This is a genomic window from Segatella copri (genome assembly GCF_009494395.1).
Classification (GTDB): Bacteria; Bacteroidota; Bacteroidia; order Bacteroidales; family Bacteroidaceae; genus Prevotella.
Genome location: NZ_VZCB01000013.1, coordinates 1 through 57,671, shown reverse-complemented (window position 1 = coordinate 57,671; position 57,671 = coordinate 1). Strand labels below are relative to the sequence as shown.

Here is a 57,671-nt window from a genome sequence, read left to right as displayed (position 1 = left end):
TTCATGCGAGGTTCCTCGCCGAAGAGCAATACGTCGAGGTCGATGCCGTATCGCTTGGAAATCTTGGAAAGTCGATATACAGAAGGATCTGCTTCTCCTGATTCAATCTTGAGATAGTGGTCAAGGCTGATTTCGCAAAGTTCAGCCACCTCCTCAGCCGGGATGTTGAGAACCTCACGGAGACCTTTCAGTCTTTCACCAATTTGCTTAATTGCTTCATCCATAGTTCTTTTTTTTGTTGTTTGAGCTCAGGAAAGTAATAATCCTTCGCATTTGTTGGCAAAATTACGACTTTTTGTCGATATATGCAAACAAAATGATAATAAATTGTATAAAATCTTGTGATTTTTTGTAGTTTAGAAACCTCAAGCCCAACGAGTGGCAGGAGCACGGAGATTGTGTATCAGTATTTCTTCTTGCTATATTCGCTTGGACTACATCCAAACTGCTTCTTGAAACTGGTGGAGAAGTGGGAGAGGGTGTTGAATCCAGTCATGTAGGCTATCTCCGATATGTTGTATTCCCCCTCTACTATCAGGGCGGCGGCACGGTTGAGCTTGTAAGTCTTGAAGAAGACGCTAGGGTTCTCGCCAGTCAGTCCTTTTACCTTATAGTATAGTTTGGTACGAGATATGTGCATCAGTTCCGTTGCCTTGTTCACATCTAGTTCAGAGTTGGCTAGTTCTTGCTCCATGATTTTGTACAGTTCGTCCATGAAGGCTTTGTCTTGTGGCGACAGCACCTCCTCTACGCTCTTGTCTGTTTGGGTGGCGTTGTTCAGGATGGTCTTTGCCTTCTCTCTGTTGGTGAGCAGGGAGTTGATCATAGCCAGCAACACCTTAGGGGTGAATGGCTTGGTAACATAGGCATCGGCGCCACTGTTCAGTCCTTCCACCTGGTTTTCTGGGGTGGTCTTGGCAGTGACGAGAATCACAGGGATGTGGCAGAGCTGGATGTCTTGCTTCACTTCCTTACAGAGTTCGTAGCCACTGATGCCTGGCATGACCACGTCGCTCAGGATGAGGCTTGGCTCTTCCTCACGGATGGCTTTCAAGGCACTCTCCGCATCGAAGCGATAGATGACGTGATAGTCTGTTGCCAACAAGGTGCGAAGATAATGCACCACCTCGGTGTCATCATCTACGATAAGAACCTTTGGACGGTTGTCGCTGCCATCTTCCTGCTCTATCTTATTGGCTATCATAGAATCTTTCTTGGCGGAAAGTTTCATCTTTTGCTCTTCCTCCAAGTTTCTCTTCTCGGCATCAGAATAGATTTCCTCATGGGTTGGTATTGCAAGCGTAAAGACTGCTCCCTGGCAATCCTTGCGGTTGTTGGCTAACAACTTTCCATGATGGAGAAGGGCAAGGCTGCGGGCATAGTAAAGGCCGATGCCAGTACCCCAGTTGATGGTACTAGCCGACTGGTTGTTCAACTGATAGTAGCGCTTGAAGATGTTGTCCAGTTCCTTTTCTGGTATTCCCTTGCCTGTGTCGGCAACGGTTATCTTGACCCATTGCATCCCTTTCTTGTCTATCTCCGAATCCAAGGTGACATCTATTTTTCCACCACGAGGTGTAAACTTCATGGCATTTGACATGAGGTTGTTGATGATTTTCTCCAACTTGTCAACATCCAGCCAGATGAGATAAGAACCTTCTAAGCCATGGCAGTTGAGTGTGATGCCTTTTTCCTCGGCATTGACGATAAACAAGTCTATGATGCGCTGCATCTCTGTAACGATGTCACACAATTTGACATGTAATCGGAGAGTGTCGTTCTCCAGTTTGTTGAAGTCGAGCAACTGGTTTACCAATTTGAGCATTCTGTTCACGCTTCTGTTGATGATGTTGAGCAACTGTTTGTTGTGCTTGTTGATATCGGTGCTCTCGCAGAGTTGCTCCACAGGTCCTGAAATCATCGTCAGAGGCGTGCGGAACTCATGGGAGATGTTGGCAAAGAAGCTCATGTTCATCTTGTTGATGCGCTGTTCTTGTTCCTTTTCTACCTCAGCCTTCCTAGCCATTTCCTTTTCCATATTGATGCGTTGCTTGAATCGTATGTAGGCATAGCCTGCGCCAGTTGCCAAGAGGATATAGAGGCACCATGCCCACCAAGCGTTCCATGGCTCTGGGGCGATAGATACCTTGATGGACTTTTCGGCGATGGTGTGGTTGTTGTCGTTGCCCACGATCTTCACCTTGAAGGTATAGCAGCCAGCTGGCAGGTTGGAATAATAGGCCTCGGTATTGCTGCCAGCATCGACCCATGATTTGTCAAAGCCTTCCAGTTGGTAGAAATAGTGGATGCGCTTGTAGTCACTGTAGTCGATGGCGGAAAAGGAGATGCTAAAGCTGTTCTCCTTGTAGCCCAGGTGGATATGAGGAGAATGCTCCATGCTCTCCTCTATGTTGCCTTTTTCCTTGGCTTGTACGAGATTGTTATGCACCTTTAGGTTCTCAAACAGCAAGTTGATGGGCTGGTTGGTCGTAACGTTCTGAGGGTTGAAGATGGTGAGACCGTGGGTACCACCAAAGATAAGTGTGCCGTCTTTTAACTTGCAGGAGGCACGGTCGTAGAACTGGAAACCGCCGATGCCATCAGCCTCCTTGTAGGAGGTTATCTTATGGGCTTTGATGTCCAACTTGTTCAATCCATACATGGTACTCACCCAGAGGTTGCCATTCTTGTCTTCCTCGATACTGGAGATGTCAGAGCATGACAATCCTGGGATAGGCTGCATTCGATGGGTGTTGGCATCATATTTTAAGAGCCCATTGGTGACGGTGCCAAACCAAATGTTGCCCTTGCTATCTTGGAGCGTCTTTGTCGGGATATAGACACTGCGCTTGATACACTTCTTCCAATCAGTGGGATTTACCTTAAACTCTCGGATGACCTTCGTCTTGCCATCTATTTCCAATATCGGCTTATAGAAAGCAGATACGAGCAGATTGCCATTATTGAGGCAAATGATGCTTGGGATGAAAGTAAAGGTAGATGGGAACAACTGCTTCTTGGTCATGGTTCCATCTTGATGAGAAATGAGATAGATATCCACACCTGCTGTGGAAACCCACATGTTGCCCTGCTTGTCTTGTGCAAATTCCATAGGCATAAAAATGGGATAAGAATCTACAACACGCAATTCTCCGTTTTCATACTTACACTTGGCGACGTTCTCCGCATCGGCAAGCCAGATATAATTTCTGGCATCTACATAGAGGTTGGTGATGATGTTCTTTTTATCATCATTGCTATTTTGATATACCTTGGGTATCTTTTTGATTTGCTTGTTCTCCAAGTCATAGACATAGATGCCATCTTTCTTGGTGGCAATCCAAAGATGGTTCGTGTGGTCTGGTACAATGGCGAGTACAGCTTGCTTGCCCACGGAGCGTTGCAAGGCAAGGTTGCTGTTGAACATGTCTTGATAACGATAGATGGTCTTCACGCCATCCTCTTCTGAACCGAGCCATAAGTTGCCTTTTGAGTCGGTGAAGATTTGGCTTACTTGCATATTGCCCAAGTCAAATGGGAAGTTCTTGTCGCTTTGATGGACGAGTTTGTGATGGTTGTCGAGCAACCACAAGCCATGCTTGGTAGTATTGAGCAAGATGCCATTCTTGCCGTATGGATGCACGATGTTCACCATGTCGTGTGGCAATGACCAAGACTTGAGGCTGGCTGGCAGTGCCTGGAGTTGGCGGGTGCGGGTATCGAAGATTTGCATGCCGTCATAGCCAGATAGCCACAGCTTGTGTCCATCTTGCAGATAGGAATATTGGGAATGGCCTGAAAGTTTGATTTCTGCCACTTTCTGGAATGTGTCCGAGCGATAGCCGGTGATGATTTGTGGTGTACGTATCCAGATGATGTCTCGGTCGTCGATGTGGCAGGTCAGGTTGAAGGTGGGTCTTTCTTCCAGTTGTTTCAACTTGACCACGAGTTTGTTAGTCTTTTCGTCATATTGATAGAAGGTATAGCCCGTGGTAAAGAACATTCTGCCGGCTTTGTCTTCCAGTATCTGCGTAAAATTCTTATTTTGCATGGTGAGGGGGATTCTCGTAAATTTGCCCTGCTCATTGTAGTAGCAGATGCCATTGGCCGTAGTTATCCACAGTCGGTTTTTGGAATCTCTGAAAACGCTACTGATATTGTTGTCGGGCAGCCCCACGGAGTCGTGTACGCAGAAGTATTGGTAGTACTTGTTGCTGTCATACTTATTGAGACCACGGAAGGTGCCAATCCAGATTTGTCCGTATTGGTCCTCGCAGATGCTTTTTACTTTCTTGTTGGATATTTGGTCAGAGAGCGTCCATTCTTTTCCCTCATAGGTGTTCTCCTCGTCGGTAGTGTCGTGATGCTGGCAGGCTGATAGTGTCAGCATGAGTCCTAGAAAGGCATACAAAAGTATTTTCTCTTTGCTCATAGCTATTTCGTTATTTTTCTATTTGCAAAGATACGATAAATCCCTGATATATACAATATTTATGAAGGACTTTTAACAAATAGGAAACTTTTTGAACAGATAGGAAACCCCATTTTGAACAAAATCAAAATACAAGAAAACATTTCAGAAAAGGGTGTATTGAAAAAGTGCGTACCTTTGCAGCGCAATTTTGAACAATTATCATTTTTATACTAGTAAACCAAAGGTGTAAAGACAATGAAAAAGTTATCATTATTAGTTATTGCATTATGTATAACATGTGGCAGTGCTTCAGCACAGCAAGCCCTCTTCGGAGGGCAAATGCCACAGTCGCCTGAGATTCATGCCGACAAGACGGTTACTTTCCGCTGTATGGCACCTGGTGCTCAAAAGGTGCAGATTACGGGCGATTTCTTGCCAACTCGCAAGATTGATACCCCGATGGGCAAGTTTGATGCCCCAGGTGTGGCTGACTTGACCAAGGACGATAAGGGTGTGTGGAGCTATACCACCACCTCTCCTCTGTCGCCAGAGTTGTATTCTTATACGATGATGGTGGATGGGGCAAGCGTTACCGACCACTTGAACGTATATACCGTGCGTGACATCAGCAATGTTTCCAACATATTCTTGGTAGATGGTGGCAAGGCAGACTTATACAAGGTTAACAAGGTGCCCCATGGAACAGTTTCCAAGGTGTGGTATGACGATGCCAAGGCAGGCATTACCCGTCGCATGACAGTTTATACCCCAGCAGGCTATGAGACAAGCAAGGTGAAATACCCAGTGCTCTATCTGCTTCATGGCATCGGTGGCGACGAAGAGGCTTGGATGGACTTGGGACGTGCTTCCCAGATCTTGGACAATCTCATTGCCCAAGGCAAGGCAAAGCCTATGATTGTGGTGATGCCCAATGGCAATATCTCCCAGGAGGCGGCTCCAGGCTATACTTCAGAGGGACTCATTGTACCAAGCTTGGGATTGCCTAAGACCATGGAAGGCTCTTTTGAGGTTTCTTTCCCTGAGGTGGTGAAGTTTGTGGATGCTCGTTATCGCACCTTGGCAAATACCCAGAACCGTGCCATCGCCGGTTTGTCAATGGGTGGATTCCATTCCCTCTATATTTCCATCAACAATCCTAAGACCTTTGGCTATGTGGGGCTCTTCTCGGCAGCCATTGGCAAGGAACAAAGAAGTGGTGGCGCCAACGAGTACATCTATGATAACTTCGACAAGAAGTTGGCAGACTTGTTTGCTGCCAAGCCAAAGCTCTTCTGGATTGGTATCGGCAACACCGACTTCCTCTTTAAGGACAATACCGCCTTTAGAGAGAAACTGACCAAGAACCATTATCCATTCACCTATATGGAGACCGATGGTGGTCATATCTGGCGCAACTGGCGCATCTACCTGGGTGAGTTTGCCCAGAAAATCTTTAAGTAACTTCAAACAACATTACAATGAAAAAGATAACATTTATGGCAACAGCCTTGCTCTTGAGTATGAGCAGCTTTGCACAACAAGCTTTGTTCGACAACGTACCTGTGGTTTCTCCAGAGTTAAACGCCAACCATACAGTTACTTTCCGTCTCAAGGCTCCCAATGCACAGAAAGTGCAGATTACGGGCGACTTCTTGCCTACCAAGCAGATTGATACCCCTGTGGGAAAGTATGATGCACCGGGAGTGGCAGACTTGGTGAAGGATGACAAGGGAGTATGGAGCTTTACCAGCACTAATCTTTCTCCTGAGCTTTATTCTTATAATCTCCTCTTGGATGGTGTGAAGATTGTGGATCCTGGAAGCGTCTATATCACTCGTGACATCACTTCGGTAACCAATATTTTTATCTTGTCAGACAAGAAAGGAGACTGTGGTGACCTCTACACCGTCAATGAGGTGCCTCATGGCAATGTGCAGAAGGTTTGGTATGACAGTCCTACGCTCAAGATGCAGCGTCGTATGACCGTCTATACCCCAGCAGGTTACGACAAGGGCAAGGATTACCCAGTGCTCTACTTGCTTCATGGCGCAGGTGGTGATGAGGATGCTTGGACAACCTTGGGACGTGCCTCCCAGATTCTCGACAACTTGATAGCCACAGGCAAGGCAAAGCCTATGGTTGTGGTGATGACCAATGGCAACCCTAACTGTCAGGCTGCTCCTGGCGAATGGTCGGCAGGTATGTATGTGCCTTCTTTCTATGGTTACCAAGGTGCCAAGGCGGTGGCTACGATGGATGAGAGCTTCCCTGACGTGATGAACTATGTGGAGAGCCATTACAAGGTGGGCAAGGATAAGGCGCATCGTGCCATCTGCGGTTTGTCAATGGGTGGTGGACACTCCTTTGACATCTCTCGCCGTTTCCCTAATAAGTTTGATTACGTTGGTCTATTCTCCGCTGGTTTGCATGTGGGAAAGACTGGCGATTTTCGCACCGATTTCTATAAGATGCTGCAAGAGGACGAGGAGGCGAAGCAGCAGTTGGCAACCTTGTTTAAGAACAAGCCAAAATTGTATTGGATAGGTATGGGAAAGACCGACTTCTTGTATAAGAGTACAGCCGGCTTGCGTCGCTATTTCGATGAGAAGGGGTATAAATATACCTATATGGAGACCGAGGGCGGCCACATCTGGCGCAACTGGCGTGTCTATCTCACAGAGTTTGCACAAAAGATTTTCTAACGACAAAAACGATTGGATAATATGATAAAAATTAAGAAAGTAATGATTACCACTTGTGTGTTCTTGGCTTCGACTACATTGTGCCCAGCCCAGACAACACCCAAGTTAGGCGTTTCTCCTGTTGAGGATGTCATCCGGGCTATGACCCTTGATGAAAAGATAGAACTGTTGGTGGGTTCTACTGGCAAAGTAAAATCAAGCATGATGGCTACCATCGGTAACCAAGGTCAGTTGGTGCCTGGTGCCGCAGGACAAGTGAATGGCATCGAGCGACTTGGTATTCCTACTACCGTAGTGGCAGATGGACCTGCTGGTCTGCGTATCGATGCCAAGCGCAAGGATACCAATAAGACATTCTACTGCACTCATTTCCCTGTGGCTACCGTGATGAGTGCCACCTGGAATGCCGACTTGGTTCATTCAGTGGGTACTTCTATGGGCGACGAGGTAAAGCACTATGGTGTGGATGTCCTTTTGGCTCCAGCCACCAACATCATGCGCAACCCACTTTGCGGTCGTAACTTTGAGTATTATTCAGAGGGTCCATTGTTGGCAGGTAAGATTTGCGCAGCCATGGTGAATGGTATCGAGAGCAATGGCGTGGGAACTTCCGTGAAGCACTTTGCCTTGAATAACCAGGAGACCAATCGCACGAGAAACAATGTCATCGGCAATCCTCGTACTTTTAGAGAAATCTATCTCAAGCCATTCGAGATTGTGGTGAAGGAGTCTCAGCCTTGGACCATCATGACCTCCTATAACCTCATCAATGGCACGATGTCGAGCGAGCGTTGCGACTTGGTGACTGAAATCCTTCGCCATGAGTGGGGTTTCAAGGGCATGGTGATGACTGATTGGTTTGGCGGTATTAGTGCTACTGCACAGATGGAGGCAGGCAATGACCTCTTGATGCCAGGAAAGGCGGACCAATGTGACGAGATTCGCAAGGCGGTGCTCAATGGTCGCTTGTCGTTGGAAATCATCGACCGTAATGTGCGTCACATCCTGGAATATATCATGGAGACCCCAAGATTCAAGCAGTATGTGGCTGACAACAACCCAGACTTGAAGGGACATGCCGAGGTGGCTCGCAAAGCTGCTACCGAGGGTATGGTATTGCTCAAGAACAACAAGAATACCTTACCTATCATCCAGAAAGTAAAGAACATCGCCCTCTTTGGTAACACCTCTTATGATTTCATCGCTGGCGGTACTGGTTCTGGCAATGTAAATCATGCGTATGTGGTAAGTCTCTTGGATGGCTTGAAGAATGCTGGCTATCAGGTGGATGGGGCTATCCGCAAGGCTTATGAGGAGTATGCACCTAAGGCAAAGGAGTCTCTTCCTAAGCCTGAGAATCCATTAGAGGCTTTCCTTCCAGGACATTTTATCCCGGAAATGAGCCTTGCTGAGTTGGATATGGCTGCTGCCGTGAAGAACAACGACATGGCTATCATCACCATTGGTAAGTCATCTGGTGAGTTCTTGGATCGTCATCTCTCCGACAACTTCACTCTCACCCAGGCAGAGAAGGATATGATAGCAGGTGTTTGCAATGCTTTCCACAAGGCAGGCAAGAAGGTGGCAGTCATCTTGAATGTTTGTGGTGTAATCGAGACCAAGAGTTGGATGGCAGCTCCTGATGCAGTCTTGTTGTCTTGGTTGCCTGGTCAGGAAGGTGGTAATTCCGTTGCCGACATCTTGACGGGTAAGGAGAATCCTTCTGGTCGTCTGCCTATGACATGGCCTGTTAGCTACAATGATGTTCCTTCCAAGGACAATTTCCCTTATCCTGATGATGTCAAGGTAAAGGATGTAATCGGTATGTTCATGGGCAAGGGCATTGGCAGCAAGGGCGACGTGAAGAATGTGGATTACACGAATTATGAGGATGGCATCTATGTGGGCTATCGTTATTACCAGACCAAGAACGTGCCTGTGGCTTATCCTTTCGGCTATGGTATGAGCTATACCACCTTTAAGTATGGCAAGCCTGTAGTTACTAAGGATGCGCAAGGCAATGTGCAGGTGCAGGTGGCAGTGAAGAACGCTGGCAAGATGGCTGGTAAGGAAGTGGTTCAGGTGTATGTGGCTGCTCCTGGCAAGGATATGGAAAAGCCTGCCAAGGAACTCCGTGGCTTCGCCAAAACCAAGTCTTTGAAACCAGGAGAGAGTGAGACGGTTACCATCCTGATTCCATACGAAAACTTGGCTTCTTTCAATGAAACAGATAGCCAGTGGCAGGTAGAGGCTGGCGACTATAAGGTAATGGTGGCAAAGAATGCTGCTGACACCAAGCCACTCACAGTTATCGTCAATGAGAAGGCTAGTGTAACCTCCAAGGTACGCCCTTGCTTGTTGCCTGAAGTGAAATAAGAACTTGCCCCCTACATATGAAAGTAAGGAAATATAGTATTTCCAGTGTGTAAGAGGCGTAAAAACAAACAAAAAAGCTGCATAGGTTTTATTCTTATGCAGCTTTTTTATTTATTTCTTTCCTGCTATCAATCCCTTGATGACGGCATTGGTGAAGCCATTCTGCTCCATCGTGTTCAAACCTTTGATGGTGCAACCGCCTGGGGTGGTAACCTTATCGATGGCAGCCTCTGGGTGTTCGCCTGTTTCCTGAAGCAGCTCTACGGCACCCTTGATGGTCTGCAAGACAATCTTCTGGGCATCCTTTGCCTTGAATCCCATCTCTACGCCGCCTTCCACATTGGCTCTAACATAGCGCATGGCGTAGGCGATGGCACACGACATGGCGGTGGCAGCTGGGAAGAGGCGTTCTTCCATGATGAGGCTTTCGCCCAATTCATCGAAGATTTCTGTAATCTGCTGGATTTCTGTGGCAGATGCATCTACTGGAGTGATGAAGGTCATCGACTGCTTGTAGGCAATGGCGATGTTTGGCATCACGAGGAAGAAGGTTGGGGTGATACCATCCTTGTCTAACCACTCCTTGATGTTGGCTGATGGCACACCGGCTGCAACGACCACGAGTTTCTGATTCTTGTAGTTGAGTACATCCTTGATTCCCTTCAATGTCTTCTCTACACACCAAGGCTTTACTACCACGCATACGATGTCTGCGCCGTGGCAAGCCAACTGGTTGTCTAGAGTTACGCTGGCTCCTTCGCTTGCGAAGTGATCCAATACTGGTTGGTTATGGTCTGATACCGTAATATCTGATGGAGTGAACTTCTCGCTCTGCAAGAGTCCTTCAGCCATAGCACCGCCCATGGCACCTGCTCCGATAATTGTTATTTTCATTGTCGTCTTATAATTAAAATGCAATTACGGTGCAAAGATACTACTTTTATCTGAAAATAGCGTGTCTATAGACGATTTTTTAAGAAAGTACGCTTGTTTACTGACGATATTCTAAGAAATTCGCTAGTTTACTCCCATTCTGGAAGTATCCACGTCCTTGGTTCTCTTCTCCTTGTACTTGCCTATCTTACAGATGATGGAGATGGAGGCAGATGCCCAATCTTGCTTGATGTTCATGTGATAGTCTTGATTGCCTTGTACTGATTTTGTAGAGAATCCCTCGTTGAAGATGTTGCTGCCTTTAACCACAATGCTCCATTTATCATGATCGGAAGCCCACCTCAACATAGCATTCAAGAGAAAGACTGATTTGATGTCATAGAGTCCTTGAATGGCTTTCGACTGATAGAATGGGTTAAGTATGAAATGGATGTGATGGCTTCGGCTAAGCTGGGCGGATAGATTGCCGGCAAGAATGGCAGAGATATGTTTGCGATTGAAGGGCAAGTCAAAGAAATCGTTACTCTTGTCATGTCTGTAGATTCCTGTTGCCGAAACACTTCCGTTCATCCAATTGCCTATACCGAAAGTCGTCGATGCTCTAATGCCTATAGTATGATTATAGTCGAAATTGGTCTCCTTCATAATGACTGCCAGGTGGTCGGTAGTCTGATAAGGCAACTGCACAGAATAGTTGGGTTGGAACTTTGCAAATGCCATCAATGTATGGCGACTTTTGATTGTCCACATCAGGTTGGTCTCGTATGTAGAGTAAGGCTTGAGATGAGGATTTCCCCATATCTCCATATAGTTAGAGGCATAGTAAATGCTACTCATAGTTGACCAATAACTAGGAAACTGTGAGCTGGAACTGAAGGATAAGTTGAGTATGTTGCCAGGATTGGCTTTCCACGATGCATTAAGAGTGGGATAAATATGCCATTTGTTCCATTGTGGAGAATGATATTGCTCTGCTTCGACAGAGGCTTCCAAGCTGATTTGCTCGTTTATCTGTTTGCTTATGCCGCCATAGAAACTCAAGATTCTTTCTTCGATATTCACCTGGCTGGTTGCATCTGGAATGTCTGCTCCATCCTTGTTGGTCGTGGCTTGGTAGCTTCTGTTGTTGCTGTTTTGGAATTTCATACCATACGACAGTTCCCAACCCTTCTTCAATGAGTGGGATTGATCGGCGGTGAAAAGCCATTTGTCTATTACCTGCTTGCTGTTTGTGTATAGAATACGTTCTTCGTCAAGCATCGTTCCTTCCAGATATTGATGGCTGGGATTTTGGTAGTTGAGATAGGATATGCCTATTTGTAGTCCAAAGGGCAGGTTGTAGCTGGCATCTACATTGTGCAGGTAGGTATGTTCATTGCCCTGTTGCTGGGATGTGCCTGTTCCCATCGTTTCATGATGAGGATGACTGCTGTTCCATTTTCCTGTATATGCCAGGGATAGCTGGTGGTTATCAGTAATGGCATAACTTAGTCCCATACGATAGTTGTGAGTCAATCCAGGGGTTTTCTGTGAGGTCTTGTCATGATACGCTACTCGCTTTCCTTGAAGGGGATGATTGGCATTGGTGGTTGTCTCTCCGTATGATGTTCCATCTGTAAATGAATACATGGCATCCAGACCGAATTTTCCTTTTTGGAACAGCAGGTTGGCTTTGCCTTCCCCTTCTCCGTATTTGCTTTGGCTCCAGATGCTTTGTATTTGTCCTGAAAGCAGGTTCTTTCCTACATAGTCTTTGGTAATCAGGTTGATGACCATTCCACGAACATGTAAGCGTGCTGGCGCTGCCAGCATCACTTTGGCTTTGGCTAATTGTGAGGCGGGCATGGCTTTTAATCGCTCTGCCAGTTGTGCGTAATTGAGCGTGGTTGGTTTGCCGTTGATGATGAGAGTCAGTTCCTTTCCTGCATAATTGATGTTGCCGTTTAGTTCGTTTACTCCTGGTATTCGGGTAAGGGCATCATAAGCGTTGTCTGCCGGCATTTTCTCTATGAGCAGTGGCATGTTGTAAACCAACTGTCCTCTTTCTGCCTTGACGATAGGACGTGTCGCCTTGACGAAAACCTCTGGCAGGTTTTGCATCATCATCTCGGCGGTAAGCGTGTCTTTTGCCTCTTCGTTTTGAGCGCAAAGGGGCTGGCTCAGCAATAATGCTGAACCTAAGATAAAATTTATTTTCATGTATTTATGTGAGTTTGATGGTTATTGCTTGAGTTGCTCTTTGGCTTTGGATATGAGTTGCGCTGCCTCTTTTTTATCTTCCAGTCTGTTTGCATTTGCTAAGAACATCTGGAGATGCTGTTTCGCTTTCAGCTTGTTTTTGGAAGCGATGAACATTTGGGCGGCATTGTAATGGTAGAGAGGATTATCTTCCTCATCGTATAAGGTGCATAGCTCAAAGTCACGGGCAGCGTCTGCATATCGGTTGTGTTGGAAATGTAAGTCGGCTAGCCATTTATAGGTTCGCAAAGCTCTGTCTTTTGGCAAGGAAACCTCTAACGACTGGTTGAAATGAGCCATGGACAGTGAATCCATGCAGAAGGATTTCTCTATCAAAGCCAAGTGGAAAAGGCAAGTGGCATTGTCGCTTTTGAACTGAACTGCTTTCTGGTAATGTTTCAGCGCTTTTTCATTGTCCGGCTGGTCCTCATAACAGAGACCAAGGATGAAATTGGATTCGAAATTATCAAATCCTTGCGCTATCAGTTTCTCATACAAGGGTATAGCCTCATCGTATTTGAATTGCATGAATAGGGAATAGGCATATTCCTTGTTGACATATAAGTTCGTGGAATCACATTGAGAAATGTAATTCTTCGCCACTTTTTCTGCTCTGTCAGGTTTGTTCACTCCATTGTAATGCACGGCAAGCGAAGCGATAATTTCACTGTCGTATGGGAATAAGAATGCGATGCGTTCACCCCAGAGAGAAACCTTGTCATTGTTGTTCTGATTGAGATATGCATAATAGAACATTCGCATGTCTTCGTGGTTGATGCTATCTGATGGAATCTTGTCTAGGCAAGAAATGCAGGCGGTGTAGTTGCCTACTTTCCGATAGCAGGAAGCCAGTTTCCTGCGTGCTCCCAGGTGAGATGGATTTGCTTCCAGATACTTTTGATAGTATTGGGTTGCATGAAACACATCATATCTACTCAAACAGCTATCTCCTTGTTGAAGTAGATTAGCTGTGGTATCGTTGGCCTTGGCATTCATTGCCATACATAGCCATAATATAAGGATCAATCTAAACTGTTTCATCGTTTTTGCTGATTATTTTTTTCTTACTTCGGGAGTGAAAACGACAGGCAAGGTAAACTCCATGTTGACTTCCTCGCCATCGGAGAGTCGGGCAGGCTTCCAATGAGGGCTTCTCTTGAGAAGTTCAATCACAGTCTGCTCATAGGCTTTTTCTTTGGGAGCTTCGAGAACTTTAAACAATCCCAATGTTCCATCCTTTTGAACGGTGAAGTTGATGACGACTCGCGCAGGCTTGTCTTCCAATCCTTTAGGATATTGGATGTTTGTCATCACCCATCTTAGGAAATCGTTGATGTCGCCATTGCCGTTGAAGATTGGCATCTGACCACCTTCCGGTAAAACAGCTATCGTCTTTAACACATGAGGTTGTGATACGCTTTGCGGTTTGAACATAAGGACGATGGTTATACCTATTATTGCTATCACGCAAGCGGCTATCCCAAATACCTTTTTATATATATGAGATTTTGTGTATCTTGTTTCCTGTGCTTTGCCCAGGAAATAAGTTTCTTCCTGATTGTTTTTTCCTTTCATACCTTTTATGATTTTATGGAGTTGTCTAAAAGTGCTTTTAATTGTTTGAGTGGTTCCTTGCTGACGTGCAGGGTGAATTTCTCGCAAAACCGCTCGTTGTACAACACTAGTTCAGAAGTGTTGAGGTTGATGCTGAAAATGTGCTGACTATTAATAATGTAGTTTCTGCCAACACGAGCGAAGAAGTGTGCCGTTTGGGCAAGTTGCTCTACTATTTTCTTCTCAAAGACCACAAGGTTGAACGAGAAGGTGTATTCATCGCCGTTGGTGAGTCGGAGATTGCAATAGCTTCCTTCCGAACAGACGTATGCTATCTGTTCGGAAGCCACTCTGAGCAAGAAGTTGGCATTTGATATGATGAGATATTCTTCCATACTGATAAGTTTGGTGCAAAGATAAGCATAATATTTCAAAAGTATGGCTGGAGGTAGCGTGTTTTTTGTGAACTAGTGGACTTGTTTTGTGAAAAATATGAAGTCAAACTCCAGATATGACTATCTGTTAAGGTGGTCAACTAAAATCGTTAAACCACAATTAGTAATCTAGCAAGGAAAAAACAAAAAAGCAGCAAACCGCAAAGGGCTTGCTGCTCACGATAGGAGTGATTCCTATTTCTTTTATGGGTTGAGTTTTCTTTATATCCTTATCAGAAAGGGTTTATACTTCTTTTAATACAGTTTCCAATCTTCCGATGAAGTCATCCACATTCTCCTTGGTCAATACCAATGGAGGGAGGATACGAAGGATGTTGGTGCCGGCGCAACCGGTGAAACAGTGCTGCTCGTGGATGAGCTTGCTGCGAACTTTCTTGTGAGGAATATCGAGTACGGCACCTACCATCAAACCACGGCCACGAACCTCTGTGATATGGCTGTTGCGCTTCTGCAACTCCTTCAGCTGGGCGATGAGATATTCACCAACCTCATGTGCATTCTGTACCAGGTTCTCCTTCTCAAATACATCGAGAACGGCGAGAGCGGCAGTACATGCCAGATGGTTGCCACCGAAGGTTGTACCCAGCTGACCATATACAGGAGTAAACTCTGGAGAAATCAACACGCCACCCATAGGGAAACCATTGCCGATACCCTTGGCTACTGTGATGAGGTCAGGCTTGATGCCCAACCACTGGTGAGCGAAGAACTTACCGCTTCTACCATAACCGCACTGGATTTCATCGCAAATCAGGAAGGTGCCGTATTTCTTGCAGGCTGCCTGCAAACCCTGAGCAAACTCAGGAGTTACCATGTTGCAGCCACCTACGCCCTGAATCGCCTCGATGATACAAGCGCAGACATCGCCCTTGGCAAGTTCCTTCTCCCAAGCCTCCAGATCGTTGATAGGAAGATAGGTTACGTGACCATTATCATTGATAGGAGCGATGATCTTTGGATTATTTGTTACCTCTACGGCAAGGGATGTTCTGCCGTGGAAAGCCTTCTCTATAGAAAGCACGCGGGTTCTTCCGTTGGTGAATGAAGCCAGCTTCAAGGCATTCTCATTTGCTTCGGCACCAGAGTTGATGAGGAAGAACTGATAATCCTCATAACCGCTAGCCTTACCTAGACGCTCAGCGAGTTTCACCTGCAACTTGTTGATGACAGAGTTGGAATAGAAACCCAGGTTGTTCAACTGGTTGGTGAGCATCTCCACATAGTGAGGATGGCAATGACCGATGCTGATAACGGCATGACCGCCATAGAGGTCGAGATATTCCTGACCCTTGTCGTCCCATACCTTGCAGCCCTTACCTTTTACTATATTAATATCGAAAAGAGGATATACGTCGTAAAGTTTCATGTTAAATCTATGTTTTAAGAAAGACAACTCATAGAGTTATCTTGTGATAAACTATTTTTTATGATAGAAGAACGAATGAATATTCATCCGTTCTTCCGAATTCTTTTATCTAAAAAGCTGATGGCTTGAGTTTCAAACCTGCAGTCTGGTCGAGACCAAACATGATGTTCATGTTCTGAACAGCCTGACCTACGGCACCCTTCAGAAGATTGTCGATGCAGGAAGTAATCAGGAGTTTATCGCCATACTTATCTACATGAACCAGGCACTTGTTGGTATTCACCACCTGCTTCAGGTCGATTGCTTTATCCACATAGTGGGTGAACTTGGCATCCTTGTAGAACTCCTTGTAACCTGCTACGATTTCCTCGATTGGCTTGTCGGTCTTTACCACTTCTGTAGCGAAGATACCACGGGCGAAGTCGCCACGGTAAGGGATGAAGTCGATGGCTGCATCGAGATAACCCTGTGTCTGCTTCAGACTCTCACGAATCTCTGGCACGTGCTGATGGTTGAATGCCTTGTAGATGCTCATGTTGTTGTTGCGCCATGAGAAATGGGTAGTGGCACCTGGCTTCTGACCAGCACCGGTGCTACCGGTAATGGCGTTAACAGAAACATCGCTGTTGATGAGGCCCATCTTAGCAGCAGGCAACAAACCAAGTTGAATGCAGGTTGCAAAACAACCTGGGTTTGCCACGTGCTGAGCTACGGCTATTTTTGATTCATTTATTTCTGGAAGTCCATATACAAAATCGTGAGCGGCTGGGGTTGGCTGCTGGGTAGCAACCACAGTCTCAGGGGCAAGACGGAAGTCCTGTGCCAGGTCGATAATCTTCACGTTCTCCGGAACATTGTGCTCCTTCAGGAACGCCTCGCTCTTGCCGTGACCGAAGCAGAAGAAGATGACATCCACCTGGTCGAAAGGCATCTCGGCGGTAAACTTCAAGTCGGTCTCGCCATACAATCCCTCGTGAACCTCAGCCACCAGGTTGCCGGCGTTACTCTCGCTGTTGGCGAATACAATCTCTGCCTCTGGATGGTTGATAAGGAGGCGAATCAACTCACCTCCTGTATAACCAGCTGCTCCTAAAATACCTACTCTAATCATAATTTATCTTTCCTCGTTAGGGTGCATACCATAATAAACACGGAGTGGGGTAGAGCTTACCTTGATGAAGCCCTTCGCATCCTCGGCTGTCCAACCGTGCTGCATCTCGCCATACTCACCGAGCTTAGACTTGGTCAAATCGTCTGGTGAATCGATTCCTACAGTCTGGAAACTGTATGGACGAAGCTTCAAGATGGCTGTACCGTTTACGTTGCGCTGAGAAGAAGTCAGCATTGCCTCGATATCCGGCATCACTGGCTCCAGGTACTGGCTCTCGTGGAGGAACATTCCGTACCAGTTGCCTACCTGGTCCTTCCAATACTGCTGCCACTTGCTCAAAGTGCTCTTCTCCAACAGGCGGTGAGCCTCGATGATGAGCTTAGGAGCCGCAGCCTCGAAACCTACACGACCCTTGATGCCGATGATGGTGTCACCCACGTTGCAGTCGCGACCGATGGCGTAAGATGCACCAATCTCCTCAATCTTCTGGATGGCTGCAATCTTATCATCAAACTTCTCGCCGTTGACAGCCACGATCTCACCCTTCTCGAAGGTAATCTTCAGTTCAGCCTCTTCTTCCTTGGCACTAACGTGCTTCAGATAAGCCTCCTCAGGAAGACCCTGGGTTGGGTCGAGAATCTCACCACCACAGATACTGGTTCCCCAGATACCTACGTTATATGAATACTTCAACTTGGTGAAGTCTGCATAGAAACCATGCTCGTTCAGGTAATCAACCTCCTCCTTACGAGAAAGTGCCTTGTCACGTGTCAATGTGATGATCTCTACACCAGGAGCCATTACCAGGAAGGTCATGTCGAAACGAATCTGGTCGTTGCCGGCACCTGTACTTCCGTGAGCGATGGCGTCAGCACCAATCTCCTTGGCGTAACGAGCGATGGCGATAGCCTGGAAGATACGCTCTGAAGATACAGAGATAGGGTAGCAGTTGTTGCGGAGCACATTACCGAAAATCATGTATTTCAATGATTTCTCGTAATACTCGTGGGTAACGTCGAGAGTGACGTATGCCTTGGCGCCCAACTTATATGCGTTTTCCTCGTTGGTCTTCAACTGCTCGGCAGAGAAACCACCAGTGTTAGCGCATGCTGCATAAACATCCCAGCCATCCTGGGTCAACTTCATTACTGTGTATGATGTATCGAGACCGCCGCTGAAAGCGACTACAACTTTTTTATTTGCCATTTTATTTTATGTTTAATATGTGGTGAATAATGTTTAGATGGCAATTTTGCCAACACCTTAAATTATATGTAAGGATTTAAATTTCTGCAGATGGACCGTCAATCTTGCGGATTCTCTCAATCACTTCCTGAGGAAGCTTGATAGGCAGATGCTCCTCAGGGTCGAAGAGCATGGCGGTACAGATGCAGTATTTGCGGTTGGTACGATGGAGTACATCTACGTTGATGCAACCCTCGCAACCACGCCAGAATGACTCATCATCGGTCAGGTCGGCGAAAGTAACAGGAAGATAACCCAGCTGGGTGTTCATCTTCATGACAGCCGAACCGGATGTCAAAGAGAAAATCTTGGCATGAGGCCATCGCTGTCGGGCAAGCGTAAAGGTCAGGTTCTTGATACGCTTAGCCAGTCCCATACCACGGAAGTCTGGGTGAACGATCAAACCTGATGTGGTAACATAGTGCTTGTTGCCCCATGTTTCGATGTAGCTGAAACCAGCGAACTTTTCGCCCTGGAGAGCGATGACCGCCTTCGCCTCTCTCATTTTGGTGGCAACATATTCAGGTGAACGCTTGGCGATACCTGAACCACGTTTCTTTGCTGCTTCTGCGATTGTAGTCAGAATGGTGTCGATGTACTTGATGTGACTTTCGTCAGCCACCATTACTTTTACTTCTTCCATTTTCTCTGTATATTTATAATGTATTTGTATTCTTATTTATTATCTTTATGAATGTCAGGAATAACTTCAGCCAAAGCATTGATTACTTCTTCTTCGGTAGTTCCTTTTTTCTTTACCAGGAATATCGTATCATCACCAGCGATGGTTCCCAGTATTTGAGGAATATCACTGTTATCTATGTTGTAGGCGATACTGCTGGCGTAGCCTGGTCTTGTTTTGATAACAACCATGTTGCCAGAGAAGTGGACAGACTGGAATCCTGTACTCACCATCATCTTGGCAACAGATGAAGGATGGGAAACTCTCTTATACAAGGTGTCGTTTGGCAAGACATAAGCATATTTACCGCTGGAAGAAGCGGCTTTCGCAACCTTGAGCAGTTTCAAATCTCTACTCAATGTTGCTTGCGTTATCTGGAAACCTTCTTTGTGAAGAGCTTGCAGGAGTTGCTCCTGCGAACTGAGCTCCTGGCTTGAGATAAGCATCTTTAATGTTTCTAATCTGCTATTCTTTACCTTCATGTGATGTATTTTTATACGTTTGCGGTTGCAAAATTACAATAAATATATGAAAACGCCAAGAAAATATGAATGAAATTTGCATAATTAACGATAATTTGTTGTTTATTATTGTATTTATGCATGAAATATGCAGAATAAATATGCATATTATGCATTTTGCGGTTTTGAGAAGGAGGGAATAAAACGTATTTTTGAGATATTTTGCATTTTTCTTGCTTAAAACTTGCAGTTCTTAATTTTTTTTTTTTTTTTGCAGCAACTAATCTTTAAGCCTATGGTAAATAAATTAACTATGAACTTATTGATTCTGTTGGCCATACCCTGTATTCTCTATGGTCGTAGTTTCAATGTGATGGATTTCGGTGCTCGAGGTAACGGAATCAGTGATGACGCAATCGCCATTCAGAAGGCTGTGGATGCCTGTACGAATGCCGGAGGGGGAGATGTGGTCTTTTCCGCCAATCATACATTTCTTTCAGGACCCGTACAGTTGAAATCAAACGTGAACATCGTTCTTGAAACCAATTCCGTCTGGAAAGCCAATCCCGATGAGAGTATCTATCATCTCAGCGCCTTCGGCAAGAACGAGGGGGAGGGTATGATGTGGATATGGGCGAAGGATGTGGAGAATCTTTCGTTCTCTGGTCATGGTACGATTCATGGCAATGGTATCAAGTTTATGGGGGCTGAACTTTTTGATAGTTACGAACTCAAACCGGTCACTACCTTCGATCCCCGTCCGCACGTGCTTACCCTGATGGGAGTCAGGAATCTCAATATCCGTGATATTACCATTCGGGAAGGTGCTTACTGGACGGTGCATCTCATCGGTTGCGATGGGGCAGTAATTGACGGCATCAATCTGCTCAACAATCTCAAGATCCGTAATGGTGATGGCATTGATATCGATCATAGCAAGAATGTGCGCATTGCCAACTGTCATATCACCAGTGGCGATGATGCTATCTGCCTGAAGAACCGTCGTGAGTTTGAAGAATATGGTTCTTGCCACGATATCGTTGTAACGAATTGTGTGATGGAGAGTCGCAGCTGTACCGTGAAGATTGGCAGCGAGAATATGGATTCCATCTATAATGTGGTTATCGACAATTGCGTGATCAAGGGTAGCAACCGTGGTCTCGGTATTCAGAACCGTGATGAAGGAACCGTGAGCAATGTGGTTTTCTCTAACATCATTCTGGATTGCCAGCTGTGGAGCGATGTATGGTGGGGCAAGGCAGAACCTATTTACGTTACTTCTTACCCTCGTGCCAATGGAAATCACAAGGATGCCAACTGGCGATTCCCTAAAGGTCAGACTGTAGGAAGATGTGGCGAGGTGAGTCATATCTACTTCAATCATATTTATGCCACTTCAGAAAACGGATGCTTTATCGGCGGAGATACCCGGGATAAAGTGAACAATATCTATCTTAGCAATGTACATCTCAACTTGAAGAAACTGACAGGCTATGATGGCGGCGTGTATGACAAGCGCCCATGTCGTGGCGAGGGCTTTATATATAATAAGGTATATGGAGTCTATATGGAGAATGCCAGGGATGTAGAGATTGATGATCTGAGAGTACAGGTTGGACCGAAAGTAAACTATGGAGGAAAGACTTTCGGTATAGATGACTAGAAAAACAATCTTTTCATAGAATTGAAACTAAAATCTTAAACAGGTGTAATAAGGTAGTACTACCTTTGTATCCGATTATTAATAACAAAATCTAATAAGTTATGCAAATAGTACAAAAGACAAATGGAAGAATCATGAAAAGAGTATTGCTTTCTTCCGCCCTTCTGCTGGTGAGTACACTCACATTTGCACAAAGTAAGGTCAGCGGCACCGTGAAAGATGCCAATGGCGAACCTCTCATAGGCGTAAGTGTCATGGAGGTAGGTACTAACAATGGTGCGGTTACCGATATAAATGGTAACTATACCTTGAATGTGAAGCCGGGAGCAAAGTTGAAGCTCTCTTACATTGGATTTACGTCAAAGACCATTAAGGCAAGTGGCAATAGTCAGATAGTGTTGGATGAAGATAACACTGCCCTCAACGAGGTGGTTGTGGTAGGTTATGGTACGATGCGCCGTAAGGATGTTACCTCTTCAATTACTACCGTGAAGGCTGAAGATTTGAACCAAGGTGTGTTTACAGACCCAGGTCAGATGCTTCAGGGAAAGGTTCCGGGTTTGGTGGTTTCTTCTACTGCCGATCCTAACGGTTCTCCTACCATTACACTTCGTGGTGCTTCTACTCTCCGTACAGGTGCCATGTCACCTTACTATGTAGTGGATGGAATCCCTGGAGTTGATATTTCTATTGTGTCTCCAGAAGATATCGAGTCTATTGACGTGCTTCGTGATGCTACAGCTACGGCCATCTATGGTTCCAAGGCTGCCAATGGTGTAATCATCATTACTACCAAGAAGGGTGCTGAGGAGAAAACCAATGTCTCTTACAATGGCTATGTAGCTTTTGACAATATCCTGAAGAAATATGATGTGTGTACAGCTGACGACTTGCGTCAGTATGCAAAGGACAACAATATAACTCTCAAGGATGGTGGCGCCAATACGGATTGGCAAGACGAGGTGCTTCGTACTGGTATAAGTCATAATCATAATGTAAACATTAGTGGTGGAAATGGTTCTACTAATTATATGATTAGTGCCGATCTTAGAAAGCGTGAGGGTGTCATCAAGATGACAGGCTTTGACCGTTTCAATGTCCGTTCTCTTGTGTCAACCAAGACATTGAAAGACCACCTTACGGTTTCTCTTGGTGCGAATATGATGTATGGCAAACATTTTGGCGTACCATCTGGCAATGAGGGTGCATCTGTGCTTGATGCCATGAACTACTATTCTCCTACAAATGCCATCAAAAATGCGGATGGAACATGGACAGTAGGCTCTGGTTCCAAGAACTATAACCCTCTTGCATTGATGGAGGAAAATAAGTCTGAGACTGTATGGAAACGTAACCAGTTTGTTGGTAAGACCGCCCTCGAACTTTGGAAGGGATTCGTTTGGAGTGTCAACTATTCTTGGAGTAATTATCAAAGTACTTATAGTGCCTATAATACCCGTAACTCTCAGTTGGAGGGTATAGGCAACAAGAATGGTCAGGCTACCCGTAATACTTATTTTGGTCGTGAACAGACTTTTGAGACTTATCTCAACTACGATTTCAAGGTCGGAAAGAGCAAGTGGGGCTTGATGGGTGGTTATTCTTGGGAAGAAAAGAAGAATAACGATGGATTCGGTCTCAGTGTTGAAGGTTACTATAATGATGATCTTGGATGGTATAATATGTCATACGCACAAACCATCTTGGGTGTTCAGAACTCCGTTCAGAGCGGCTATTTGGAGAAAGTACGTAACATCTCTTTCTACGGTCGTGTGAACTACTCTTTTGACAGTCGTTATATGCTTCAGGCAACCATTCGTCGTGACGGTTCTTCGGTATTCGGCAAGAACAATCGTTGGGGAACTTTCCCTTCTGTATCTGCTGCCTGGAATATCACTGAGGAGAAGTTTATGCAGAACCAGCATATCTTCGATAACTTGAAACTTCGTGCGGGATATGGTATTTCTGGTAATGCCATGGGCTTTGATGTGTATTCTTCTTATAATACGTATGGTGCTTCTGGTACATTCGTATATGACGGTAAGACTTATCGCACATACGGTGCAACCAAGAATGCAAACCCTGATTTGAAGTGGGAGTCAACAGGTATGTTGAACATTGGTCTCGACTTCGCATTCTTGAAGGGACGTCTGAATGGTACTGTAGAAGTTTATCATAAGAAGACCAAGGACTTGATTTGGAGCTATCCTGTTTCTACAACTCAGTACATATATAGTTGGATGGATGCCAATGTGGGTGAGATGACCAATAAGGGTATTGAGTTCACATTGAATGCGGTGCCTGTTCGTACCAAGAATTTCATGTGGAGTACTACCCTCAACCTCTCTCATAACAAGAATACTGTCGATAAGATGCAGAATGAGACATTCCATACTACTAATCTCACCCAGGGTGATCCAATGGTAGCTGGTGTTTCTGCTGATGGTTGGACACAGAGAATTATGGAGGGCGAACCTATTGGTACATTCTATACGTATCAGTATGCAGGAATTGTAAATGGACGCTCAGAGTACTACGTTCTTGATGAAAATGGTAATCGTACAGGCGAAACTACCAATAATCCAAGTTTGAAAGACCGTTCTATAACTGGTTGTGCGCAACCTAAGCTCAATGCAGGTTGGAATAATACGCTTACTTATAAGAACTGGAGTCTGAACGCATTTATCACAGGTGTGTTCGGTAATGACGTTTATAATAGTGCTCGCGCTCACTATACGGCTGCTCAAATGTTCTCAGATGGTAAGAACGTATTGAAAGAATTCCTTTCTAATCCTGTTGGCGATGCTTCAGGCTCACTTCCTTCGGACCGTTATATAGAGAAAGGATCTTACGTTCGTCTTCAGACGCTCTCTTTGAGTTACACATTCCGTAATTGCTTTAATGACTGGATTCAGGATTTGACTCTTTATGGCACAGCCAATAACCTCTTTACGATCACTAACTATAAGGGACTTGATCCTGAGGTGAATATGGGTGGCATTGATCCGGGTATCGATTATCGTTGGAGCCGTTATCCACATACACGTACCTTCATGGTGGGTGTTAAGATTAATTTCGGTGGAAGCAAGAAGAAAAAGGCTACGCCACAGTATATCGACCGAGAGGTAATCAAGGAAGTACCAGTAATCAAGGAAGTGGTTAAGGAGGTTCCAGGAAAGACAACTTTCGTACAGAGCACATACGTTGTGACATTCCCTGTAAATTCTGCAGAGATTGGTAATACTTCAGAACTTGATGGCATCAAGAGTGGCTCTAATGTCGAGATTGTAGCATACGCTTCTCCTGAAGGCAAGTCTTCTGTAAATCAGCAGTTGTCTCAGAAACGTGCAGATGCAGTAGCTAAGTATCTACAGAATAAGGGTGTGAATGTGACTCGTATTATCGCCAAGGGTGCGGATACCAATCATGCTAACCGTATCGCTATTGTGACTGTTAAGTAATAACATTTAATCAGATTACAGAATATGAAACTAAATAGATTGTTTATTTCAGCTGGATTGTTAGCTATGACACTTACCGGCTGTACGGATTTGGACATGAGTCCAAACTCGCAATATACTGAGGATCCTAGTCAAAACTCAGGAGTTGATCCTATGATTGTTGTGGAGGCAAAAATGGCGGATGTATATTACCATCTTGCAGGAACATTGGGCCGCCGTTATATGGAGGCACAATGCTTGGCTTCCGATGAGTTTACTTCACTCGCTTTTGCTGGCGGTTATTATGACAGTGGTACCTATGCTCACCAAGCATTACATTGTAGTTCTCCTAATGATGCATCTATCGGTTGGTATGATGATGTGACGGCTGGTATTACAAAGGCGAATACCATCTTGGAGGATTTGGGTAGTGGAGCTTCTGCCCAGATGAAAGCGCCTGCTCGTGCCATACGTGCTTATTACACCTGGATTTTGATGGATAATTATGGTGATACGCCGATTTTGGATCAAGTTCAGTCTGAAGGTTCTGTGGTACCTCGTTCTCCACGTAAGGAAGTTGCGGAGTGGATTGAGAGTGAGCTTAAAGACATTATCCCTGCATTGACGGATGATGTTACTGAAAATACATACGGCAAGCCTACTAAATGGATGGCTGAGGCTCTTCTTGCCAAGCTATATATCAACTGGCCTGTTTATACGGCGGAGTCGGTTGACCAATATGATGCTGCAACTGCTGTAAATCCAAAGTTGGATGCTTGTATTGCTGCTTGCGATGAAATTATCAATAGTGGTAAGTTCAATTTGGGTTCTGTTGACTATCTTCATAAGTTCTCATACGACAATGGCTGGAAGGTGGAAGACTTCATATACGCAATACCATATGATGCCATCAATCGTCAGGGTATGCAGTATGCTCGTCCTCGTACATTCAAGGATATGAAAAAAATGTTGCCAAATGTCTATGGTTCAACAGATAAGTTTACTCAGTCGTTTGGTGGTAACATGGTAGTCACTCCTGAGTTTGCCAAATTGTTTTCTCTGGATGGGGATATTCGTAATCTCAGCATTCTTCGTGGTGATGTCTATGTTCGTGACCCAAAGACTTTACGTCCTACAACTGAACCTTTTATGTATAAAGGCAACCAGGTACATTTTACGGAAGACATCACTCTTGCAAAGAAAGATAATACCATTGAAGTTGGCAATGACGCCAATGCTTATCAGCAGGGTTGTCACTCCATCAAATGGTTTACTACTCCAGCCGATTATAATAATGGTCGTAACCAGTCTAATGACTTGCCGATTTTCCGTTATGCCGACATACTTCTTATGAAGGCTGAGGCTCTTACTCGTCAGGGTAGTAGTGGTGCAAAAGCTCTCTTCAACCAGATTCGTTCATACGCAGGTGCTCCAACGATAGCTAACGAACCTACCTTGCAGGAAATCTATGATGAGCGTGGTCGTGAATTCTTTGATGAGAACTGGCGTCGTAATGATATGATTCGTTTCGGTCATTATGAGGATGAGTTCTTCCCTCATTACAAGGACTTCCCGGATGCAAACTTCGACAAGCGTCATCGCATCTTCCCAGTGCCACAAAACACAATCAATTTGAATGGTTGGGAGCAGAATCCTGGATATTGATCGATTGAATGATGATAAATGGGGAGTGGTGGATTCTGCCACTCCCTTTTTCTAATTGTTAGATGAAGTTTATTTCATTTTGATAAAACTGTTTGATTATGAGAAGGAATCTATTGTTGTTATTACTGTGCTTGGCAGGCTTGCTAGCTGTAGATGCTCAAACATTGAGCCGTAAAGAGGTCGAGACTTACGTGATTAATCAATATGGAAAAAGATGGAAAGACATTGCGCTTTATCTAGGCGAAAAAGATACGTTGGACAAGGACAATGCTTTGACGTTTGAGAAAACTATCTCGGTGCAAGGCAAGAGTAAAAATGAACTCTTTGTCGATTTGAATTATTGGTTTCTGAAAACCTTTAGCAATGCTAGTTCATCGATAGAGATGGCAGACAAGGAATTGGGGGTTATCATGGCAAAGGGTTATTTGCCTGGCATTGCTTATCACTCGGGTGGTTATTCCTCTTATTGTGTCAATATTCGCCCTCTTGTGCGTTGCGACATCAAAGATGAACAGGTCAAACTGACGATAGTCGTTCCAAACTATGAGGTGACGAAAGTTGATGATGGTATTTGGAGTGCCATGCTGGATGAGGATTTTGACAAGCATCCCCCATATACTGTGAACGAAACATGGTCGCTGAATGTTTGTTTCCCTTTTGCGAAGAAAGATGGAACCAAGAAAACTTCCAGCAAGGCATTGGTGATGAGTCATGGATATGTGGAGGTCTTGATGAATCGCATTCAAATGGCGTTATAGCTGCGCCAAAATGTGGTAAATTTGAAGATTTTGGCGCAATTATTAATTAAAACGTATGAAGAGAAGCGTATTCTTAGTTATATTTTTTGCCTTTGGCTTCTTGATGACAATGGCGCAAGATTATTCCCGATACGTGGATCCACGTATCGGAAGTGAGGGATTGGGTAGAACTTTCCCCGGACCTTGCATGCCTTACGGGATGGCGAAGCCGGGACCAGATGCCGTGTCTATGCCGAATGCAGGATGGGCGCCGATGCCTGAGCCTGTCAAGGGATTCTCGCAGATGCATGTCAGTGGAACGGGAGGTGGACAGAAGTATGGTAATATCCTGATTCAGCCTTTCTTTGATGCTGGGGAAATCATCCAGAAACGGGTGGATGAGAAGATTGCCTTGGGATATTATGCGTGTACCTTTGAGAATGGAATCCGGACGGAGATTACCGCCTCAGAACGTTGTGCCTTCTATCGATTGGATTATGGCAGAAAGCAGAAGGGAAAACTCCTGATAGATGTGGCTACCTTCCTGGGTATAGATACGATTCCAGATAAGCGCGAAACTCAGCAGTATGTGGATTCGTATGTTACTTGTGATGGAAAATATGCCGTCTCAGGATGGAGTACTGTAAGGGGTGGCTGGAACAATGGCGACCCTTATACCGTATATTTCTATTTGCAGAGCGATGTGCCTTTATCTAATTGCGATACGCCTTTATCTAATAGCGGTGTCCCTTTATCTAATAGCGAAGTACCTCTATATAATAAGGTGAAGGAATCAAAGACAAGATTGGATGTTGCCTTCTCGAAAAGTACCGTCAATCTGAAGATTGGTATTTCGCATATCAGTGTTGCCCAGGCAAGGAAGAATATCCCGTCTTGTGGCTTCGATGCCCAGTTGAAGAATGTGCGGAAAACCTGGAACGGAAAGTTGGGAAAGATAGAAATCGCAGGAACCGAAAAGCAGAAGCGGATGTTTTATACAGCCCTTTATCATACGATGCTGATGCCTGTGGATAAGTCGGGTGAAAACCCTCATTTCTCAGCTACGCCTTATTACGACGATTACTATGCCATCTGGGATACTTACCGTACTTCCATGCCTTTGCTTACCTTGATTGAGGAACCCCAGCAGCGTGATATGGTCAATTCCCTGCTCAATATCTACAAGCATGACGGTTATATGCCTGATGCCAGAAGCGGCAACTGGAACGGCAGAACGCAGGGTGGCAGCAATGCGGATATTGTCATAGCCGATGCCTTTGCCAAAGGAATGAAGGGTATCGATTATGAACTGGCGCTGAAGGCGATGATCAAGGATGCCGAAGTGCCGCCAACGGATGATGATGGCTTTGTGGGCAGTGTGCCTGAGGAAAAGCATGGTAGAGGTGGATTGACGGAATATAACACGCTGGGCTATATTCCGTATGGAATAGACCGTGCCGGCAATCGTACCGTGGAGTATAGCTATGATGACTGGTGTATTGCCCAGGTGGCAAAAGGACTGGGTTATCCGGAACTCTACGATAAGTATATGAAGCGTTCGCATAACTGGCGCAACCTCTGGCGTTCTGATTATGAATGGCAGGGGATGAAGGGATTTATCATGCCGAGAGATGCGGATGGCAGATGGCTCGACTCTGTGCCTTGGGGCAAGTCGAAGGTCTATCATCCTGTGATTCCTTATCATCCGGATACCAAGGTGGCGCCCTGGTATCTTCCATGGTGGTCAACCTTCTTCTACGAGGCTTTGTCGGCTGAGTATAGTCTCAGTATTCCTCACGATGTGCCGGGACTGATTGAGGCTTGTGGTGGCAAGGATGCTTTCATCAAACGACTTGATACCTTCTTCGCCAATGGCCATTTCAATGTGGCGAATGAACCGAGCTTCATGACTCCTTACCTGTATCATTGGGTGGGGCGCCCTGACTTGAGCGTTCTGCGAATCCATCAGATTGTGAACGATAACTATGATGATTCTCCTGGTGGTTTGCCGGGTAATGATGATGGGGGAGCGATGTCGTCCTGGCTTATTTTCAATATGCTGGGATTCTATCCGATAGCCGGACAGAATCTCTATATCGTAGGTTCACCGATGGTTCCGGAATACACCATCCATCTGTCTAATGGAAAGAACTTGAAGGTGGTGAGAGAAGGAGAGAAATGGAAGCAGATGTTCATAACTCACGATGTGTTGATAAATGGTGGAAAACTTGTGTTCCCTCATTCTTCTGCTGTGGAAAAGGTTGTTGATAAAGCTTCCAAACCATTGAATATAAAGGAGAAAGAGAAATTCACACTTTGTGAACAACTTGTGGATAAATACGGGAAAACTATTCCTGTGCAGTTTATATCTCACTTCATTCTTAATCGTCAATATCGTCAATGGGAAGTGGGTGTAGATTCCGTGAGTATCCCTGATACCCTTGTGCTGAAATGTAATCAGTCGGTCTATCTCATCCCTCGTCAACTCGTGGCTGAGGCTGACGGATTCTGTTGGGATAGTCCGCAGAAAGGAAAGAACCTGTATGTTTGCAACCAATGCTCCAATCATGGAATGCGGGATGGCACCTTCCTGTTTATCTCCCGGAAAGCCCTGCAGCAACTTCTGGGTACAGGCTCTTTCGTTTATAATGGGATAGTATGGCGTAAGGTTTCGCAAGATGCAGAGAGCGTCACCGTGAAGGCTGAACAGGATGATACCGTGATGCAGATAGCCACCACTGGAAATCTCCCTTGGGTGCTGCGTATGGAAGGAAATCCTTTAGGTATTGATTGGAGGTTGGAAAAACAATAAAAAGGAGTATTCTCCGTTTCATTATTATATGAACAGAAAAGTAACATTATTATATATCTCTTTGGCTTGCGTGCTATCCATGCAAGCTCAGACTCGCCAGCAGATGGGTGGCGTCTATTATGCTTACCCGGAAGGTCCTTCTGCCAAAACTGGAACTTTTGGTACGGCTACCTATGTGCTGTCTGATTCTCTGAATGTTCCTCAGGGATATGCACCCTTTTATATCAGCCATTACGGTCGCCATGGCTCCCGTTGGATGCCGAAGGATGACCGGTATGTCTGGATCTGCAAGCATTTTGAAGATGAGAGTAATCTCACTCCGCTGGGTCTGCAGGTGAAGGGAATGCTGCAGCGTGTATGGGAGAATGCCAAGGGTAATGGTGGAAAACTGAGCAAGCTGGGTGCTCTTCAGCATCAGGGCATCGCTCATCGTATGTTTGAGCGTTATCCACAGATCTTTGCTGCAGACAATGCGGTGAAGGCCCGCTCCAGCGTGGTGGATCGTTGCGCCAGGAGTATGCAGGCTTTTACTTCGGAGTTGCATACCCTTCAGCCGGGTTTGAATCTGGATGTCAAGACCGATTCTGCCGATATGGCTTGGATAGCGTATGTCTCTCCTGAAATAAAAGCTTTGGAGAATCGTACGCATGTGCAGGCACATGTATCACCTCGCCGTTTCCTTCTTCAGTTATTTAAGGATGTCTCTCAAGTAGATGAACCCTTGAAGCTGATGACCGAGATGCATACGGTAGCCTCTTCCATTCAGGATGTAGGCTTGAATTTCCCTACTTATCCGCAGGACATAGAAGATCGATTGAATGCGCTGTTTACGGATGAGGAGTTCCGGGCTATCTATGATGCCAACAACCGTCGCATGACCATCAATAATGGCAACGACCCGACCAACGAGTCGATTCCGGCACGCTGTGCCATCTCGCTCTGGCAGAATATCGAGGCTGAGGCTGATGCAGCATTGCGTTCTCCCCGTTCTTCCGCAACCCTTCGCTTTGGTCACGATACGGCTCTTTACCGTCTCCTGTCGTTCCTTTTCGATACGGCTTCTCTTCCGCAGAGTGCCAGAGAGGATGAGGAAAAGGTGGTTTTGGGTAATGGGGTAGACAGGATGGACCGTGTGGTTCCGATGGCTGCCAACCTGCAGATGGTATTTTATAAGAATGCTCAGGATTCGGTCCTTTTCAAGTTCATGCTCAATGAGCGGGATATCCAACTGAGTGGTCTTGCTCAGGTAGAATACGGTACTTGTTATTATTCCTGGAATACATGGAAGCAGATGATGCACGAACGCATCCACAATCTGGAGCATATCCGCCAGCTCAATGCCCTCAATACGATGGTGGGTACAGCACAGGCGAATACCCAGACTGCCGGCATGTTTGGCAAGGGTAGCGAGGAACATGGACAAACCCTTCCGGCTGTCCTCGTTCCGAACGGACAGAACTTCTGGACGCCGCAGACACAGGATACCGAACAGAAATGTATTGCACCTTATTATTATAAGGATACCCACTTGCAGGGCTTCCGCAACAGCCATTGGATAGTGGGAGGCTGTACGCAGGATTACGGTTCCTTTACCGTAGCTGCATTGGGTGGTAACCTGCGTCTTCAGCCAGAGCAGCGTGCCACGCCATTCAGTCATGATGAAGAAATATCCCATCCTCATTACTATGCCGTTCACCTCAAGCAGGAACATCTCAAGGCAGAGCTCACGGCATTGAGTCATACTTCCATCCTCCGTGTCACGCCCGACAAGGATGAGCTGGTGCATCTGGTCATCAATCCGAACAGTGACGAGGGACAGGGGTATATAGAGATTGATACCGTCAACCATGTGGTATATGGCTATAATCCTGTTCACCGCATTTATCAGGGATGGGGAGAGCCGGCTGGTTTCAGCGGTCATTTCGTTCTGGCATACGATGAAGATGAGCTTGTGGATTACGGTGTCTTTGACGGTGATAACAGAATAAGTAGGGGATTGAAGATGCAGGACAAAGCTCGTATTGGTGCCTGGCTCACCTTCCGTGGCAAGGCAGGCAAGTCGATGGAGTGGCTGTCGGCTTCTTCCTTCACTTCCCGTGAGAATGCACTGGGAAATCTCAATGGCGAGAACTATATGTTCGGAGGCTTGGACTTTAACAGTATGATGCAGTTTGCTGCTGAGTTCTGGTGCGAGCGTTTCCATACCATTGATGTGGAGAGTAAGAATCAGTCCAAGGTGAACCAGTTCTATGGTGCCCTTTACCGTTCTTCATTCCTGCCTCATGAAATCAGCGATGTGAATGGTGATTATCCGGAGTTCTCTACCGGTACTCAGGTTGATTATTCTGTTTATGGAAACTATTCTCCATATAATGCCCTGAAGAAGTATGGCGATTTCTCGATGTGGGATATCTATCGTGCAGAGTTGCCGCTCTATAGTCTCATCACTCCGAAGCTCTCTGGCGAGATGATGCAGTCACTGGTCCAGATGTATCGGGAGGGTGGCTGGATGCCTATCTTCCCATGTTGGAACAGTTATACGGCAGCGATGATTGGCGATCATGCGAGTGCTGCTCTTGCTGATGCCTATGTGAAGGGCATTCGTAACTTTGATGCAAAGAAGGCATACGACGGCATGCGACAGAATGCCTTCTCCACTCCTTATTACAGCAAGGATTATAAAGACGGCAAGGGTCGACGTGCTATTACCTCGTATATTGAGAACGGATATATTCCTCTGGAGAATCCGGTGGCAGATGCTTTCCATACCAACGAACAGACATCCCGCACTTTGGAGTATGCCTATGATGATTTCGCCGTGGCTCAGATGGCGAAGGCTTTGATGGATTCTTGTCAGAATATTTCTCAACGTCAGAAGTATCAGGAAGATTATCAGCTGTTGATGCGCCGTTCTGAAAACTGGCGCAATGTCATCAATCCTTCTACGGGGTGGGCTGATGGCAGAACAGAGAAAGGTAAGTGGGAAAACAACCGTGATCTGGTTCATCGCAAGAGCTATATCACCGAGGGTGCTACCTGTCATTATACCTGGTATGTGCCACAGAATCCGGAAGGACTGTTTGAGGTAATTCGCAACAGCAAGTCGGCTAAGGGCGATGATCCTGTGGTTACCCGTCTGGATGATATGTTTGACAAGGGATGGTATTGGCATGGCAACGAACCATGTCATCAGATACCTTATCTCTATGATGCGGCTGGTGCACCGGAGAAGACTCAGGAGCGTGTTCATCATATCCTGAATACCGAGTATAATGATACGCCAGGTGGATTGTCTGGCAATGATGATGCGGGTCAGATGTCGGCATGGTATGTTTTCTCTTCCATCGGTTTCTATCCGGTTTGTCCAGCTACGCCAGAGTATTATATCGGAACGCCAAGCTTTGATAAGGTGACGTTGAATCTGGAGAACGGCAAAAAGTTCGTGCTTTCTGCGGATGGAGTGTCGAAGGATGCTTTCTATATCCAAAAGATGAGCTTGAACGATAAACCGTTTTGGGGCTATAAACTGTCGCATAAGGATATTTTGAATGGTGGTAAACTTAAGTTTCAGATGAAAAAATGACAGAGCATATTACTTTCTTTATTTATGGATTGTGCGTGATGTTCTATTCGATGATGGTTTGGATGTTCTATCGAAAAAACAAGGAAAAGCTTTCTAGATTAATCACTTGTCTGATGGCTATCTTGGATATGGAATGCCTGAAGGACTTGTTGCTGTTTGTGGATGGCATTGGTGCGCAATCGACTATTTGGTATCTGATGAATGCTATAGATATGGTCATCATACCTTTCTACATGTTCGTCTTGATGGAGTTGGTGAAGCCAGGATGGCTTACTTGGGGCAAAGGCATTTTGCATGAGGCAATCTTTATATTGCCTCTAGCCGTGTATGCTTTCACTCGCAAGGTTTGTTGGTTTGATGTTCTTGCTGGTTGCGGTGCCGTTTATGGAACCGTCACTTATGTGCTGATGTTCTTCTATATTGCTCGTTATCAGCGCCAGCTCAAGGAGCGTTTCTCTTATCAGGAAAATGTCAATCTCCATTGGCTCAGGGGCATTCTCACTTGCTTCTTCATCATTCTCATAGTTTGGTCGGCGAGCTGCTATATGTTTGATGTAGATTTCGACAATGCTTATATGCTCTGTTCGTTGGTTGCGTGGATGGTAGTCTCTTACTTCCTGTATAGGCATGAGTCTGTGTTGGATGAGTTGCAGGAGCCTGATGCACCACAAAGTGATGGAGATACAGGTAAACCGGTATTGGAGGGAGACATATCTGCGATTATCAACAAATTGTTTGTCGAAGAAAAGCTGTTCCTCAATCCACGTCTTAAGTTGTCGGATGTGGCACGGCTTGTGGGAACGAACCGTACTTATCTCAGTAGATTTTTCAATAAGGAAAATGGATTGACATTCTATGATTATGTGAATAATCTCAGAATCAAACATGCCGAAGAGCTCTTGCTGACCACTCAACACTCCTTGGTTGAGGTAGCTGAGAAATCGGGTTTCAATTCGCTCTCCACTTTCCGAAGGGTCTTTGAGGGAAGCCATCATTGTACTCCTAATGCTTTCCGCTGTGTTCACCTTCCCAAAAAGGAGGAGTGAAAATGGATTGATAATGAGCTGATTGTATGATTTGACGTGTCGTTTTACGGAATGACACGTCATTTTTTTACGCTATGGTTTAGCATTTTTACCCTTTGAACCCTGATTTATCGACAAAAACGCTACCTTTGCAATATCAGAAATGATAATGATATTGAAAACCTTTAATAATATAAACGAACGTATGAAGAAAATCTTAACTCTATTTGTAGCTCTTATTAAAAAAGGTTGGCTACTTTTTTACGTTATAGCTTCTTGTTTTTTACGACTTGAACATTGTTGTAAGATAACTTATAGTTACTTTGCAACCAAAACTTATTGATAATAAAGTTTATTCAATCTAAATATTGTATTTATGAATCTATTTAAAAATCTACGTTCTAAAGGTAACACTTATGATGGACAAGGTGATGAGCGAAAAGGTTTCATTGATAATGTCTTTGTAAATCTAGAGAAAGGATGCCTAGTTCACAGACATCCTTACGACAATTTATCCACTCATGCCAAGGTTACAGTTCAAGAGGGACAACAGATGGTTTTTATGTCGGAAGGAATGTACTCCGACTTATTGAAGCCAGGTGGTCACACCCTCTCTACTAATAATATTCCTTTTTTGGAAAAAATAGTAAATATTCCATTTGGTGGGGAGACTGCGTTTAAAACCTCTTTGTATGTTGTAAGCACTATAAGACATCGCTTTGCTGGTGATGATGCTGGATGGGGTGTCGGTCTTACCATTCGTGATTATTCTTTGTGTGATGAAGGATTGACAATCAAAGTTGGTGCTTTTGGTAGTTATGAATTTCGAATTACTAATGCTATCGCTTTTATTAGAGAATATGTAGGAACAGAGCATGATGTATATTTGGAAGACTTTGCAGATGAATTCTCTTCAGCGGTCTCTCAAAGAGTAACTTCTGTTATTAGTCAATATTTTAGTCAGAAAAGAGTTGGCGTTACAGAAGTCAATAATTATCTCCTTGATATTTCTGATTATGCCCGTAAGCATATTAATGAGTATTTTGAGGAGTATGGCTTGGAGCTTACGAAGTTCGATGTGGAGGGAATAAATCCGCATGAAGATGATTCCAACTATCAACAGATTCTTCAAGCTCAGTCTGAGGCAGGTTCAATGGATTTGGAAAGCCGGGCATTGGCTAGAAAACGCCAACGTGAAGGATACTCTTATCAGCAGGAGCGACAGTTGGATGTAATGGAAACTGCTGCCGGTAATGAGGGAACTGCAGGCAATATAATGGGAGCAAGCATGGGACTCGGAATGGGGGTTGGCATTGGTAATGTTTTTGGAAGTCAAATAGAAACCGTTGCACATAGTGCTATGTCTGGAGTTCAGGCTCCACCTCCACCCCCACAGTCCATGCAAATATATGTTTGTCTCAATCAGCAACAAGCTGGTCCTTATGACTTGCCTATTTTGCAGCAATTGGTATCGCAAAATCTTTTAACTCAACAAACGTTGGTATGGAAGGCAGGGCTTCCATCATGGGTGGCAGCTGCTACTTTGCCAGAATTGGCGGTGTTGTTTACGTCTGCCACTCAAACTCCACCACCTGTTCCTCCTGTACCTCCTATTGTTCAACCGTAAAATTAATTTAAAAATGAAAGAAAATCCGTTTTATTCATGGTTAACTCCTTTGCTCGCATTTGGGGTTACACTGTTGGGATTCCTGCTTTTGATGCCAGATTCCCCTACGGCGTTTTATTGGATTAATATGCTCTATACTTTCTTCTTGGAAGCCTTGTTCTTCGTATGGCTTCAAAAGGGGCATGCAGAAATAAAGAATATAACGAAGCAGACTCCTTATTTTAAAGTCTTCCTAGGTATTAGTACCTTGTATTATATTGGTGCTGCATTTTTATGGATGATTTATTTCTTCTTGTGTGGTACTGAGCTGGGGCGTCAAATTCTTTGTATTCATTTTGATCTTCCTGAAATACTAGCAACATTTCCAGAAATGTCGATTCGTCTTTATCTTTTTGGAATATTGGCTCTAACAGTGATTTGGGTGGTTGTTGCAAGTATAGTAGGACGACATGACATGGAATACAATGTGCAACAAATTCAATTAGAAGATAATACCAACGATGTTAGAATGTTGGTGAAAGAACTGACAGAAATGGCAGAGCAACATATGACTTCCGACAGTGAAAGAGAGTGGAAGAAGTTAATACGTGAAGCTGAATCTATAATACCTTCTGAGGTGGTGAACGAACGTGCTCGTTTGCTTTCAAAGGCAAATAGATTACTTAACATAAACTAAACGATAGATAAGATATGGCACAGTTAAAAATCCAAAGATGTAAAGTCTGCACAAGTCCATTGCCAGTAGGCATTGCTAAGTGTCCTAAATGTGGAGCGGAACATCAGTTTGTTCCAGAAGTGGTTAATCCTTTGTTATTTTCTGCAAGTCAAGCAGAGAATCTGAGAAAGGCTTTTGAAACCGATCCAAAGAGTAGTCCTCGTGATGTGAACTCATTGTTCGGAAAAGGCTTGGTTTATTTAGCTTTACAAAACTATGAGTTGGCAAGTCTTAATTTTAAGACGGCAGTCGATCTGACTCCGAGTGATCCTGATGTTTATTATTATTATGCATTGTCTCTTTTTGCTCATCGTTCACCTGTGCTTTTGTCCGATCTTGAGGCTGAACGCATAGAAATGTGGTTGCAGACTGCTATAAAAATTTTACCTAAAAGAAAATATCTTATCTTAGAGCTGCTTCTACTTCAAGGTGCATTTAAGGGTAAAGGAAAGGCAATCCCTGCCGATAAAAAAGAACCAGAGCAATTGTTGTTGCAAGCCAAGCAAACTGTTCAGGAGGAGGATGAACTTTACGAAATTGAGCAGCATGTCCTAATAACTGATGAACGCAATTTGGAGTTTGTCAGTCAGTTGCGAGGCAAAGACGTGGAATCTCATTCTTGTGATGATATTCTTAAGCAAAGTATGTGTTGTTATGCCAATGTATGTAGCTATCCAAAAGGACATGATGACGAGGTCATAACTGATGATGGTGTCGCAAAATTAATGAATCCATCGGAGAGAAAAAAATTCTTCTTGGGCATCAGTAAACCGGAAAAACCTTGTTTGGAGAAAAAAGATACTTTTGTGGAGCCTTGTTGGGTCTGCTTGAAAAGCTTTGCAGTTGGTTTTGCAGTTTGGTTTGTGTCTGTTATTATTCTTTGCTTTACTGGATGGCTTGATGGAGCGAAAGTGGATAGATTTACTCCAGGTGATACTGTAGAAAAATATAAGGAGAGCCATATTGTTGTGGGATATTTCTATGATGCTTCGGAAGGTAGGGTGAACGTATGGCATGAACCTACGGAGGAGGAAATCGCTTCTTTGCCAGCGGAAGTAAAACAATGGGAAGTTAATGGAATAGCAAGTGGGTGGCGTTTTCTGGCAACTATTGCTCTGTTCTTTTTTGGACCGTTGATATGGATTAGTAGAACATTCTTGAGTTTCCGAGAGACCATTCTTTCTAGAAGATATACAGAGCGAAGAAATGTTCGAACAATGGCCGATTATCAGGAGAGGTTAACTTGTTTCTTGCAAAGACCTACTGTTGCGGAATATATGAAGTTCTGCCAGTTGTTTGCAGGACCTAATGCTGGATTGGTTAATCAAGGTGATTTTGTTTCAAATGCATTGCGTCAAGCTCATATTTCAGAGAGAGATGTCACCAAAGGTAAGGTATATTTCTTTAATGGTTTCTTTGATGCTAGATCATCGTCTCCAGGCGAACCACAAACTATTTTGAGAAAAATGAGAATTAATGTGGCGATAGCGATGACTGATCGCGTGCTCTATATGCATGGCGTTTGGGATACTTTAGAGGATGAAATCCCAATGTTGCGACGTGACGATCTTTTGTATAGTCTGATAGCTATGTTTAAGAAAGAGGATGGACAAATTTCTATTGTTTCCAATACTGGCGTTAACTTGGCACCTATTGTTACAGATAGTTCGGGATTGCCTTGTTTGTTCCAGTATCAGTCGTATGATAGTCAGAATGTTTTGACATATAGTAGAACTCGTACAACCAATTGTGCCGATTTTTATACGTCTCTGATTGATATGCACGGACGTTATAACAAACAAGGTGCATAAAGATGGAGTTCTAAGATAATCTATCAATTTATATATCGTAAAAGAACCTGTTCAGATTGTTTCTGACAGGTTCTTTTTAGTCCTTGTTGCTTCCTCCGAAGATGCGGAGCAGATAGAGGAAGAGGCTGATGATTATCTCATCCAGTCTACCACCTTGAATGGAAATCCTTGGAGTGATTATCGCATTTCCCATCAGCAAATCTTGCAGGGTGGTGAACTGCACTTCGAGATGAAAGCCACGAAATAAATGTTAAAATAATAGTTTCATTCCTATATAAAAAAGTTTCATTCCCCCCAATGAAACACCTATTTGATAGGAATGAAACTATTTTTTTGCCGAAAAATTTGGAGCTTTACGATATTTTCGATAACTTTGCATCACAAATATGATAAAACAGTATAGACTTTATCATTTGCTTTTTCTAAAAAAAATAAAGTTGGTTAACCCGTTGATGGGCCAGCCAACTTTCTTTTTTTTATATGATTCTTAAAACTTAATCCTTGTTGCTTCCTCCGAAGATGCGGAGCAGATAGAGGAAGAGGTTGATGAAGTCGAGATACAGGGTCAATGCACCGAGCAAGGCGAGCTTCTGGGCTCCTTCACTTACGTCGTATTGTGTCTGGAGCATCTGCTTGATCTTCTGGCTGTCCCAGGCTGTCAGACCCGTAAAGACTGCCACACCCACATAACTCAGGATGTAATCAAATCCTGGACTCTTCAGGAACATGTTGACTACGGTCGCGATAATCAAGCCAATCAGAGCCATGAAGAGGATCTTGCCGATAGAGGTCAGGTCCTTCTTGGTGGTATAACCGTAGAAAGCCGTTACGCCAAAGGTTCCCGCAGTGATGAAGAATACCTTTGCGATGACCATCGGACTGTAGACGTAGAAGATGGATGAGAGCATCGCACCGTTCAGTACCGAGTAGCCGATGAACATCAATGTGGCTGTACCCAATGACAGGCGGTTGATGGCGCCGCTCAAGGCGAAGACCAGAACCAGTTCTGCGATAATCAATCCCCACATCATCTTATGAAGACTCATGAAGAGGGTAGGACTGGCAGCAACACCAAAGGCGGTAACACCGGTTATCAGGAGAGCCAATGTCATCCAGGTATAAACCTTGCGCATCAATACAGGGAAGGCACCGCTCAATCCGCGCTCTCGTTCGTTGAATGCAAAGCCATTGCTCTGCTGATTGTTCTGATTATTTATCAGATTGTACATTTCTTTTTCTGTCATAATTTATCTTACTTATTTGTTTGTAATCTCAAAAAACTAAGCGCAAAGATAATGCCAATTATTGAAACTAGCGATTATCTCTGCGCTTTATTAACATTTATTCCGTAATATTACGTTATTCCGACTGTCTTTTTACAATCTTCCAGCCGTTATCTTACGGCTATCTTCCTAACGGCAACTTGTTTGCCGCCTCGTGTCACCTCTACGACCACCGTACCGTTCACGGCTGTGCGAAGAGTCTCATTCTCAGCTCTAGCCTCCTTTTGGGCAGCAAGAACTCCCGTGGTACCGTATACTCTGATGAAGTCGGCAGGCTTCAAACCCTTCACGCGAATGATGCCTCTGCCATCGGTACTGACCGTGATGACTGACTTCATGTCAGTTGTCATACGGTTGAAGCTGATGCTGAATCGGCTGTTCATCTCGCCAGCCTGGGTGGCATCGAACTGATAGCTTCCTTCCTTCAGATCTACCGCCTTACCAGTTTCCTTGTCCTTCAGCCATACGGTTTCATATTCGCTGGCATCGCAATCCTCAGGGATGCTGATGGAGTATTCACCCGTTTCCGGCAGACTGACGCCGATGCTCTGTTCTGCTTCAATGCTGACCGAAGAGAGGAGCGAGTAGCGTCCACCATTACGGTTAGCATAGATCTGGGCATTCTGGTTATTTATCCATTTCACGCCGTCACTTCCCAGGTCGAAGTCTGATTTCGCCTCCTGTGCAGGAACTGCGTTCAACTGGAGTTGGTCATCTATAGGAGTGCCGTTGCCCGCTCTGCTTGTTCTGCTGTTCTGGGTGATGGCGATGTCGAGGGCTCGGGTTGCTTGATAGGCTGTTGTTGCCCTTGCTTCCGAATGTCCTACTATCACGCTTTCAGAATTATCCAGAGTGGCAGTCTGCGTAAACACGGCATCCATTGCCGGGATGTAGCCATCCGTTGTGCTACCGTCATCCGTATTGATAGCCTTGTAGCTACCGTTTTCTTCGCATTGGTAGATGACTCTGCCATATTCCATATCGCTATAGTTCATGGCGCAGAGATAAGGAGAACCGAAGAGGTTCCAGCCCATGTTCTCCTTGTGGGTGAACTTCAAACCGCCACCATTACTGTCTGACCATGGTTGCTGGTTGTTGTTCTGCGTCAAGATAATCTGTCCTAACTGACTACCGTTCTCCGTGTAACTGATTCCATAGAAGCGAACGGTCTTGTTGCCATTAGCATCCATTCTGAAACCTGCGGTAAAGTTTCGCTGGTTATCCACACCTCTTACCCATGCTTTACTATCGTTTTGGTCAAACTTATAGTCGTATTTGGCACGGGTTGCAGCATTATAGTAGTAGGCTACTACGCTACCATCAGCAGGATTATTTGTGCCCTCAACCTCCATATTGGTAGCCTTGAAAGGCATGGAGAAGAAGTTGGTTCCTGTCTTCAGGTTTCTTTCCACGGCAAAGTTGGTGAGGTTTACATAACTGTTGTTGCCTCTTAAACCAGCGTGGTGCTTCAAGAGCAGGAAGCCTGGGCTGAACGGATTCGTCTCTGTATAGAATGTATTGTCGAGTTTCAGCTCCTTGTCTTTTGTCATGACATAGACCACAGATTTACCATGAGGGTAATCTGTCTTCTTTGCTTCTGCCTCGTTTGTCAGATACCAAGTCTCGAAACATCCGTTGTCTACGTTGGCTCTGATGCGTTGGTTGCCGGCAAGATCATGGTTGTGCATCACCATGTCGATGCATCCTTGGGTTTTGGTTGCGTCTGTATTGGCGTTGATGTCGCCAGATGTCTCGTCAAGCTGGTACTTCCAATAATCATCTTTCACATAATTATTGGTGGTTACTGTAGATCTGTTGGCAGCACTACCCGTTGTTGATGGTAATGCGCCAGAAGCAGTTACATTGACAGACTTCACATTCTCCACGGTTCCTAATGCCAGACTGTTGTAGAGCCAACCACTTGCATCGCCAGATACCTTTGCATTTGCATCGAGGATAGAGGTAGAGAGCATGCTGTTGCCCTTGAGGCTGACGTTGCCCGAAACCTTGAAACCATCAACAAGACACATTCTGGTATCAGTAGTTGCGTTGTTGAGTGTCAGTCCATTGATGGTAGATTGACTGGCAGACTCAATGATTCCTTTTCTCTGAGTAAGGAGATCCTTTACGATAGCTTCTGTCCCTGTTTTAGAACTTTTTTCTTCGCGCATCGAACCAAACATCTTGACGCCCGGCATGCTGATGTTCACGTTATCAGCCTTCATATTCCTGTCTACGAAGACGTAGCCATATTCACCTTCATTCTTGTTGGCATAAAGCTCAGCCAGGTTGATGGCGCCTTGTAGGTCGTTGGTAGGGTTATCCCAGCTTTCACCTGTTCCTGTAACAGCAGAACCTTCTTTAACATAGATAATCTGAATCATCTTCGTGTCACACTCGTATGCACCGATATCTATGTTGTCGCCAATCAGACGAGGGCTATTAGCCAAGTCCTTTTCTGAGCTTAAATTAATATTTTGGAGATGCTTGTCTTTGTTTCCTTGGTCAAGTAGCTTGAGACTAGGTCGAATTCTGTAATCGCCATTTTCTGGATCTACAAAATTAGGACCGTTCAGTACATCTCCATTCTTTGTGTTTGCAGGGAAAGCAACGTCCCAATTATCCTTGTTCTTTTGTTCGGTATCTCTAATGGTGTTGTCTCCATTGTTCCAAGTCAAGGAATTATACACGCTATTTGTTCCTTTAATAGCTCTTCCTTTATTGTTGGCAAATGTAACATTTGTTATGTCTGCTGATTGGGATTTAGTTATTTCAAGACCATTTCCTTCTCCGTCAGCAAACAATACGTTCCACATCTTTATACCGGATTCGTTATCGTTTGTTGCAGCATTATTGTCAACTGCCATACCGGTTCCCTTGTTCTTTCTAAAGGCACTATTGTGTATCTTTAAAAGACTTCCTTCATTATTGGTAGACAAATTAACCTTCGCATTTACTCCCACGCCGCTCTGGTTCTGGAATGTGAAACCGGAAATAGTTACCGGCTTACCATTCGTTTCGATATTAAGCAAGTTTTTGGTTTCGCCCGCCTTGGCAGGGTTCTCAATGAGTACCGAAGGCTTGCTGAAGTCTTGCACCTCTGTACCGTCAGCATTTTTCGTACCCGTACAACCACCCACAAGTTCAATTGATTCTATATATTCAGCTTTGTCGGCTTTGTTTACAATGAGAGAGAAGGCATCGCCGCTAGAGTAGGTTGGCGAATAATAGGTACCTCCGCGTACAAACACCTTTCTCTTGCTGTTGGTTGTAGAACCTGGTGTGGTGCTACCTGATGGGTTGGCCATGGCAATGATGGCACCACGAAGGTCGGTACTTTGGTTGTCCCAACTGCTACCATCGCCATTTCCTTTCTCTTCCATTCCGATATAAACCTTTTCAAAGTCTGTAAACGTGAATACATACTGGAATTCATACATACCGATGTCGATAGGCTTTTTGGCTATATTACCATTCTCGTCTTTCGGACCTACGTATCTGTTGTAATCCGAACCGCTGGCAGAACGGATGTACTCAGATGGATAACCATATTCCTTAAGGCGATTATTGTGCATACTCCACCAATTCAGATATTTACCAGTCTCGTTTGTATCGTCTGCATCCTTCTTTCCGTCACCTGCATCTGTAAGCACAGAGATAGCCTGTGGATTCCATTTGGCATCCTGTGTATAACCTTCGTAACCCTTTGTCGTTGTAGGCGCTGTGAAGCGTGGACCATCCGATGCGATGTTCTCCTTGCTCAGCTTGATGTTACCATCCTTTGCAGTAGAAGCAGGTAATTTATCCCAGGCGCAGTTGCGCATGTGCTCTCTTTGGAGGAGTACACTATTATCTGTAGATTCATTCCCCCAAATGGCGGTATTATATAATATAGGTGTAATCGTACCGTTTGTCACCTCGTTCTCTACATGGATGGCTCCATCTTGCTTTGCCTTGTTGTTCACGATGAGGCTGTTTACGATGTAGGCATCCTGATAGCCCGCAGCCATACTGCCAGCATCATTTGCTCTACGGATATAGATAGCTCCGCCTTGAGAGCTTTGTGTGCCCGTATATTTGCCATAGGTCACATCGTTGTTGGCTAAGAGCGAGTTGACGATATGCAGGTTTCCATTCACCGATTTTGTGAGATAGAGATAGATGGCTCCACCCTTACCAGGTTCGGTGACTTCATCCTGACTTGCCTTTTCTGATACGTTACTGTTACCGCTGATTGTACTGCCGATGATGTCCAGACTTGCATTGTTGACATAGACAGCTCCGCCATGCAGACCGGAGTTTTTGATCAGTCGGCAACGGTTCAATGTATAGTTCACGCGGTTGGTGTAGATACCGCCTCCACGACCAATCTCGGCAACTTCGTTAGTTCCTTCTTCTTCTATCTTCAGTTTTGTCGTGGTCTCACCATTCATGATGGTAATACCGTCTAATACGACTTCGTTGTTCGATGTAGTCGAAGTATTAGTTGATCCCGCATTGCTGTAGACCACATGATATACATTACGTTCCTTTTCAGATGCCTTGATGTCACCGGAAAGAATTGTAGGATTCTGGAATTCCCATGGCTCTATCAGACCGTTCTTGTTGTTGTCGGTCATGTAGTTGGAGTTGCGGTTTGCCAAGATGCCTTTGATGTCTCCATCTGGAACCAAAGTCTTGCCATCAAAGCTTGTAAACTTATCTCCAGTTTCTTTTCCCGTAGCAGGATCAACAGGAGTTGAAGAATACAGGTCATTTTCCGAGAAACTGCCGAAGATATCTACGTTCACAGGGATGGTGAAACTCTGCAAGCGGCGGTCTATCGTGTTTTGCTCTGGCGAAAGGTCTTTATTCTGTCGCATCTTGCTCGGCTTGTAGGTTCCACCTGTCATCAGAATCTCAAAGTGGGTAGCCTCTGTAGCCACTTTCTTTTCTCGTGCCTCATTGATGTAATCGAGGGCTGCTTCGAGACTGTTGAAAGGAGTCAGGAAGGAGCGGCCATAATACTTTGCCTTCTCTTCTTCTGTTACAATCTCACCACCTGTCTGAGAAACGAACAGGCGCTTCAGAAGCTTGGTATTATCAAACTCAGGCAGATCAGATGTGTATGCACCTGCTGTCTGTTGCTTGGTCATGTTTCTTTCCTTACCGGTAATATCGTAGCTGCTGATACCATAATTCTTCCATGCAGTTATGTCGTCTTCCAAAACTCCGTTGTCAATCAATGGTGAATAGGCACGAGGCTTGAAGATTTTGTTGTCGTTGAAATAACTGTCCAGGTCGCTGGTCATTTCCGTATTCATTCTGTTGGCTGGCAACGCCATCTTCTCTACGAAACAATAGTTGTATGGATAGAATTTTTCCGTATATGCTCCCAGTCCCTGCAGATAGTCGTAAGACTGATAGTTCACATCACCGCTGATGTTGTTGTCGGTCTGTGCCGAATTTCCCCATATCACGGAGTTACCGCCAATCAGGGAGTTCTCCTCCTGGTAGATTCCGCCACCGATGTTTGCTTCGTTTCTGGCGATGGTGCATGAGATGACGTAGGCATGGTAGTTCTTGGTGTCTTCGTTCTTATCGTTGGAACGGAGCGCATAGATGGCACCACCTTTCTGTGCCTTGTTTCTTACGATGACACTACCGCTTACGATGCTACCCTTCAGCAACATGAGAGCACCGCCCAGGGTTGCCTGACAGTCGGAAATTTCACAGTTGCGTACATGTGCCATTCTTGGCACAATGGCTGCACCACCCATACTCTTGAAGCCCGACTTGTCGCTTGCGTTACCGTCAATCAGGCGACAGCCATCTATGATGGTATTGTCTGACAGGGCAGAAGTGTTGTAGTCGTCATAGTCGCCCATAGGCCATTTGCCGAAGCACACGGTGTGGTAGCCGTTCACCTCCTGGTTAACGGCAGAACCTTCTTTTACTTCAGTCTTCGCGCTTAATACCGTCTGGTATGTGCTGATACAGTCGCGCTTATCATTATCCCAATTGGCGGTACCTTCTTTCAACTTTCCTCCTTCCTGGTCGCCCTCATAGTAGCCACCCATCAGACATACTCCGTTAGGAATCAGGAAGGTATAGCTCTGCGGATCGCTAGGGTCTGCCAGTGTATTGGCATGATAAGTAAAGCGCTTTCCGGTTTCATCAGCCTGATAGCCTGCCACTTTTACATACACCTTGCTCTGACTTGTTGAATTAAATTTCTTGCCCGCAGCAGTCAGCACGTCCTGCAGTTTGTCAGCACAGGCTGCGTTTTCCGGACTGTTTCCACTTCTGTTTCCCCATCCGTTTTGGGTTACATAATAAATGTAATCTACAATACCTGCGCTGTTTGTCTTTTCCTGTGGTGCGATATTGGCAGTATTGTCAGCCTCGTATGCACCGATATCAATGGCGCAGTCCTTGATTCGGTTGGTATAGTCCATGTCGGTTTCCGGAAGGATGATTCCATTTCCTACATTTGTGGTTCCACCATTCAGACATTTGTTACCTGCTAAACCATCAGCCTCGTTCAGGCGGAAGTTATTCTTTAATCGGGCATTGCGGAAGCGGAAAACTCCGTCTTTTCCATTTTCGTAGGTCTTGTCCTCAAATGGGAAAGACAGATCTGTGCCAGTGAAATTTCCATCGCTTTCCTGGAATTTGCTGCTGAGGTCACTACTGTTCATGTAGCAGTTGTGAGATGGATTCATCTTGCCCGATGCAGCTGAGTTTACCTGATCTGTAATCTGTTTGCCGTTGTTATAATTATCATAGATGATACAGTTGTAGAGTGAAAGCTGCGATTCTACTCCGGTTTTGGCATCCTGCCAGTGATAGATGCCGGTTCCGTTTGTCGCCATATTGTAGGCGATGGTATTGTTGTAGAACTTGGCACTCTCCAGGAAGATACCTCCGCCACGGCAGGTTCCGTTATAACAGCGGTTGTTTGCCACGACAAGGTTGTAGCCGGTGCCTTGAATCATATAGGCTCCGCCTCCATAACTTTCACTGCTGTTGGCATAACTCAGGTTTCTCAGCAGGTAACTGTTCGAAATCTTACTGTTCTCGCCGTCCATATACAAACCGCCACCACGTACGCGACTGCCATGGTTGAAGTTGTTGACGATGATGAGATTTTCCAGTTCTACTCCTCGGAATACACGCATACCTGCACCTCCGTCACGGTTGGCACCAGGATAGTTGATGATATAACCATGACGTACGGAGAAGCCATCCCATTTGGCATGCTTGTAATCCACGTAGTTTTTATCGTCTTCTAAAGTTCCTTTATAGCGTACGGCATTACCGTCGGTACGTGAGGCGTTTCCATCACCCGATGGCGACCAGGTAGGAAGGCATACGTCTGGCTGATACAGTACATAATGGCGCTCTGTTTTCCCGCTGTTTATCAACGTTTTTGTAAAGTCATAATTAGAGCCATCTCCAGGTTTGCCCTCCTGATACCACATTTCCTTATCTCCGTTTTTGAAGTATACAGGCGATTCCTTTCTGATCTGTAGAATGGTTTCATACTTGGTCTTGTCCAGATTTTCGTATTCCTTACGTGCCGGCACGTATTGTGACAGCAGCGGATGACGGTCGTCTTCTCCAGGATAGCCTTCGTATGGGAAACCACCATAAACCTTCACGTTGTCTCTGATAACGAATCCTTTGTAGTCGGTATAGATACCTGCACCTACCCACACCACAACGCTGTCTTTTTTTATTTTATTCAACTCAGCTGCTTTTTCCACAGCATATTGTAGACCGCTGATGTATCGTTCGTCTCTGTTGTTGGTGATTTTATTATATGATCCCCAGCCAGAGAGATACTGCTTCTCCTGATTTCCTGAGTTAGTCCAGAAATTACCATAAGAGTCAGTTTCTGAACGATACTTGCCGTTAGCCAGACTATACTCCTCGTTTTCGATGGTTGTATTGAGCAAGCTTCCATTGTCTGTTACATAGAAGTCATTGCCCGTTCTACCCTTTGTGTTATCACACATGGCGTTACCGATGATGGCCTTGTCCCAGCTGCTTCCGTCATATTCGGTATGTGATTCTTTCAGAAGATTGAAGTCCGGGTTGCCGTCTTTGTCGTCTTTGTTGGCATCGTTGCTGCTTTCATAGTCCTGGTTGTACGAACGCACGTAGATAATCTTTCCTGCTTTTGGCAGGAGAGCTTCGTATGCACCCAGGTCAGGAACACCACCTAGGTTGCGGTCTTCACCGGTGATGTCCTTGGCTGTTGTGGTTGCATTGTTTTCTTGGGCGCTGTTGATGATGCGGCCAGCCTCTGCAGAACTGGTCAGCGGACGGAAGGATGAATAGCCTCCGTAATAAACGTTGCCGCTCATTCTGGCACCCACTTCATTGGTTGGGTTGCTGAAGTTCTGGGCTCCGTCTTTTCCCAGAGTGTTGATATCCATGCTGTTCTTGCATTCCGAACCATTCCATGTGCCGTTGATGTTCAGTTTGTTTCCTACAGCATACGAGGTTCTCTTCACAAGGTCGTAATCTGGTGCTACTCCCTCATTGTTGATGATGCTTACATGGTTGAGCGTGAGAGAGTTGTTGCTGCCTTGACTCTTGTTCAGATAGATGATGGAAGGCAGCTCCGAAGGACTTGGATTAAGCGGATCCTTGCTCGTATTGTTATTGATGACGCAGTTTTCCAGTTCCAATTTCACATTCACGGCATCCGGCATGGTAGCGATAGCACCGCCATCTGTCGCTGTATTGTTCTCAAAGATACAATTCTTCAGCTTCACGGTGGTTGGTTCACTGCTCTGGTCCATGCTTCCTATCAGCACGCCGCCACCATAAGGCATGTAGGCAGTACCGGCAGCGTATGCATGGGTAAAGGCATAGCCGTCGATGGTGATGTTGGCACCCGCTTCGATGCGGACCAGATGGTAGAGACCCTCGTTGAGTTCTGAACCGTTCAGGTTTCCGTTCAGCTCGGTGCGGTATTTGATAGGGTCGCGGTCTTCATCTTCCGGATTCGGATTCTCTGAATACTCCGGATAACCGCCATATACGGTTACAGGAAGTACGCAAGGTTGAATGTTAAAGGTGCATGCCCTGGCATCTGTTTCCTCGAACGTGTAGGCAATCTTCGGTTCGAAGATACCCTCACGACCGCAGATTTCAAACTCCCATCCGCTGTTCTTCTCAATAGTGAAATCCTCTGGTGTAGTATTGCCCTTGGTAACTACCTTTACCTTGCCTCCATCCTTGATGTCGGCAAGATAACCGAGTACTTCATCTACAGATGATGAGGTATAGCTCTTTTCCCACGACTCTCCTGTTCCGTCCACCAGTTCTCGTGAACGGTCAAAGTAGATGCGCAGGCGTTTCTTGTTGTTATTCTTTTCAAATACAAGGTCGTGGTTGTCAGCCATATAGGCTCCTGCTGACGGAACCGAACTGATAGCTTTTCCGCTCAGGTCTATTTTTGGCTGATACAGGTAGGAAGATGGCAGGAGAGCATAGCTGATACCCACGTTGCGCAGTCGGCTACCTGTCAATGTTTCCCAGTAATAGTTCACCGTCTTCATGTCTGTAAGAACGCCACGTTTCTCGTTGAAGGCTTCCACCGTGTTGTAAGGCGCTTCTGTACCCATCACGAATCCCTTGCCCGAGTAATACGTGTTGATGGAGATGGTTCCGCTCTGATAGGTGTTGGTCCATTTGGCTGCATTTACATCCGAGATGGCGTTGTTGTAAAACTGTACGGTCTCTTCTGATGGGTTGGCTGCATAAATCTGTGCCATGGACGCAGAGTTGCTGGTGCCAGACTTGTGCCGGAGCAGCGAGTTGTTCCAGATGACATTGTTGGCAAGCAGACCCTTTTCCTTGATATACACACCACCCGTATTGGATGACAGCTCGTCAGCAGGATCCAAGGTGTTGTTGGTATAGTTGTTGACGATGGTGTTGTTAATCACCAGTCCTTGACCATCCAGATACACAGCACCATTTCGGGTACTGGTATTGTTACTGATTACCGAGGTGGCAAGAATCTGATAATAGGCTTTCTCCGGGTTGCTAGCGTCACCATTCAGATATACACCCGCTCCCTGATAGGCAGAACAGTTGGTTACCATGCTTCGGGTGATGAAGCCGGCTTCGTCTATATAGATACCTCCGCCCTGATAAGCCGAGCAGTTGTATACCAGGTTACCTTCCGTTTGTCCGTTCTTGCAGTAGATGCCGCCGCCACGTGGCTTGATGTTTCCGCTTTCTTTCATGCCCGGGTTACAGAATCTCACGGTGCAGTAGCGCATTCGGGCTGATGGGTCGTTGATATAAACGCCAGCACCACAGCCTGGGGCGTATTGGGTAGCAGCGCTCGTTCCGTTATATGTACCTCCCTCAATGGTGAAGCCTTCCAGATATACTTCGTCCGTAAAGGCTTCTTTTTCTTCTGGCAGAGGAGCAAACCATACCACATGATAGGACTCGCTGTTCTGTATGTTCCAGGCTTCATCACTATTGTTCCAGATGGCATCATTGCTTCCCGTGAATCCCGAACCTCTGATGATGGATTCCTGTTTCCAGCCCCATGGCTTTAAATCCTTGGATTCCTCGATGCGCTCGGAACGTCTTTTTTCGGTTCCCTTAAATGCACCATAAACGCTGATGCCATTCTTCATCAGTAGGGATACCGGGGAAGAGGCATCTTTGGCAAGGATGCGGTCTTTTACTACATAGGTTCCGGCTGCTACCCAGACTTCGCCTTTCTCGCCTGGTGCATTTTCTGCCAAATTGTTGATGGCCCACTGGATATCGTCCGTGGCATTATCCCATGATGATCCGTCGCCAAGTCCCTTTTTCTGGGGCTTCACGTATCTGATGCGTCCTGCCTTCATTCGGGCATACTCGTAGGCACCGATGTCGATGCTGCTTGTCTGGTAGCGTGTTCTACCCATGATGTCGGTAGAAGCTGTTTCCAGGTTTGCATCAACTACAAGATTTTTGTAGTATTCCAGTTTTCCCTTGTTCAGAAGGGCAGAGGTTTCCTCGAAAGTGAAGGCGGTGCTGTATAATTGCTTCAGGTTACTGCTGAACGAGAAGTCGTAACCCTGGGTTACGGCACTCTGCTTGAACCAAGGGGCTGGCTCTATGCCATGGTTCTCATTGCTGATCCATACGTTTCCGTTAGTGTCGGTATTGGTACCGGTATTGGTTACTTCTACTTCCGGGAAAGCACAGGAATAGAAGGCAGGACGGCTGTCTTGCTTGCTGAGTGCAGTGGAATGCCAGAGAACGGTGTTGTAAACCGCTCCGCCGCCATTGCTGTTTGATGCCCCGTCTGTGGTGAGGTCTGCGGCTGATACGGTGTTGGCAATTACAGAACAGTTGACGATTTTCGATGTGTTCGAAAGTCGGATACCGCCGTTCGTATTGTTGTTGATGTTGCAGTTGTAGACGGTGGCAGTTCCGTCTATCCACATACCGCCACCTTCGTTTTCGCTGGAGCCTCGCTTGCCTGCCACATTATTAAAAATGCTGCAGTAGCTGATGGCTGACTGCTGGTTGGTACAGGAATTATCTACATAGATGGCACCGCCGCGCATGCCGTAGTTGTTCGCAAAGTTACATTGCGAAATACGGAAGTAACGGCTGCCGGCATTGTTGTCGTTGCTGTTGTTCACCACGTAGATGCCGCCGCCTCTGCCGTCTGAAGTAGAGTTGTCGCCCTTGGCATTACCTGCTGCGATAAGGAAACCGGAAACAATGGTTGGCTTGCTGCCGTCGTTGGTGTTGTCCGGTGTTACGCCCATCTGGAGGGTCAGCACATGGGTGGCATTGTCGGTGCGGGTGGTGTTCTCTGGATAGATAATCAGCTGCTGGCTCGCCTTGTCGTTGGTGGCGATATCGCCCACCAGAGCCGTCTGATACTTCATCTGATATTTATGTCTGCCCGTAGGGAGATCGTTCTTGATGGTTTCATTTCCTGCAAAACCTCCATACATGGCAACGCCCGAAGGGAGAACGAAGCCTCCCTCCGGTGCCTTGTAGATGTGACCGGTAATATCCTCATAGCCTTTCACCCAGATTTCATCGCCAGCCGTGGCTCGGCGCAGCGCTTCTGTCAGGGTGATGGCATTCTTCCATGATAAACCGTCACCACCGTCTGTTGCCTCAGCCGTTACATAATAGGTCTTGCTGTCCTGTGCGAACAGGGGGTTGACACAGCTCAGAAGGATGAGGAGTGCTATGATTTTCCTGTATGTTGTATGTTGTATTCTCATGCTGAAAAGAATTTTATATGTTGAAATTGTTGATCGTGATATTTTGCTCCCCTTTGAGCTGAGTGCCCGATATTTTTACATTGATCTTGTACCAGCGAGCTGGGATAAAGCCATCTTTCAGATTGCTCATGTCAAATGTCACGTTGTATGGCTTTTTCGTTCCTTCTTTCTCTGTGTCAAGCTTGAAGGTGTGGCGAGGAGGAATGGCTCCGTCTGGGAAGGTATAATGATATACTCTTCCGTTACGCTTGCTGATTTCCGAGGTGTTCACAAAGGTTGTGTGGCCGCTTACCGAAGACCTGGAAGATACTTCTTGGTGGTAAAGGGTATAAAGGGTAGGGAAAAGTCTACCATTCCCGGAGCCGGAAATGGTTGATTCTTGATTTGCCTGTTCTCCGTGATAAGTAAACTGGCTTACTTTCACGTTGGTATATTTCAGATTTCCATCCTTGTCTTTCTCGTAGGCTCCCTTGGCATCCCATTGGATGTCAATCTTGGCAGCCAGTCTGCCCAGTACCATGCGCCAGTATTGCTTGGTGTTGATATCGGCATTGATGTTTTTTTCTACTTTTATATCTCTGTCATTGGTGAAAATTTGCGCCTCTGGGTCCAGCTTGAGTGCATAGCCTGTGGCTACGCTGATAAACTTGGCTATGTCCGTAGTGCCGCCGCTTGGCTTGGCATAGTCGTTGCTAATCTGTAAGTCATAAATGTCTGAGTTATGGTTTTTTCCGTCTTTTGCGATGCCGTCTAGCATCTCCTCCAAATTCAGCCTTTGTCCGCTACTATAGGTAACCCCATAAACGCAACAGGTGCCTAACGGCAGATACATCGTATAGGTGCGAAAGCCGTTGGCATCAGGTCCTGATAGGGTTGAGGTGGCATGGGTGACGAGGTTTTTTCTGTCGAATTCTTCCTTGGTATAGGTATCGTAATATACCATTTTCAGGGGTGCTCCATCTATGATTTCGTCGCCTTGCGTCTTTTCCTTATAGGCAACGATGATGGTGAGACGGTCCCAGTCCACCTGGTCGTTGGTGTCTGCTCCCGGATCTCCGACGCGTGTGTTTGTCTTATCGGCAGGCACAGATAGGGTGAGCGAGATGGGTGCCAACGTATCCATTGGTCTCACCTCGTCCTTCTCGCTGCATCCTGCCAGCATGATAAGCGATAGTATCGCAAATATGTATTTCGTAATATGGTTCATGTATCAAATCTTTATAGCCGTTGAATTGGCTTGCCCTTCGGCCGCCGAACGTTGTTTCTTCACTCTTCGTTCTTCACTCTTCACTTAAATGTCAATATCGTGGCTTCCTCCCGGTTTCCAGTCGAGTTTCACACTTACGCCTACAGCGGTGCTGGAGGTGGCAAGGGAACCGTCTTCCTTGAGTATCGTCTTGATAATCTTGATTCTGCCTGCCTTCAGCGGTTCGTTCATCGTGAAGATGGTTTCGGTATATTTACCGTTTATCTGGGTGATGACGTGGTAGCGCCATTCTGATTGGGTGCTGGGGAAACTGACCGTATAGAGGGCATCGTGAGAAGGGATGGAATAGGTTGTCATGCCTTCGTTGAGTCGGTTGGCTCTCACCAGGGTATTCCGGGTTGAGGTGTAGAGACTGTCATTCACCTGGAACTGGGTTGCCATGCCTTCTACAAATCCCCAGAGTCTGGTGGGCTGCACCTTACTCTGGTCGATGACCACCACCGCAGCACAGTTTGCCATATAGAGGGTGGTATACAGGTCGTGCTCAAAGTCGTTTTCGTTGATGGTGAAACGGGAAGAGAACAATCCGATGTTATGGCTGTTGATGGTATCTTTCTGCTCTTGCTGCAGGGCGAGCGTCTTACAGGTGTTGGCTCCTGTAATCTGTACGTTGTCTGCACTGCCGGTATTGGCGAGGGAGAGATTCTGATAGTTGTTGCGGGGCAGATAGATGGTATAGGATACCGAGTTGGCACCCATTTTGTTTGCCTCGTGGTGGAAGAGGTCTTCGCCTACGAAGAAGGAGAGGTCGTTGTCGTTGGCATGGTCGGTGAAGACCTTGCTGAGCGCCTGTTTCAGTCTCTCTGCTATTTCCTGTTCGGTGATGAGATTCAGATCCATGTCGATGATGGTATTAATCTGCGTATTGAGTACCAGGTTATACCTTATCTTATAGTCTTTGCCGCACTTGCTCATGTCTTCATCGATACATGAAGACAATCCGAAGGCGATGCCTATCGTCATCATAGCTATCAGAAACATTCTATATCGAATCTTCATTGTTCTTTTCGAGTTTTTAATTTCATAATCTGTATGTCTCCCTTATTGGGAGTAGTTCTGTCCAGTATCTCTGTAAGATAGGAAATTATCTCTGTGAAATAAAAAAATATCTCTGTAAGATAGAAAATTATCTCAGTAAGATAAATTCTTTTCTCTGCTTCATATTTCCCTGCTGGAGTGTGGTAAAAATATTTGAAACCCCAAAAATGCAGTATTTTTGAAGGAGAGAATCGCGAAAACTGAAGGAACTGAAGGATGGGTATCACAGAATGTGTAATTTCTGTTAAAAAGTAAACCGTTTGGACAGATTTTGGGGCTGAAGGAACTGAAGGCAGTTTTCAAACATAATAATATCCTACTAAAAATGCCATTTTAACATATGGTACAATAATCGGGTAGTATTCTGATAATCATATAATTACCTCTATTTTGCTCTACGCTGCATATAAAAATGATTTTTTAATTTCATCCTTCAGTTCCTTCAGTGTATCCTATCCTTCAGTTCCTTCAGTTTTTTGAAGGGTATCCTTCATCATCTTTTTCTTACAAATCTACGTTGAATGTAATGCCGTCCTGCCATGAAAGGTCTACTGCAAGACCAACGTTGATACCTGATGTTCTGAGGTCAGGAATACAGTTGTATGCACCCTTCAAGTTTGTGATATTGAAGTTTGCTTTTGTAATATGGTCCTGAACGAATACGCGATCAACGCCAGTAGGTTTGGTTGTTCCTGTTGTGGCCTCAGGGTCCAACTTACCAACAAGATAGAACTTAGCACCGTTAAGAATGATACCGTCATTTCCGTAGAAGTCCATGCCTGAGTTGTTCTCTAACTCGATGGTTACAAATACAGGTTTTTTATCTGTACTTTTGTTATCAAAGACAAGCGTATAGTTTGCGTTTGATGCTGTTGTACCTGCTGTAATTGTACCATTCATGTTTTGGTCATAGATGGTATTTGCAAATGTCTCTGTAGATGTTGGCTCATACTTCCAGTCTACTGATTCAGGCTGACCACCAATCAAAATACCAGTTACAGGGAAACCTACGGAATTAACAGTAACATCTTGGTCCTGCTCAAGTCCACCTTTAGATTGACCATTGTCTTTGAGAGTTGCATCAGCACATTTTACCGTAGATTGCAATACTGCCACACTATACTGAACTGGATCTCTTAAAGCAACGGTTCTTGTAGAACTGCTAACTTCTGCGTTCTCGAATGTTCCCCCAATTGGCCATGCTTGGCTAATATCTGTTGTCCAGTTATTGTAATCAGGGAAATCTTTAACGTGAGACATTTCCTTATCTGAAACCATAGTCGAGGTCTTGACAAAATACGACAGTTCCGCAGGATAGCAGATTTTATTGTAATTTATAATGTTGCCTGTAGAAAAGACTTCGCTACCAGCTGTATAGTATTCGAAAGAATTATTTGTGCTATTCCAATGAATTTTTGCAACGCCGTCTGGGAGGCTTAAATCTCTAGGAAAGCTTAAACTCTCGATTTTTGTTAATGCAGCATCGCAGTTATCAACAATGCTCTTTGTTAAATACTTTTTTGAAAGATCTGCTTCGGTTCCCTCACCAATTAAAATGCTTTTTAACTTTGTGATGAAGGCTTTGACTGAGTACTGTGAGCCAGCAGAAAGGTTAATGAACTTCTCGTAATATTTCTTCAAGAAGTCTCTTTCTGATTTGGTAATCCAAGTTACTGCATCATATTTGCTGTCAATTACGTCTGCCCATGCAACAGCATTAGTACCATCTGTACCTGAAGATTTCGCAATGTCGTTTAATGCAGCAATGATGTCATTTGCTGCTTGGTGGTTGGCAAAATCCACATTGGTAATTGTTGATAATTTGAAATTTCTTTTTGTGAGATCTGTCTCGGTCTCATAAGTATCTATATTATTAGTCTTACCATATGTGAAACTACTGGTGGTATTTGCCTTTTTTGCCGTACCATAAAAAATCATGTAGTCTGTTCCAACAGGAATATCAATGTCACGATAGAGTCGGCGATAATCGTCCTGATCATAGGCATTGTTGTCTTCTCCAATTTTATGTACCTTAGTTGCAATCTTGTTACCTGTTGAACTTGGATCTCCACTAAAGGTCAGCAAAAGAATGTCTGAAATACCACGGAAAGGCTTGCCACTCTGCTGAGTGATAGCATCAGTCATACGAGTCACCTTCTTCGCCTGATTAGCCGAAGAGTTATTGCCATAAGGGATGTTGATGGCGAACTGGGTCTTAACAACCTGTCCTGCCACACCTGTACCGCCCGTAGGATCTGCTGAATCTGATGAGCAGGAAGAGAAACCTGCTCCGCTTGCAAGAAGAATGAATCCTGCTAAGCCGAAAAACTTCACTTTCTTCATAATCTAAAATTGATTTAAATATATTATTACTATTTTTATTCTAATTTGGCTTGTCCGTATCTTTTGTGCCCAAGTTGTAAACCAGAGAGACTGCCATCTTGGTAGGCATGACGAAAGCTTTCGTCTTCTTCTCGATGGCACTGGCACATTTCTCACAATTATATTTGGTATAATGTGTTATTCCTACTCCTAAGCCAATGGCTGCCTCCAGGTTCCAACGGTTGCTCTTGTCGAGCTGCCAGTCATAGCCATAGACGAAGCCAATGGCTCCTAGATCGCCTTGAAATCGATGATTCTTGACCTTTGGAAAAAGGCCAAAAGGGAAATGTACCCTGCCCACATTGTAATGAGAGTAGAGTAGGTTGGCTCCAAGAAAATGCCCTGAAAAAGGACTGTCGAGCCAACGGCGTACTTCTGTTTGTAAAGCAATGTGCTTCAGTTTCTTGTTCTTGCTAAAAGTAAATGGGTTCCATCCAGTGGAGAAGTTTATTGACCATTGGTCTGAAATCTTTTTCTCTGCTCCTATATTGGGCGTAGTTGTTGCCCAATAGGCTAAGTTGGTCTTTAATCGCCAATCTTGTGCCGAAATAGAAGTAGTGACTAGTGTAAAAACAAGAAGGAGCCACATGCTCAATCTTCTGTTCTTGTTCATCTGCCAGCGTCTTTTATATTTACTGTTCTATATTATTTGTCTAATGATTTTACTAGAAAAGCTAATTTCTTTATAGTCGCAATTTCATTACGTATGTTACTTTCTGCTGCAAATGTAGCCAAAATATCTCATATAGCCTTTCAAAATCAGAAAAAACTTCTTTGATTTAAGGTCTGTTAACTAAAATGTCGAAAATTCCCCCCCCCCCCCAGCCCGTCCGAGAACGGCCGTTTTGGGGTGTGTCACATAGGGTAGAAC

The 57,671-nt window shown here is 45.1% G+C and carries 32 protein-coding genes (1 of these 32 running past the window's edge); 14 read left to right on the top strand and 18 right to left on the bottom strand.

Going from position 1 to position 57,671, the window contains the following annotated elements:
* Together F7D73_RS01525 and F7D73_RS01520 are read right to left on the bottom strand one after the other, a co-directional pair.
* Positions 1-224, bottom strand: partial view of a helix-turn-helix domain-containing protein gene (locus F7D73_RS01525; protein ID WP_117587364.1) — the 5' end (the start) only. Its footprint begins 331 nt before the window's first position; only the first 224 of its 555 coding nucleotides appear in the window; it begins with the start codon at positions 222-224; its stop codon lies beyond the left edge, outside the window.
* A 179-nt stretch (positions 225-403) separates the two neighbouring features.
* Complete coding sequence (locus F7D73_RS01520; RefSeq protein ID WP_228117598.1) at positions 404-4,432, bottom strand: hybrid sensor histidine kinase/response regulator transcription factor; 4,029 nt, start codon at positions 4,430-4,432, stop codon at positions 404-406.
* A gap of 237 nt (positions 4,433-4,669) precedes the next feature.
* Between F7D73_RS01520 and F7D73_RS01515 the strand changes: the two genes are divergently transcribed.
* The 3 genes from F7D73_RS01515 to F7D73_RS01505 are packed head-to-tail and all read left to right on the top strand — an operon-like array spanning position 4,670 to position 9,492.
* Positions 4,670-5,875, top strand: a complete 1,206-nt coding sequence (locus F7D73_RS01515) for an esterase (RefSeq protein ID WP_153121971.1) — start codon at positions 4,670-4,672, stop codon at positions 5,873-5,875.
* A 17-nt stretch (positions 5,876-5,892) separates the two neighbouring features.
* Complete coding sequence (locus tag F7D73_RS01510; RefSeq protein ID WP_228117597.1) at positions 5,893-7,116, top strand: esterase; 1,224 nt, start codon at positions 5,893-5,895, stop codon at positions 7,114-7,116.
* Positions 7,117-7,146: 30 nt separating this feature from the next.
* Positions 7,147-9,492: a glycoside hydrolase family 3 C-terminal domain-containing protein gene (locus F7D73_RS01505; protein WP_437182276.1), complete on the top strand. Its 2,346-nt coding sequence runs from the start codon at positions 7,147-7,149 to the stop codon at positions 9,490-9,492.
* Positions 9,493-9,603: 111 nt separating this feature from the next.
* On the opposite strand, the gene F7D73_RS01500 is transcribed toward F7D73_RS01505, so the two are convergent.
* The 10 genes from F7D73_RS01500 to argR all read right to left on the bottom strand — a co-directional run bounded on the left by F7D73_RS01500 (position 9,604) and on the right by argR (position 19,519).
* On the bottom strand, positions 9,604-10,386 hold the full coding sequence (locus F7D73_RS01500) for a pyrroline-5-carboxylate reductase family protein (RefSeq protein WP_153121969.1): 783 nt from the start codon (positions 10,384-10,386) through the stop codon (positions 9,604-9,606).
* Positions 10,387-10,509: 123 nt separating this feature from the next.
* Positions 10,510-12,585 (bottom strand): outer membrane beta-barrel protein, encoded by a 2,076-nt coding sequence (locus tag F7D73_RS01495; RefSeq protein WP_153121968.1) that lies wholly within the window; start codon positions 12,583-12,585, stop codon positions 10,510-10,512.
* Between the two features lie 21 nt (positions 12,586-12,606).
* A complete protein-coding gene (locus tag F7D73_RS01490) occupies positions 12,607-13,665 on the bottom strand; it encodes a tetratricopeptide repeat protein (RefSeq protein ID WP_153121967.1) in 1,059 nt (352 codons plus the stop codon).
* Positions 13,666-13,677: 12 nt separating this feature from the next.
* A complete protein-coding gene (locus tag F7D73_RS01485; protein ID WP_118190869.1) occupies positions 13,678-14,199 on the bottom strand; it encodes an energy transducer TonB in 522 nt (173 codons plus the stop codon).
* A gap of 5 nt (positions 14,200-14,204) precedes the next feature.
* Positions 14,205-14,573: a LytTR family DNA-binding domain-containing protein gene (locus F7D73_RS01480; protein ID WP_089544447.1), complete on the bottom strand. Its 369-nt coding sequence runs from the start codon at positions 14,571-14,573 to the stop codon at positions 14,205-14,207.
* 283 nt (positions 14,574-14,856) lie between these two features.
* Positions 14,857-15,999, bottom strand: a complete 1,143-nt coding sequence (locus F7D73_RS01475) for an aspartate aminotransferase family protein (RefSeq protein ID WP_153121966.1) — start codon at positions 15,997-15,999, stop codon at positions 14,857-14,859.
* Positions 16,000-16,108: 109 nt separating this feature from the next.
* Complete coding sequence (gene argC / locus F7D73_RS01470) at positions 16,109-17,110, bottom strand: N-acetyl-gamma-glutamyl-phosphate reductase (RefSeq protein WP_022252914.1); 1,002 nt, start codon at positions 17,108-17,110, stop codon at positions 16,109-16,111.
* Positions 17,111-17,113: 3 nt separating this feature from the next.
* Positions 17,114-18,316, bottom strand: a complete 1,203-nt coding sequence (locus tag F7D73_RS01465; protein WP_153121965.1) for an argininosuccinate synthase — start codon at positions 18,314-18,316, stop codon at positions 17,114-17,116.
* 76 nt (positions 18,317-18,392) lie between these two features.
* Positions 18,393-18,998, bottom strand: coding sequence for a GNAT family N-acetyltransferase (locus F7D73_RS01460; RefSeq protein WP_089544440.1), 606 nt, complete (start codon positions 18,996-18,998; stop codon positions 18,393-18,395).
* Between the two features lie 32 nt (positions 18,999-19,030).
* Entirely contained in the window at positions 19,031-19,519 is a 489-nt protein-coding gene (gene argR, locus F7D73_RS01455) for an arginine repressor (RefSeq protein ID WP_153121964.1), read from the bottom strand.
* A gap of 292 nt (positions 19,520-19,811) precedes the next feature.
* Between argR and F7D73_RS01450 the strand changes: the two genes are divergently transcribed.
* The 11 genes from F7D73_RS01450 to F7D73_RS16365 all read left to right on the top strand — a co-directional run bounded on the left by F7D73_RS01450 (position 19,812) and on the right by F7D73_RS16365 (position 38,823).
* On the top strand, positions 19,812-21,161 hold the full coding sequence (locus tag F7D73_RS01450) for a glycoside hydrolase family 28 protein (protein WP_228117596.1): 1,350 nt from the start codon (positions 19,812-19,814) through the stop codon (positions 21,159-21,161).
* A gap of 101 nt (positions 21,162-21,262) precedes the next feature.
* Positions 21,263-24,622, top strand: coding sequence for a SusC/RagA family TonB-linked outer membrane protein (locus F7D73_RS01445; RefSeq protein WP_153121962.1), 3,360 nt, complete (start codon positions 21,263-21,265; stop codon positions 24,620-24,622).
* 24 nt (positions 24,623-24,646) lie between these two features.
* Positions 24,647-26,266 carry a RagB/SusD family nutrient uptake outer membrane protein gene (locus F7D73_RS01440; RefSeq protein WP_153121961.1) on the top strand — a complete coding sequence of 540 codons (1,620 nt, stop codon included), beginning with the start codon at positions 24,647-24,649 and terminating at the stop codon, positions 26,264-26,266.
* A 98-nt stretch (positions 26,267-26,364) separates the two neighbouring features.
* Complete coding sequence (locus F7D73_RS01435; RefSeq protein ID WP_153121960.1) at positions 26,365-27,024, top strand: DUF4468 domain-containing protein; 660 nt, start codon at positions 26,365-26,367, stop codon at positions 27,022-27,024.
* Between the two features lie 55 nt (positions 27,025-27,079).
* Positions 27,080-29,815: a GH92 family glycosyl hydrolase gene (locus tag F7D73_RS01430; RefSeq protein ID WP_228117595.1), complete on the top strand. Its 2,736-nt coding sequence runs from the start codon at positions 27,080-27,082 to the stop codon at positions 29,813-29,815.
* Positions 29,816-29,843: 28 nt separating this feature from the next.
* Positions 29,844-33,398 (top strand): GH92 family glycosyl hydrolase, encoded by a 3,555-nt coding sequence (locus F7D73_RS01425; protein ID WP_153121959.1) that lies wholly within the window; start codon positions 29,844-29,846, stop codon positions 33,396-33,398.
* On the top strand, positions 33,395-34,444 hold the full coding sequence (locus tag F7D73_RS01420) for a helix-turn-helix transcriptional regulator (protein WP_153121958.1): 1,050 nt from the start codon (positions 33,395-33,397) through the stop codon (positions 34,442-34,444). The genes F7D73_RS01425 and F7D73_RS01420 overlap by 4 nt, the downstream gene beginning before the upstream one ends.
* A gap of 355 nt (positions 34,445-34,799) precedes the next feature.
* Positions 34,800-36,050: an SPFH domain-containing protein gene (locus tag F7D73_RS01415; RefSeq protein WP_153121957.1), complete on the top strand. Its 1,251-nt coding sequence runs from the start codon at positions 34,800-34,802 to the stop codon at positions 36,048-36,050.
* 13 nt (positions 36,051-36,063) lie between these two features.
* Positions 36,064-36,726 (top strand): hypothetical protein, encoded by a 663-nt coding sequence (locus F7D73_RS01410; protein ID WP_153121956.1) that lies wholly within the window; start codon positions 36,064-36,066, stop codon positions 36,724-36,726.
* A 14-nt stretch (positions 36,727-36,740) separates the two neighbouring features.
* Positions 36,741-38,576 carry a tetratricopeptide repeat protein gene (locus tag F7D73_RS01405; protein WP_153121955.1) on the top strand — a complete coding sequence of 612 codons (1,836 nt, stop codon included), beginning with the start codon at positions 36,741-36,743 and terminating at the stop codon, positions 38,574-38,576.
* A 154-nt stretch (positions 38,577-38,730) separates the two neighbouring features.
* Positions 38,731-38,823 (top strand): hypothetical protein, encoded by a 93-nt coding sequence (locus F7D73_RS16365; protein WP_367383693.1) that lies wholly within the window; start codon positions 38,731-38,733, stop codon positions 38,821-38,823.
* 247 nt (positions 38,824-39,070) lie between these two features.
* Here F7D73_RS16365 and F7D73_RS01395 read toward each other — a convergent pair whose 3' ends face one another.
* The 6 genes from F7D73_RS01395 to F7D73_RS01370 form a co-directional block, all read right to left on the bottom strand.
* Positions 39,071-39,820: a Bax inhibitor-1/YccA family protein gene (locus F7D73_RS01395; protein WP_153121954.1), complete on the bottom strand. Its 750-nt coding sequence runs from the start codon at positions 39,818-39,820 to the stop codon at positions 39,071-39,073.
* A gap of 149 nt (positions 39,821-39,969) precedes the next feature.
* Positions 39,970-52,113: a hypothetical protein gene (locus tag F7D73_RS01390; RefSeq protein ID WP_153121953.1), complete on the bottom strand. Its 12,144-nt coding sequence runs from the start codon at positions 52,111-52,113 to the stop codon at positions 39,970-39,972.
* A 13-nt stretch (positions 52,114-52,126) separates the two neighbouring features.
* Positions 52,127-53,320 carry a hypothetical protein gene (locus tag F7D73_RS01385; protein ID WP_153121952.1) on the bottom strand — a complete coding sequence of 398 codons (1,194 nt, stop codon included), beginning with the start codon at positions 53,318-53,320 and terminating at the stop codon, positions 52,127-52,129.
* A gap of 84 nt (positions 53,321-53,404) precedes the next feature.
* Positions 53,405-54,379 (bottom strand): hypothetical protein, encoded by a 975-nt coding sequence (locus F7D73_RS01380; RefSeq protein ID WP_153121951.1) that lies wholly within the window; start codon positions 54,377-54,379, stop codon positions 53,405-53,407.
* A 543-nt stretch (positions 54,380-54,922) separates the two neighbouring features.
* On the bottom strand, positions 54,923-56,761 hold the full coding sequence (locus F7D73_RS01375) for a hypothetical protein (protein ID WP_153121950.1): 1,839 nt from the start codon (positions 56,759-56,761) through the stop codon (positions 54,923-54,925).
* Positions 56,762-56,801: 40 nt separating this feature from the next.
* Positions 56,802-57,413, bottom strand: coding sequence for a DUF3575 domain-containing protein (locus F7D73_RS01370; RefSeq protein ID WP_153121949.1), 612 nt, complete (start codon positions 57,411-57,413; stop codon positions 56,802-56,804).
* Positions 57,414-57,671: the final 258 nt, after the last annotated feature.

Bases quoted from the DNA above. Each gene is read 5' to 3' on its own strand.
- F7D73_RS01520 (WP_228117598.1), bottom strand. From the start codon at position 4,432: ATGAGCAAAGAGAAAATACTTTTGTATGCCTTTCTAGGACTCATGCTG.
- F7D73_RS01515 (WP_153121971.1), top strand. From the start codon at position 4,670: ATGAAAAAGTTATCATTATTAGTTATTGCATTATGTATAACATGTGGC.
- F7D73_RS01510 (WP_228117597.1), top strand. From the start codon at position 5,893: ATGAAAAAGATAACATTTATGGCAACAGCCTTGCTCTTGAGTATGAGC.
- F7D73_RS01500 (WP_153121969.1), bottom strand. From the start codon at position 10,386: ATGAAAATAACAATTATCGGAGCAGGTGCCATGGGCGGTGCTATGGCT.
- F7D73_RS01495 (WP_153121968.1), bottom strand. From the start codon at position 12,585: ATGAAAATAAATTTTATCTTAGGTTCAGCATTATTGCTGAGCCAGCCC.
- F7D73_RS01490 (WP_153121967.1), bottom strand. From the start codon at position 13,665: ATGAAACAGTTTAGATTGATCCTTATATTATGGCTATGTATGGCAATG.
- F7D73_RS01485 (WP_118190869.1), bottom strand. From the start codon at position 14,199: ATGAAAGGAAAAAACAATCAGGAAGAAACTTATTTCCTGGGCAAAGCA.
- F7D73_RS01480 (WP_089544447.1), bottom strand. From the start codon at position 14,573: ATGGAAGAATATCTCATCATATCAAATGCCAACTTCTTGCTCAGAGTG.
- F7D73_RS01475 (WP_153121966.1), bottom strand. From the start codon at position 15,999: ATGAAACTTTACGACGTATATCCTCTTTTCGATATTAATATAGTAAAA.
- argC (WP_022252914.1), bottom strand. From the start codon at position 17,110: ATGATTAGAGTAGGTATTTTAGGAGCAGCTGGTTATACAGGAGGTGAG.
- F7D73_RS01465 (WP_153121965.1), bottom strand. From the start codon at position 18,316: ATGGCAAATAAAAAAGTTGTAGTCGCTTTCAGCGGCGGTCTCGATACA.
- F7D73_RS01460 (WP_089544440.1), bottom strand. From the start codon at position 18,998: ATGGAAGAAGTAAAAGTAATGGTGGCTGACGAAAGTCACATCAAGTAC.
- argR (WP_153121964.1), bottom strand. From the start codon at position 19,519: ATGAAGGTAAAGAATAGCAGATTAGAAACATTAAAGATGCTTATCTCA.
- F7D73_RS01450 (WP_228117596.1), top strand. From the start codon at position 19,812: ATGAACTTATTGATTCTGTTGGCCATACCCTGTATTCTCTATGGTCGT.
- F7D73_RS01445 (WP_153121962.1), top strand. From the start codon at position 21,263: ATGCAAATAGTACAAAAGACAAATGGAAGAATCATGAAAAGAGTATTG.
- F7D73_RS01440 (WP_153121961.1), top strand. From the start codon at position 24,647: ATGAAACTAAATAGATTGTTTATTTCAGCTGGATTGTTAGCTATGACA.
- F7D73_RS01435 (WP_153121960.1), top strand. From the start codon at position 26,365: ATGAGAAGGAATCTATTGTTGTTATTACTGTGCTTGGCAGGCTTGCTA.
- F7D73_RS01430 (WP_228117595.1), top strand. From the start codon at position 27,080: ATGAAGAGAAGCGTATTCTTAGTTATATTTTTTGCCTTTGGCTTCTTG.
- F7D73_RS01425 (WP_153121959.1), top strand. From the start codon at position 29,844: ATGAACAGAAAAGTAACATTATTATATATCTCTTTGGCTTGCGTGCTA.
- F7D73_RS01420 (WP_153121958.1), top strand. From the start codon at position 33,395: ATGACAGAGCATATTACTTTCTTTATTTATGGATTGTGCGTGATGTTC.
- F7D73_RS01415 (WP_153121957.1), top strand. From the start codon at position 34,800: ATGAATCTATTTAAAAATCTACGTTCTAAAGGTAACACTTATGATGGA.
- F7D73_RS01410 (WP_153121956.1), top strand. From the start codon at position 36,064: ATGAAAGAAAATCCGTTTTATTCATGGTTAACTCCTTTGCTCGCATTT.
- F7D73_RS01405 (WP_153121955.1), top strand. From the start codon at position 36,741: ATGGCACAGTTAAAAATCCAAAGATGTAAAGTCTGCACAAGTCCATTG.
- F7D73_RS01395 (WP_153121954.1), bottom strand. From the start codon at position 39,820: ATGACAGAAAAAGAAATGTACAATCTGATAAATAATCAGAACAATCAG.
- F7D73_RS01390 (WP_153121953.1), bottom strand. From the start codon at position 52,113: ATGAGAATACAACATACAACATACAGGAAAATCATAGCACTCCTCATC.
- F7D73_RS01385 (WP_153121952.1), bottom strand. From the start codon at position 53,320: ATGAACCATATTACGAAATACATATTTGCGATACTATCGCTTATCATG.
- F7D73_RS01380 (WP_153121951.1), bottom strand. From the start codon at position 54,379: ATGAAGATTCGATATAGAATGTTTCTGATAGCTATGATGACGATAGGC.
- F7D73_RS01375 (WP_153121950.1), bottom strand. From the start codon at position 56,761: ATGAAGAAAGTGAAGTTTTTCGGCTTAGCAGGATTCATTCTTCTTGCA.
- F7D73_RS01370 (WP_153121949.1), bottom strand. From the start codon at position 57,413: ATGAACAAGAACAGAAGATTGAGCATGTGGCTCCTTCTTGTTTTTACA.